General features: G+C 64.7%; 51 protein-coding genes, 1 tRNA gene and 1 pseudogene (2 of these 53 cut by a window edge). 31 read left to right on the top strand and 22 right to left on the bottom strand.

All coding sequences use genetic code 11. From position 1 onward, the window contains the following. A protein-coding gene (locus I6F33_RS28830) for an ActR/PrrA/RegA family redox response regulator transcription factor (protein WP_276573704.1) crosses the window boundary here: on the top strand, positions 1-324 show its 3' portion. It extends 231 nt beyond the left edge of the window; 324 of the gene's 555 nt are visible here — the last part of the coding sequence; its start codon lies beyond the left edge, outside the window; its stop codon occupies positions 322-324. 207 nt (positions 325-531) lie between these two features. On the opposite strand, the gene I6F33_RS28825 is transcribed toward I6F33_RS28830, so the two are convergent. Together I6F33_RS28825 and I6F33_RS28820 are read right to left on the bottom strand one after the other, a co-directional pair. Next, positions 532-1020: an MmcB family DNA repair protein gene (locus I6F33_RS28825; RefSeq protein ID WP_036024021.1), complete on the bottom strand. Its 489-nt coding sequence runs from the start codon at positions 1018-1020 to the stop codon at positions 532-534. A gap of 200 nt (positions 1021-1220) precedes the next feature. Then, positions 1221-2822: an alpha-amylase family glycosyl hydrolase gene (locus I6F33_RS28820; RefSeq protein WP_036024022.1), complete on the bottom strand. Its 1602-nt coding sequence runs from the start codon at positions 2820-2822 to the stop codon at positions 1221-1223. A gap of 161 nt (positions 2823-2983) precedes the next feature. On the opposite strand from I6F33_RS28820, the gene I6F33_RS28815 reads away from it, so the two are divergent. Then, positions 2984-3676, top strand: coding sequence for an MBL fold metallo-hydrolase (locus tag I6F33_RS28815; RefSeq protein ID WP_036023992.1), 693 nt, complete (start codon positions 2984-2986; stop codon positions 3674-3676). Between the two features lie 2 nt (positions 3677-3678). Here the strand turns inward: I6F33_RS28815 and I6F33_RS28810 are convergent, their stop codons facing one another. After that, entirely contained in the window at positions 3679-4038 is a 360-nt protein-coding gene (locus I6F33_RS28810) for a helix-turn-helix domain-containing protein (RefSeq protein WP_225144837.1), read from the bottom strand. A 195-nt stretch (positions 4039-4233) separates the two neighbouring features. Between I6F33_RS28810 and I6F33_RS28805 the strand changes: the two genes are divergently transcribed. Further along, positions 4234-4536 carry a hypothetical protein gene (locus I6F33_RS28805; RefSeq protein ID WP_225144836.1) on the top strand — a complete coding sequence of 101 codons (303 nt, stop codon included), beginning with the start codon at positions 4234-4236 and terminating at the stop codon, positions 4534-4536. Between the two features lie 204 nt (positions 4537-4740). Here the strand turns inward: I6F33_RS28805 and I6F33_RS28800 are convergent, their stop codons facing one another. Beyond that, positions 4741-5940: a PHB depolymerase family esterase gene (locus I6F33_RS28800; protein ID WP_225144835.1), complete on the bottom strand. Its 1200-nt coding sequence runs from the start codon at positions 5938-5940 to the stop codon at positions 4741-4743. A 474-nt stretch (positions 5941-6414) separates the two neighbouring features. On the opposite strand from I6F33_RS28800, the gene I6F33_RS28795 reads away from it, so the two are divergent. Both I6F33_RS28795 and I6F33_RS28790 read left to right on the top strand, forming a co-directional pair. Beyond that, positions 6415-7650, top strand: a complete 1236-nt coding sequence (locus I6F33_RS28795) for an LLM class flavin-dependent oxidoreductase (protein WP_225130145.1) — start codon at positions 6415-6417, stop codon at positions 7648-7650. A 241-nt stretch (positions 7651-7891) separates the two neighbouring features. Continuing rightward, on the top strand, positions 7892-9268 hold the full coding sequence (locus I6F33_RS28790) for a cytochrome P450 (RefSeq protein ID WP_225143050.1): 1377 nt from the start codon (positions 7892-7894) through the stop codon (positions 9266-9268). Positions 9269-9396: 128 nt separating this feature from the next. Here the strand turns inward: I6F33_RS28790 and I6F33_RS28785 are convergent, their stop codons facing one another. After that, positions 9397-10236, bottom strand: a complete 840-nt coding sequence (locus I6F33_RS28785) for an SDR family NAD(P)-dependent oxidoreductase (RefSeq protein WP_225113292.1) — start codon at positions 10234-10236, stop codon at positions 9397-9399. Between the two features lie 179 nt (positions 10237-10415). Between I6F33_RS28785 and I6F33_RS28780 the strand changes: the two genes are divergently transcribed. The 14 genes from I6F33_RS28780 (at position 10416) to I6F33_RS28715 (ending at position 29294) form a co-directional block, all read left to right on the top strand. Beyond that, positions 10416-11381, top strand: a complete 966-nt coding sequence (locus I6F33_RS28780) for a sensor histidine kinase (RefSeq protein WP_057025911.1) — start codon at positions 10416-10418, stop codon at positions 11379-11381. A 432-nt stretch (positions 11382-11813) separates the two neighbouring features. After that, positions 11814-13550 carry a bifunctional diguanylate cyclase/phosphodiesterase gene (locus I6F33_RS28775; protein ID WP_225144834.1) on the top strand — a complete coding sequence of 579 codons (1737 nt, stop codon included), beginning with the start codon at positions 11814-11816 and terminating at the stop codon, positions 13548-13550. Positions 13551-13810: 260 nt separating this feature from the next. Further along, positions 13811-15253: a sigma-54-dependent Fis family transcriptional regulator gene (locus I6F33_RS28770; protein WP_036038604.1), complete on the top strand. Its 1443-nt coding sequence runs from the start codon at positions 13811-13813 to the stop codon at positions 15251-15253. A 245-nt stretch (positions 15254-15498) separates the two neighbouring features. Further along, positions 15499-17532 carry an acyl CoA:acetate/3-ketoacid CoA transferase gene (locus I6F33_RS28765; RefSeq protein WP_225144833.1) on the top strand — a complete coding sequence of 678 codons (2034 nt, stop codon included), beginning with the start codon at positions 15499-15501 and terminating at the stop codon, positions 17530-17532. A 104-nt stretch (positions 17533-17636) separates the two neighbouring features. Continuing rightward, positions 17637-18821: a substrate-binding domain-containing protein gene (locus I6F33_RS28760; protein WP_036002387.1), complete on the top strand. Its 1185-nt coding sequence runs from the start codon at positions 17637-17639 to the stop codon at positions 18819-18821. Positions 18822-19021: 200 nt separating this feature from the next. Then, positions 19022-19798 carry an ABC transporter ATP-binding protein gene (locus I6F33_RS28755; RefSeq protein WP_225134715.1) on the top strand — a complete coding sequence of 259 codons (777 nt, stop codon included), beginning with the start codon at positions 19022-19024 and terminating at the stop codon, positions 19796-19798. Continuing rightward, the gene (locus I6F33_RS28750; RefSeq protein WP_057025905.1) at positions 19795-20517 is read left to right on the top strand and encodes an ABC transporter ATP-binding protein; all 723 of its coding nucleotides are present in this window, start codon (positions 19795-19797) and stop codon (positions 20515-20517) included. The genes I6F33_RS28755 and I6F33_RS28750 overlap by 4 nt, the downstream gene beginning before the upstream one ends. Continuing rightward, the gene (locus I6F33_RS28745) at positions 20514-21524 is read left to right on the top strand and encodes a branched-chain amino acid ABC transporter permease (protein WP_036002397.1); all 1011 of its coding nucleotides are present in this window, start codon (positions 20514-20516) and stop codon (positions 21522-21524) included. Before I6F33_RS28750 ends, I6F33_RS28745 begins: the two co-directional genes overlap by 4 nt. Further along, a complete protein-coding gene (locus I6F33_RS28740) occupies positions 21521-22606 on the top strand; it encodes a branched-chain amino acid ABC transporter permease (RefSeq protein WP_225144832.1) in 1086 nt (361 codons plus the stop codon). Before I6F33_RS28745 ends, I6F33_RS28740 begins: the two co-directional genes overlap by 4 nt. A gap of 176 nt (positions 22607-22782) precedes the next feature. Beyond that, the gene (locus tag I6F33_RS28735) at positions 22783-25893 is read left to right on the top strand and encodes an EAL domain-containing protein (protein ID WP_225144831.1); all 3111 of its coding nucleotides are present in this window, start codon (positions 22783-22785) and stop codon (positions 25891-25893) included. Beyond that, a complete protein-coding gene (locus I6F33_RS28730) occupies positions 25893-26930 on the top strand; it encodes a diguanylate cyclase (protein WP_225113287.1) in 1038 nt (345 codons plus the stop codon). The genes I6F33_RS28735 and I6F33_RS28730 overlap by 1 nt, the downstream gene beginning before the upstream one ends. A 63-nt stretch (positions 26931-26993) precedes the next feature. Then, positions 26994-27070 (top strand) — tRNA-Arg (locus I6F33_RS28725). A gap of 385 nt (positions 27071-27455) precedes the next feature. Further along, positions 27456-28289, top strand: a complete 834-nt coding sequence (locus I6F33_RS28720; RefSeq protein ID WP_225144830.1) for a helix-turn-helix domain-containing protein — start codon at positions 27456-27458, stop codon at positions 28287-28289. A gap of 129 nt (positions 28290-28418) precedes the next feature. Continuing rightward, positions 28419-29294 carry an SDR family oxidoreductase gene (locus tag I6F33_RS28715; RefSeq protein WP_225144829.1) on the top strand — a complete coding sequence of 292 codons (876 nt, stop codon included), beginning with the start codon at positions 28419-28421 and terminating at the stop codon, positions 29292-29294. Between the two features lie 226 nt (positions 29295-29520). Here the strand turns inward: I6F33_RS28715 and I6F33_RS28710 are convergent, their stop codons facing one another. Beyond that, a complete protein-coding gene (locus I6F33_RS28710) occupies positions 29521-29730 on the bottom strand; it encodes a hypothetical protein (RefSeq protein ID WP_225113284.1) in 210 nt (69 codons plus the stop codon). Positions 29731-29826: 96 nt separating this feature from the next. Beyond that, positions 29827-30270: a TspO/MBR family protein gene (locus I6F33_RS28705; protein ID WP_225144828.1), complete on the bottom strand. Its 444-nt coding sequence runs from the start codon at positions 30268-30270 to the stop codon at positions 29827-29829. Between the two features lie 306 nt (positions 30271-30576). Here I6F33_RS28705 and I6F33_RS28700 point away from each other — a divergent pair, with 306 nt between their 5' ends. After that, a complete protein-coding gene (locus I6F33_RS28700) occupies positions 30577-32511 on the top strand; it encodes an acyltransferase family protein (RefSeq protein WP_225144827.1) in 1935 nt (644 codons plus the stop codon). Positions 32512-32704: 193 nt separating this feature from the next. Further along, positions 32705-33805, top strand: coding sequence for a DNA polymerase IV (dinB, locus tag I6F33_RS28695; protein WP_225144826.1), 1101 nt, complete (start codon positions 32705-32707; stop codon positions 33803-33805). Between the two features lie 99 nt (positions 33806-33904). Here the strand turns inward: dinB and I6F33_RS28690 are convergent, their stop codons facing one another. Both I6F33_RS28690 and I6F33_RS28685 read right to left on the bottom strand, forming a co-directional pair. Then, complete coding sequence (locus I6F33_RS28690) at positions 33905-34198, bottom strand: hypothetical protein (protein WP_036002585.1); 294 nt, start codon at positions 34196-34198, stop codon at positions 33905-33907. A 203-nt stretch (positions 34199-34401) separates the two neighbouring features. Next, positions 34402-35088, bottom strand: a complete 687-nt coding sequence (locus tag I6F33_RS28685; protein WP_225144879.1) for a DNA-3-methyladenine glycosylase I — start codon at positions 35086-35088, stop codon at positions 34402-34404. Positions 35089-35298: 210 nt separating this feature from the next. On the opposite strand from I6F33_RS28685, the gene I6F33_RS28680 reads away from it, so the two are divergent. Further along, entirely contained in the window at positions 35299-36126 is an 828-nt protein-coding gene (locus tag I6F33_RS28680) for a metallophosphoesterase (protein WP_225144825.1), read from the top strand. On the opposite strand, the gene I6F33_RS28675 is transcribed toward I6F33_RS28680, so the two are convergent. The 4 genes from I6F33_RS28675 to I6F33_RS28660 form a co-directional block, all read right to left on the bottom strand. Beyond that, a complete protein-coding gene (locus tag I6F33_RS28675; protein WP_057025890.1) occupies positions 36065-36550 on the bottom strand; it encodes a Crp/Fnr family transcriptional regulator in 486 nt (161 codons plus the stop codon). The two genes, I6F33_RS28680 and I6F33_RS28675, sit on opposite strands and share 62 nt — an antisense overlap. A 102-nt stretch (positions 36551-36652) precedes the next feature. Next, the gene (locus I6F33_RS28670) at positions 36653-37393 is read right to left on the bottom strand and encodes a di-trans,poly-cis-decaprenylcistransferase (protein WP_225144824.1); all 741 of its coding nucleotides are present in this window, start codon (positions 37391-37393) and stop codon (positions 36653-36655) included. 29 nt (positions 37394-37422) lie between these two features. Further along, positions 37423-37797 carry a transcriptional regulator gene (locus tag I6F33_RS28665; protein ID WP_036024038.1) on the bottom strand — a complete coding sequence of 125 codons (375 nt, stop codon included), beginning with the start codon at positions 37795-37797 and terminating at the stop codon, positions 37423-37425. Next, on the bottom strand, positions 37784-38401 hold the full coding sequence (locus tag I6F33_RS28660; RefSeq protein WP_036002509.1) for a hypothetical protein: 618 nt from the start codon (positions 38399-38401) through the stop codon (positions 37784-37786). The genes I6F33_RS28665 and I6F33_RS28660 overlap by 14 nt, the downstream gene beginning before the upstream one ends. Before the next feature lie 206 nt (positions 38402-38607). On the opposite strand from I6F33_RS28660, the gene I6F33_RS28655 reads away from it, so the two are divergent. Next, a complete protein-coding gene (locus I6F33_RS28655) occupies positions 38608-39855 on the top strand; it encodes a S1C family serine protease (protein WP_225144823.1) in 1248 nt (415 codons plus the stop codon). A 166-nt stretch (positions 39856-40021) separates the two neighbouring features. Here I6F33_RS28655 and I6F33_RS28650 read toward each other — a convergent pair whose 3' ends face one another. The 4 genes and pseudogenes from I6F33_RS28650 to I6F33_RS28635 form a co-directional block, all read right to left on the bottom strand. Beyond that, on the bottom strand, positions 40022-40759 hold the full coding sequence (locus I6F33_RS28650; RefSeq protein WP_225144822.1) for a thioredoxin family protein: 738 nt from the start codon (positions 40757-40759) through the stop codon (positions 40022-40024). A 17-nt stretch (positions 40760-40776) separates the two neighbouring features. Continuing rightward, positions 40777-41112 (bottom strand): annotated as a pseudogene (locus tag I6F33_RS28645) (SRPBCC domain-containing protein); the annotation flags it as partial. An 8-nt stretch (positions 41113-41120) separates the two neighbouring features. Continuing rightward, positions 41121-41573 carry a helix-turn-helix transcriptional regulator gene (locus I6F33_RS28640; protein WP_036002521.1) on the bottom strand — a complete coding sequence of 151 codons (453 nt, stop codon included), beginning with the start codon at positions 41571-41573 and terminating at the stop codon, positions 41121-41123. A 149-nt stretch (positions 41574-41722) separates the two neighbouring features. Next, the gene (locus tag I6F33_RS28635) at positions 41723-42697 is read right to left on the bottom strand and encodes a tripartite tricarboxylate transporter substrate binding protein (protein WP_036002523.1); all 975 of its coding nucleotides are present in this window, start codon (positions 42695-42697) and stop codon (positions 41723-41725) included. A 123-nt stretch (positions 42698-42820) separates the two neighbouring features. On the opposite strand from I6F33_RS28635, the gene I6F33_RS28630 reads away from it, so the two are divergent. Both I6F33_RS28630 and I6F33_RS28625 read left to right on the top strand, forming a co-directional pair. Beyond that, the gene (locus I6F33_RS28630) at positions 42821-43231 is read left to right on the top strand and encodes a VOC family protein (protein ID WP_225144820.1); all 411 of its coding nucleotides are present in this window, start codon (positions 42821-42823) and stop codon (positions 43229-43231) included. A gap of 255 nt (positions 43232-43486) precedes the next feature. Continuing rightward, entirely contained in the window at positions 43487-45067 is a 1581-nt protein-coding gene (locus tag I6F33_RS28625; protein WP_225144819.1) for an AMP-binding protein, read from the top strand. A gap of 135 nt (positions 45068-45202) precedes the next feature. Here I6F33_RS28625 and I6F33_RS28620 read toward each other — a convergent pair whose 3' ends face one another. The 3 genes from I6F33_RS28620 to I6F33_RS28610 form a co-directional block, all read right to left on the bottom strand. Further along, entirely contained in the window at positions 45203-46297 is a 1095-nt protein-coding gene (locus I6F33_RS28620) for an HD-GYP domain-containing protein (RefSeq protein ID WP_225144818.1), read from the bottom strand. Between the two features lie 419 nt (positions 46298-46716). After that, entirely contained in the window at positions 46717-48999 is a 2283-nt protein-coding gene (locus tag I6F33_RS28615) for a molybdopterin cofactor-binding domain-containing protein (RefSeq protein ID WP_225143008.1), read from the bottom strand. Continuing rightward, complete coding sequence (locus I6F33_RS28610; RefSeq protein WP_025033225.1) at positions 48996-49487, bottom strand: (2Fe-2S)-binding protein; 492 nt, start codon at positions 49485-49487, stop codon at positions 48996-48998. Before I6F33_RS28610 ends, I6F33_RS28615 begins: the two co-directional genes overlap by 4 nt. 485 nt (positions 49488-49972) lie before the next feature. On the opposite strand from I6F33_RS28610, the gene I6F33_RS28605 reads away from it, so the two are divergent. From I6F33_RS28605 to I6F33_RS28595, 3 genes are all read left to right on the top strand, one after another. Then, positions 49973-50737, top strand: coding sequence for an alpha/beta fold hydrolase (locus I6F33_RS28605; RefSeq protein WP_225143006.1), 765 nt, complete (start codon positions 49973-49975; stop codon positions 50735-50737). A 24-nt stretch (positions 50738-50761) separates the two neighbouring features. Then, positions 50762-51097, top strand: coding sequence for a hypothetical protein (locus tag I6F33_RS28600; RefSeq protein WP_225144817.1), 336 nt, complete (start codon positions 50762-50764; stop codon positions 51095-51097). A gap of 167 nt (positions 51098-51264) precedes the next feature. After that, entirely contained in the window at positions 51265-51936 is a 672-nt protein-coding gene (locus I6F33_RS28595) for a dienelactone hydrolase family protein (RefSeq protein WP_225144816.1), read from the top strand. A 142-nt stretch (positions 51937-52078) separates the two neighbouring features. Here I6F33_RS28595 and I6F33_RS28590 read toward each other — a convergent pair whose 3' ends face one another. Together I6F33_RS28590 and I6F33_RS28585 are read right to left on the bottom strand one after the other, a co-directional pair. Further along, positions 52079-52825 (bottom strand): polysaccharide biosynthesis/export family protein, encoded by a 747-nt coding sequence (locus tag I6F33_RS28590; protein ID WP_225131885.1) that lies wholly within the window; start codon positions 52823-52825, stop codon positions 52079-52081. 135 nt (positions 52826-52960) lie between these two features. Continuing rightward, positions 52961-53278 carry a hypothetical protein gene (locus tag I6F33_RS28585; RefSeq protein WP_225144815.1) on the bottom strand — a complete coding sequence of 106 codons (318 nt, stop codon included), beginning with the start codon at positions 53276-53278 and terminating at the stop codon, positions 52961-52963. A 423-nt stretch (positions 53279-53701) separates the two neighbouring features. On the opposite strand from I6F33_RS28585, the gene rpsT reads away from it, so the two are divergent. The 3 genes from rpsT to dnaN all read left to right on the top strand — a co-directional run. Continuing rightward, positions 53702-53968, top strand: coding sequence for a 30S ribosomal protein S20 (gene rpsT, locus I6F33_RS28580; RefSeq protein ID WP_036002606.1), 267 nt, complete (start codon positions 53702-53704; stop codon positions 53966-53968). A 1272-nt stretch (positions 53969-55240) separates the two neighbouring features. Continuing rightward, positions 55241-56650 (top strand): chromosomal replication initiator protein DnaA, encoded by a 1410-nt coding sequence (gene dnaA, locus I6F33_RS28575; RefSeq protein WP_036024069.1) that lies wholly within the window; start codon positions 55241-55243, stop codon positions 56648-56650. 258 nt (positions 56651-56908) lie between these two features. Further along, positions 56909-57047 carry the beginning of a DNA polymerase III subunit beta gene (gene dnaN, locus I6F33_RS28570; protein ID WP_036002613.1) on the top strand. The gene runs 980 nt beyond the window's last position, so only the first 139 of its 1119 coding nucleotides appear in the window; the start codon lies at positions 56909-56911; its stop codon lies beyond the right edge, outside the window.

Raw genomic sequence — 57047 nt, 5'->3', positions numbered from 1 at the left:
CTCAAGAAGAAGCGGCCGGATGCGCGCGCGATCGTGCTGACCGGCTACGGCAACATCGCCACTGCGGTGACCGCGGTGAAGATGGGCGCGATCGATTATCTCTCCAAGCCCGCGGATGCCGACGACATCGTCGCCGCACTGCTGTCGACCAACACGGACAAATCCGAGCTGCCGGCCAACCCGATGTCGGCCGACCGCGTCCGCTGGGAGCACATCCAACGCATCTACGAGATGTGCAACCGCAACGTCTCGGAAACGGCGCGCCGGCTCAACATGCATCGGCGTACCTTGCAGCGGATCCTGGCGAAGCGCGCGCCGAGGTAAAGGTCTCGTAGGGTGGGCAAAGGCGCGAAGCGCCGTGCCCACGTTCTCTATTTCGATCCTGATTAATTTTAATTGGTGGGCACGCTTCGCTTTGCCCACCCTACGACACTGCGTAGCCCGGATGGAGCGCAGCGTAATCCGGGATTGGCGCGACGGGCTGCAATTGTCCCGGATTGCGCTGCGCTCCATCCGGGCTACGAAGTCAGCCTACTCCCAGAAATCCGCATGGCCCTGCGGATCGACCAGGCGATTGATCCGCAAGGCCGCCGCCATCGCGAACCGCACCGTCATCTGCTTGCGGGTGGCGGCGGCGAGCTTGTGCTCGGGTGCCTCGCAATGCAGGTGCGCGCCGTAGGCGTCGGCGACGATCAGGCCGGTGTCATCGGGGAAGATCTCGCACGGCAGATCCTGCGTGAAGGCGAAGAACAGCCGGTCGCAATGGGCGCGGTATTCGTGCCATTTCTGATCGGCGCGCAAATCCTCGACCGACGACTTGATCTCGACGATCCAGATCTCGCCGCGCTCGTTCAGCGCGACGAGATCGGCGCGCCGGCCCGACGGCAGCGGCAATTCGCTGATGCAGGAGAAGCCGAGCGAGCGCAACAGACGCGCGGTGCCGCGCGCGATCGCCAGCGCCGTCTCCGACTGGCGACGATCCGGCGGCGGCACGAGTGTGATGCGGGCGGTGTTGTCCATGGCGGGAGAATAGCCGATTCCATCCCGCCCGTCATTCCGGGGCGCGCGCAGCGCGAGCCCGGAATCCATAACCACAGGGAGACGTGTGGGGCAAAGCGGGCAACTCCGAGTCGTCGCAAAACTTCTTCCTGTGGTTATGGGTCCTCAGATGCGCAATTGCGCATCATAGCTCGCGACTTCGTCCCGCCCCGGGACGACAGTTAGGTGGGTGACGCCACCACCACGCCCTCGTTGCCGCGCAGGTCCAGCACGCCTTCGATCTCCTCACCTTCGCGATCCAGGAACGTCGACAGCAAGATGCTGCTGCCGAAACGGATCGCGCTGCTGGTCACCGCGACCGGATCGGGGCCGAGATTGAGCGCGACGATCACGGCCTTGCCGCCGGCCGCGCGGCGATAGATCAGCAGATCGCCTTGCGCGGCGATCGGATGATAATCGCCCGTGACCAGCGGGGGGCAGCTCTTCCGCAAGCCGATCAGGCGCTTGTAGAGATTGAGGATCGAACGCGGATCGGCTTCGAGATTGGCGACATTCTCGCGGATGTGATCCTCCGGCAGCGGCAGCCACGGCCTTGCTTGCGAAAAACCTGCGAAGTTCGAGGAATCCCATTGCATCGGCGTGCGGCAGCCGTCGCGGCCGACACCGATGCCGGGGACGTTCTTCTCGAAGGGATCGCGCACGTCCTCCGGCGCGATCGCGAGCTGGTGCATGCCGATCTCGTCACCGTAGTAAAGCGTCGGCGTGCCGCGCAGCGTCAGCAGCAGCATGGCCGCGACGCGGGCCTGCTCGGGCCCGACGCGGCTCGCGACGCGCGGACGATCGTGATTGCCGAGCACCCAGTTCGGCCAGGCGCCGCGCGGCAATGCCTTTTCGTAATCCTCGATGATCTTTTCGATCGAGCGGGCGCTCCAGAACGTCGAGAGCAGCGCGAAGTTGAACGGCATCTGCGCGCCGGTGAGATCGTTGCCGTAATAGGCCACGAGCCGGTGCAGCGGCAGATAGATTTCGCCGATCAAGACGCGCGCGCCATAGGAATCGGTGACGCGCCGCATCTCGGCGATAACGTCATGCACCTCCGGCTGGTCGGTAGAATATTGCGTGAGGATTTTTTCGTTCGGCGGACGGCCCTCGACGTAGTGCGGGTTGGCCGGATTGTCGCGGAATTCGGCGTCCTTGATCAGGTGCCAGATCACGTCGACGCGAAAGCCGTCGACGCCCTTGTCGAGCCAGAACCGCATCACGTCGTAGATCGCTTTGCGGACGTCCGGATTGCGCCAGTTGAGATCCGGCTGCTGGGCGAGGAAGGCGTGGTAGTAATATTGTCCCGTGGTCTCGTCGAAAGCCCACGCACTGCCGCCGAACTCGGACAACCAATTGTTCGGAACGCCGCCGCCTGGCGCAGGATCGCGCCAGATGTACCAGTCGCGCTTGGGATTGTCGCGCGAGGACCGGCTCAGGGCGAACCAGGGATGCTGGTCGGAGGTGTGGTTCGGCACGAGGTCGAGGATCAGCTTCAGGCCGTTGTCGTGGGCGGCCGCGAGCAACGCGTCGAAATCGGCCATCGTGCCGAACAGCGGCTCGATGCCGACATAGTCCGAGATGTCGTAGCCGAAATCGGCCATCGGCGAGGGAAAGATCGGCGACAGCCAGATCGCATCGACGCCGAGCGACTTGACGTAAGGCAGCCTCTTGAGGATGCCGGCGAGATCGCCGACGCCGTCACCGTCCGAGTCCTGAAACGAGCGCGGATAGATCTGATAGAAGATGCCATCGCGCCACCAATTCTCGTTGTCGTGAGCCATGCCGAAGACCACCCAAATCTGACGCCTTGCGCGGGAGAACGCGACAGCAACGCCCCGGTTCAAATTGGCAGGCCAATTGGGACGGCCGTGTGACGGTTGTTCCCTGGCACGGGCCCGAATCTTTTGCTTGGCGGCCCGGCAAAAATCGGCATTGTGAGGCCATGACCGAGCAAAACGACAGCCAAGAATCCCGGCAAGAATCCCGGCAAGCCAAGGCGGGCGCGATCATCGTTCCCGTGACGCTGTTCGAGCAGAACTGCACCATCATCTGGGACGAGCCTTCCAAGAAGGCCGTGGTGATCGATCCCGGCGGCGACGTGCCGAAGATCCTGGATGCGATCAAGCAGACCGGCGTCACGGTGGAGAAGATCTGGCTGACCCACGGCCATATCGACCATGTCGGCGGCGCGGCCGAGCTGCGCGATGCGCTGACGGTGCCGATCGAGGGACCGCATGTCGCGGACAAGTTCCTGCTCGACAACGTCGTGGCGAGCGGCGCGCGCTTCGGCATGACGGGAGGACGCGATTTCACGCCCGACCGCTGGCTCGACGAGGGCGACAGCGTGTCGATCGGCGGCTTGCAGTTCGACATCCTGCATTGTCCGGGTCATTCGCCCGGCAGCGTGGTGTTCTTCAACAAGGATCTGCGGTTTGCCCATGTCGGCGACGTCCTGTTCGCCGGCTCGGTCGGACGCACCGACCTGCCCGGCGGCAGTCACGCCACGCTGATCAGTTCGATCAAGACGAAATTGCTGCCGCTCGGCGACGATGTCGGCTTCATCTGCGGCCACGGCGCCGGCTCGAGCATCGGCCAGGAACGGATGACCAATCCGTTCATCACCGGCGAGATGTAGGCTTATTCAGCGGCGTCCGCGAGTGCCGTCGCCTCACCGAGATTGCGCTCGCCCCACTCGCGGATTGCGGCAACGACGGGGACGAAGCTCTTGCCCTTGCGCGTCAGGCGGTACTCGACCTTCGGCGGCACCTCGCCGAAATCCTTGCGGTCGATCAGGCCGCTCATCGTCAACGCCTTCAATTCGCGGCTGAGCACGCGCGGGGTGATCTCGGCGCTGCCTGACGCGCCGCGCAGCAAGCCGCTTCTGATCTCGCCGTAGCGGCGCGGGCCGTCCCAGACGATGCGCAGCTTGTATTTGCCGCTGATCATCTTCTGAAACGCCGCGACCGGACAGGTGCGCGCGGGAGACATCTTCGCCATGTCGTTTCCTCCACGTGGAAGATTCTTGTTTTGACGCGTTTTCTTTACGCGAACCGGTATCCACTTCGCTCGAAAACGCTATGCGATGAGGATAGGAGCAACGGCGAAAAAGTCCATACTATCAATTTTGTCCATACTTGCGGGATCGTATCAAGCGCGCAGATGATGACGCACAAGACGAACAGGGAGCGTCACATGAAGCACTTCATGATCAGATACGCGTTCAAGAACGGCACGACGGAGGAGTGGCACCGCGAGATCGGCCGCTTCATCGCGGCGATCGACGCCGATGCGGAGCTGAAGGGGAGGATCGGTTATCGTTGCCTGAAGCATCGCGACGACGGCAGCTATCTCCACTTCGCCAGCGTCGCCGACGATGCTGCGCAGAAAACGCTGCAATCGCGCGACTTCTTCAAGCACTACCAGGAGGTGACGCGGAAGGTCGCGGGCGGCGAGATCAGCGTGACGCCGGTCGAGGTGATCGATCAGACGGGGTAGCTTTTCGCGGAGCTGAATTGAAGCCGCCGCTACAAACTCCGCTGTCATCCCGGACAAGCGCAAGCGCAGATCTGGGATCCATAACCACAGGGAGATGTGGTTACGGGGACTCGGAGTCACCTCTTCGTGCCCAACTTTGTCCTGTGGCTATGGGTCCCGGATCGGCACGCGCTTCAGGCGCGCTTGTCCGGGACGACAGCGAGGCTACTTCATCAATCCCGCGGCCGTGAGCGCGCGCGTGATGATCTGGCCGAGGTCGAAGCCGCGCACCTTCTCGCCCTGCGGCTCGGCCGGCTCCGCGGCGACCGCGGTGCGGATCGAGCGGGCGAGATGCGGTGCGGGCGAGAGCGCCGGCTTCGCGGCAGGCTTCGTCGCGGGCTTCGTGGCGGATTTGGCTTCCGCCTTCGTCGTCGCGGCGTCCGCAATCCAGCCGGTGAGGCCGAAGAACTTTGCGATGTGGTAGGACGAGGAGATGCCGGCCTCGATCAGGAAGGCGCCTTCGATGCCGTAGCGCTGATCGTTGTCGGCGAGCCCCAGCGGCGTGCCGTGCGCCATGTCGGTGATGGCATAAGACTCGACCAGCGTCTCGCCGTCCTTGTCCCACCAGGCCTGGCGCGGATAGCCGTCGACATTGGTCTCCGCCATCGGCAGTTCGGGCAAGCCATGCAGGTCGAGCCATTGCTTGACGATCTCGTTGGCATTGCCGGGATTGACGGTGCGGTCGGCGCTGCCGTGCCACACCGAGACCCTCGGCCAAGGGCCGCGATGGTCGGAGGCGCTGCGCACGAGATCGCCGAGCTCGCGCGAAGGGCGCGCCGGGGAATGAAACATGCCGTCGAGCGCCTCGCGCAAGTTCGAGGCGATGCCGTAAGGCAGCCCGGCAATGATCGCGCCGGCCGCGAAGACTTCCGGATAGGTCGCGAGCATCACCGAGGTCATGCCGCCCCCGGCCGACAGGCCGGTGATGAAGACGCGCCTCGGATCGATGCGATGCGTCTTCACCATGTGCGCGATCATCGCGCGGATCGAACGCGGCTCGCCGCTGTCCCGCGCGGTGTCCTCCGGATTGAACCAGTTGAAGCAGGTGTTGGCATTGTTGATGCGCTGCTGCTCGGGCATCAACAGCGCAAAGCCGTAATGTTGCGCGAGCGTCGACCAGCCCGCGCCGAGATCGTAAGCGGCCGCCGTTTGCCCGCAGCCATGCAGCACGACGACGAGCGCGCGCGGCCGCTGCAATTGCGCCGGCACGAACGCGAACATGCGCAAGGCGCCGGGATTATCGCCGAAGCCAGAGACCTCCTGCAGCGGGCTCGATCCATCTGCACCGCGGCCGGGCTCGGCGAAGCGCAGTCCGTCCAGCCGGGGCAGACGTCTCAACAGATCGATGTTTCTGGCTAACGACACGGCAAGTTCCTGGTGGGCGACGTTCAACGTCCAGCCCAACCAGATAGTTGCTGCGGCGCAAAATAAAAAGACCGTGCGCTGTCAATCTCGGGAAATTGGCTGAAAATCTGCAAGAATCCGCACGTATTAACCGCAACGTCGCAATCTCGTGCCGATGCGCGGCGTATCCGCGCCGGAAATGCGGCGCCCATCATGACGAATGTCACAAATGACAAGAGCGAGGCGAGGAATTCTGCGCGCGCTGATTGTGAGGCTTCGACGCGGAGGTGCGAACGCGAATGAACGAACCGGCCCAATCGCGCTGCGTGTCGTTATCGTGATGAAGCGCGCAGGAGGCGAGGACTACGCAACGTCTCGCTTGCCACCGCGCATGCCTGCATTCCACCGCGCGGAACATCGCGTGATTGCGTTCGTGCCGTCAGGCACGTAGCCTGACACGACCAACAAACAGAAAATTCAGCCGGAGAGACCGCCATGGCGCGCCTGAAGTTCGGAGCCTTTCTTGCCCCGCATCACCCGATCGGGGAGCATCCGATGCTGCAGTTCCGGCGCGATCTCGACCTGGTCGAGCAGCTGGATGCGCTCGGCTATGACGAGTTCTGGTGCGGCGAGCATCATTCCTCGGGCTGGGAGATGATCGCCTCGCCCGAGATGTTCCTGGCCGCCGCCGGCGAGCGCACCAAGCGGATCAAGCTCGGCACCGGCGTGGTGTCGCTGCCCTATCACCATCCCTTCAACGTCGCCCAGCGCATGGTGCAGCTCGACCACATGACCGGCGGCCGCGCCATCTTCGGCTCCGGACCGGGCGCGCTCGCCTCCGACGCGCACACGCTCGGCATCGATCCGATGACGCAGCGCGACCGCCAGGACGAGGCGATCGGCATCATCCGCCGCCTTTTCAACGGCGAGCGCGTCACCGCCAAAAGCGACTGGTTCACGATGAACGACGCCGCGCTGCAGATCCTGCCCCTGCAGGAGGAGATGCCGTTCGTGGTAGCTTCGCAGATCTCGCCCTCCGGCATGACGCTGGCCGGCAAATACGGCATCGGCATCATCTCGCTGGGCTCGATGACGACCCAGGGCCTGATGTCGCTGCAGCAGCAATGGCAGTTCGCCGAGGATGCCGCCAAGAAGCACGGAACCACGGTGCGTCGCGCCGACTGGCGCGTGCTCCTGACCTGGCACATCGCCGAGACGCGCGAACAAGCCCGCCGCGAGGCCGGCGCCGGGCTGATGCGCTGGCACAACGAATATAATGTCGGAACGCTGCAGCGGCCGGGCCTCACCGCGTTCTCCTCGCCCGACGAGGCCGTCGACAAGACCGCCTTCGTCGAGGGGGCCGCGTCCACCATCGGCACGCCCGACGATCTCGTCAAGACCATCAAGAACGTGATGCAGGTCTCCGGTGGCGTCGGCGCCGTCATCGGCTTCGTGCACGACTGGGCCAATCCGGAAAACACCCGCCGGAGCTGGGACATGGTGGCGCGCTACGTTGTGCCGGAGATCAACGGCTATATCGACGGACTGCGCAGGTCGCAAAAGTTCGTGATCGAGAACCGCGCGATCTTCGAGCGCGCGGGTCAGGCCGTGATGGCCAAGATCATGGAGAATGAGAAGGCCGCTGAGGCGCTGAAAGTGACCGGCCCCGGCCGCGTCGCCATTCCCGCCGTTAACGCGCCGGATCTGCAGAAGGAAGCGGCGAAGCGGTAGGCACTCCACTCGTCGTCCCGGGGCGCGCGCAGCGCGAGCCTGGGACCCATAACCACAGGATGCGGATTTACGAAGACTCGGAGCTACCAGCCTCGCACCAAAACTCCTCCCTGTGGTTATGGGTCCCCGCCTCCGCGGGGACGACGGCGGTGGGAGTGACGATTTTGTGCGCAAGACGACCGCAGCTCATCGCGGCCGGATCGTGCTATGTTTGCGGGGCCAGCCAACCGGAGCAATCGTCATGTCGATGCAGAATGTGGCCGCCCCTGCGCTTCCGTTCACTCCGCCCAGGCGCAACGAGCTGACGCACATTCCCGGTGACGAAGGCTGGCCGATCATCGGCAAGACCTTTCAGGTGCTCGCCGATCCCAAGGGCCATATCGAGGCGAACGGCGCCAAATACGGTCTGGTCTACCGCACGCATTTTTTCGGCGAGACCAATGTCGTGCTGCTGGGGCCCGAGGCCAACGAGCTCGTGCTTTTCGACCAGCAGAAACTGTTCTCCTCGACCCATGGCTGGGACAAGGTGCTGGGGCTGTTGTTTCCGCGTGGATTGATGCTGCTGGACTTCGAGGAGCATCGCCTGCATCGCAAGGCGCTCTCGGTCGCGTTCAAGTCGGGACCGATGAAGTCCTATCTCGGCGATCTCGACCGCGGCATTTCCGCGCGCGTCGCGCAGTGGAAGGCGAAGCCGGGCGAGATGCAGCTTTATCCGGCGATGAAACAGCTTACGCTGGATCTCGCCGCGGCCTCCTTCCTCGGCGCCGATATCGGGCCCGAGGTCGATGAGATCAACCGCGCCTTCGTCGACATGGTGGCCGCCGCCGTCACCCCGATCCGCCGCCCCCTGCCCGGCACCCAGATGGCGCGAGGGGTCAAGGGGCGCAAGCGCATCATCGCCTATTTCCGCGAGCAGATTCCGCTGCGGCGCGGCAATCACGGTGGCGACGATCTGTTCTCGCAGCTCTGCCGCGCCACCCATGAGAACGGCGCGCTGCTGTCCGACCAGGACATCATCGACCATATGAGCTTCCTGATGATGGCCGCGCACGACACGCTGACCTCGTCGCTGACCTCCTTCATCGGCGAGCTCGCCGCCAATCCGGACTGGCAGGACCGGCTGCGCGCGGAGGTGCTCGCGCTCGGCCTCGCCTCCGGCGCGCCGACCAGCTTCGACGATCTCGAGAAGATGCCGCTGACCGAGATGGCGTTCAAGGAAGCGCTGCGGCTCAAGCCGCCGGTGCCGTCGATGCCGCGCCGCGCGATGCGCGATTTCAGCTTCAAGGGTTTTGCGATTCCCGCCGGCACGGCGATCGGCATCAACCCGCTCTATACCCACCACATGAAGGAGATCTGGCCGGAGCCGGACCGCTTCGACCCCATGCGCTTCACCGAGGACGCACAGCGTGGCCGTCACCGTTTCGCCTTCGTGCCGTTCGGCGGCGGCGCGCATATGTGCCTCGGCCTGCACTTCGCCTACATGCAGGCGAAATGTTTCGCGCGGCATTTCCTGGAGAATATCGAGGTGTCGCTCGCGCCAGGCTACAAGCCCGACTGGCAGATGTGGCCGATCCCGAAGCCGCGGGACGGGCTGCGGGTGAAGGTGAAGGCGGTTTAGGCGCCGATCTCGTAGGGTGGGCAAAGCGAAGCGTGCCCACCACGTTTCTCCGGGTGCAAACATCGATGGTGGGCACGGCGCGCGAAGGGCGCGGCTTTGCCCACCCTACGGCACCATCGCCGGAGCTGCTACGCCCCCTGATCGAACGCCTTGCGCAAGGCCACATAGCCCTGCTGCTGTTGACTCCAGTTGCGGCCGCCGGTCATGGCGCCGTCGACGACGAGGTCGTGGCCGTTGATGAAGCTGGATTCGTCGCTGGCCAGGAACACTGCGGCCTGGGCGATATCTTCAGGAAGACCCGCGCGGGGGATCGGCTGCGCGGTCTTGTAGACTTCGCGCATCACCGCCGGCGTCTTCTCGGCGGCATCGGTCGAGAGCCCCAGCGCCTTGCCGAAGATGCCGGTCGCGATCGCGCCGGGCGAGATCGAGTTGACGCGAACGTTGGATTCGCCGAGCTCCATCGCCACGCATTTGGTGAGATGGATCACCGCCGCCTTGGCCGCGCCATAGACCATCGACGACGAGAAGCCGGCGAGGCGGCCGGCAATGCTGCCATTGTTGATGATGCTGCCGCCGCCCTGATTCTTCATGTAGGGTGCGGCGTGCTTCATGCCGAGCATGACGCTGCGCACCAGCGTCGCCATCGCCGCATCGAACCGCTCGACCTCGAGGCCTTCGATGCCGCCGGTCTGTGCCGGCCCGCCGGCATTGTTGAACAGGCAATCGATCCTGCCGAACTTGTCGACCGCGAGCGCGATCAGCACCTGCATCTGCGCTTCGACGGTGACGTCGGTCTGACGGAAGACGCAGCTTTCCCCGAGCTGCTTCGCCAGCGCCTCGCCTTCCGGTACGCGCCGGCCTGCGATCACAATTTTGGCACCTTCGGCAACGAAGACTTCCGCAGTGCGCAATCCGATGCCGCTCGTCGCCCCCGTGATCACCGCAACCTTGCCGTCCAGCCTGCCCATGGAATGTTCCTGTTTTCGAGTGATTTGATGCCAAATGGCGAATGCCGGCCGCCGCCGTCGCCGCAGCGGTCACTATTCCTGCCCGCTTCCGACAAGGCAAGCTATGCTTGTATGGGCGGCATGCGTAACATCCTCACGGGCCGCTCGATCGTCGAACGCCTATCGCAACCAGGCAGTGCATGAGGAAGCTGATCGAGGAGTTCCGCAAGGGCTGGCAGGGTGCGGCGCCGCCCTCGCTCGCTCTGAGCATCGGCTTTGCGGTGGTCTGCCTGTTGGCTGCAACCCTGGTCCGCTGGGGCCTCGCTCAGGTTCGTCCCGACATCTATTTCACGCCGTACTTCCCGGCCGTCTTCTTTGCTGCGGCCCTGGGCGGATTCCGGATCGGCATCGTGACGGCGCTCGTCGGCGGCGTGCTCGGCGTCGCGCTGAATTTCGGCGATGCGTTTGCCGATCGCGCGCGGTTTGTCCTGCTGGCGCTTTACTGGACCGTGTGCGCGATCACCATCTGGGGTGTCGAGCACTATCGCACCATGTTGGCCGAGCAGCGCCGAATTTCCAGACGCCTGATCGAGGAAGAAGATTATCGCAAGCTGCTGGTCGAGGAGCTCCAGCATCGGCTGAAGAACAAGCTGTCGACGGTGCATGCCGTGGTGCACCAGGTGTTGCACGACCAGCCGCAGGTCTGGGCCCGGGTCGATCCGCGGCTGCGCTCGCTGGCCGCAACCGATGATTTGATCTCGCGGATCGACAAAGCCGGCTGCGACATCCGCGACCTTCTGATCTCCGAGCTCGGGCCTTACGGCCATGTCCGCTTCACGCTCAACGGCGAGCGGCTGTTCCTGCCGCCCAAGCTCGCGGTCACGCTGTCATTGATGTTTCACGAGCTTGCCACCAATGCAGGCAAGTACGGCGCATTCTCCTCACCGCGCGGTCTGTTGCAGGTGTCATGGACCATCACCGACGACCGCCTGACGATCACCTGGGACGAAACCGAAGGACCGAGCGTGGACAAGGTTTCGGAGCCCGGCTTCGGCACCAAGCTCTTGAAGTCGGCACTGTCGGCTTTCGACGGCAAAACTGAGATCTCGTATCTGAAAACCGGGCTGCATTGCATCATGCAGTGCCGAATTCCACGAAGCGAGTAGACGTCGCAACATGTAAGGTGTGCTCCTTGCTGCCCGCGCGGCGGCGCAATCGCGTGTGGCACTTGCGCGACCTGAGCAAGCGCCTCGTCCTTCGAGACGACCGCTTCGCGGTCTCCTCAGGATGAGGCTAAGCGGCATCGGTGCTCGGGTGATATCGCGCAGCGCACTCCGGCCCTCATCCTGAGGGCCCGCCCACGGCGGGCGTCTCGAAGGATGGCCGCAGGCGAAATCGCTCCCACGCGGATACTTCGCTGTTTCGCCGAGCGCGTTGACGCTCCGTTAATGACGATCGCCAGCGCGCGTCGGATCGTCGCAAGTTTTCTCCAAAACACCCCCGTATTTCTCCTGACCCCTTAACCAAACTTAAGAGGGAACCGCGGAAGATCGCGCCCATTGCAAAGGCGCGCTGAAACAACAAGATTCATGACTTCTATGAACGACAATCAATATTCCGGCGCGACTGAAGCCGAGCTCGGTTTTCTCAAGGAAATCGTTAGAATGCTGCCGGCCGGCCTCACCGTGCAGGACGCGCATGGCGAGTTGCTGCTGGTCAACGATGCCGCCGCCGCGCAGCTCGGCCTGGACGGCAGCCGTCCTTCACCCGATCTGACGCCGCGGCGCGAGGCCTGCCGCCAGGCCCTGAGCGACGGGCAGCCCGTCGTGACCGAGGAAGCGCTTCACGTCGGCGCCGCGCGAAAGGTGCTGCTCACGACCCATCGCCCCGTTCGTCTCGACGGACGCGAGCTCCTGATCTCCGCATCCTCCGACATCACCGAGCAGAAGAATTTCGAGGACCAGCTGTTCCGCTCGGCCTATTTCGACGAGCTGACCGGGCTGCCCTCGCGCCGCGTGATCGAGCACCGCGCCAATGCCCTGCTGGCGCACGACCACAGCGGCGAACGTTTTGCGCTGGCCTTTCTCGACGTCGACAATTTCAAGCACATCAACGACTATTACGGCCACGCCGTGGGCGACGCGCTGCTGGTCGAGCTGTCGAAGCGGCTCGGACGGGACTTGCGCGATTCCGACATGCTCTCGCGCATCTCGGGGGACGAATTCCTGCTGCTGCTGTCACCGATCCAGAGCCAGGAGGAAGTCGCCGAATTCATGCAATCGACGCTGGAGCGGCTGACCGCGCCGTTCTTCATCGACCATTCGGAAGTGTTCGCCTCGACCTCGGTCGGCATCAGCCTCTATCCCGACCATGGACGCAGCTTCGAAACGCTGCGGCAGAACGCGGACATCGCGATGTACCGCATCAAGAACAATGGCAAGGGACTGGCCGCCTTCTTCGATGCCAGCATGGAGCGCGAGGCGCAGGCGCGGATGAAGGTCGAGCAGTCGCTGCGGCTCGCCATCCTGGAAAAGCGCTTCTGCTGCGCCTTCCAGTCCAAGGTCGACATCCGCACCCAGGCCGTGAAGGGCATCGAGGCCCTGGTGCGCCTGCGCGACGACGAAGGCGTGATCCAGGCGCCCGGCTCGTTCATCAATCTTGCCGGCGAGCTCGGCCTGATCGACGAGCTGACCCATCTCGTGCTCGCCGAGATCGTCAAGTCGATCGACCTGATCAACGACACGTTCGGCCCGGAAGCGACCATCAGCATCAACGTTGCCGCCAAGCAGGCCGGCAATCCCGAATTCATGCGCAGCTTTGCGCAGGCGCTGGAGGAGACCGGCTTTCCGCAGCGCTTCATGATCGAGGTGACGGAAGATGCTTTCGTCGCCAAGAATCATTTTCAGGACGAGATCCTGCCGATGTTCCGCAAGCTCGGCGTCGGCGTCTCGATCGACGATTTCGGCACCGGCTATTCCTCGCTCTCGGCGCTGGCCGACATCACCGCCGACGAGATCAAGATCGACCGCTCCTTCATCACCGACATTCATAATCGTCCGCGCAGCCAGGGTATCCTGCGCGCGATCGAATCCTTGAGCGAGGCGCTCGGCATGACGGTGATCGCCGAAGGCCTCGAAACCTACGAGGAGCTGGCCTATCTGCAGGCGGCGACCAAGATCCGCTACGCGCAGGGGTATTATTTCTCCCGGCCGATCTTCCTGGAGGAGCTGAAGCTCGCAACGCCCTCCTCGAGCGAGGCGCGGGTCAGCGTGGCAAGCCGCCCGGCGCAACAGCACCGCCAAGGCTATTCGCGGGCGAGCGGGTACCGGCGGTAGGGGCGGCGCGACACATACCGCTGTCGTCCCGGGGCGCGAAGCGAACCCGGGACCCATACCCAAAAGGAAAGACTCGGAGTGGGAGCGTCGCGCAGCACTGCGCCCTGTGATTATGGGTCCCGGGCTCGCGCTTTGCGCGCCCCGGGACGACAGCGATTGCTGAGCTGGGTTCAGCGCCCATTCCTCCTTTGGCGCCATTTCCCCCTTTGAAATCGCTGCACTTTTGCTAATACACGGGGCGGACCTCCCCGAGGTATCTCATGCCTGCCGCCGCCTCCTCGATCAGCGATCCCGCCTATCTCCGTGCGCGCGCGATGGAAACGCTGTTCGAGCGGCTGGAGAAGCTCTGCGAGGGCGCGATTGCGATCGATCGCGGCGGGCGCGTCGTCTACGTCAACGAGAAATATCTTGCCGCGCTCGGTCTCGACCATGCCAGCGAGGCGATCGGCCGGTCGATCGAGGAGGTCATCCCGAACAGCCTGATGCGGAAGGTGGCCGAGACCGGCGAGCCGATCCTGCTCGACATCATGGAGCTCGGCGGCGAGCAACTCGTCGTCACCCGCATGCCGATCGAGGACGAGAACGGGACGGTGATCGGCGCGATCGGCTTCGTGCTCTATGATCATCTCGAAAGCCTGAAGCCCCTGCTCGCCCGCGTCGCCCAGCTCGAGAGCGATCTGCGGCTGGCGCGGCGGCAATTGTCCAACGCCCGCGCGGCGCGCTTCACCTTCGCCGATTTCGTCGGCACGACGCCTGCCATTGCTCACGCCAAGGAGCTCGCCAGCCGAGCCGCGCGGCAGAGCGTCACCGTCCTGCTCACCGGCGAGACCGGGACGGGCAAGGAGATGTTGGCACAGGCGATCCACAACGCCTCCTCGCGCGCCGACAAGCCGTTCGTCAGCGTCAACGTCGCCGCCATCCCCGAGACCCTGATCGAATCGGAGTTCTTCGGCACTGCGCCGGGCGCCTATACCGGCGCCGACCGACGGGGACGCGAGGGCAAGTTCCGCATTGCCGACGGCGGCACGCTGTTCCTCGACGAGATCGGCGAGATGCCGCTGCAATTGCAGGCCAAGCTGCTGCGCGTGCTGCAGGAGCGCGAGATCGAGCCGCTCGGCTCGGACAAGATCACCAGGGTCGACGTCCGCGTCATCGCCGCGACCAATGTGGACCTGCGCAAGCGTGTCAGCGACGGCGCATTTCGCGCCGATCTCTACTACCGCCTCAACGTGCTTTCGGTCGACCTGCCGCCGCTGCGCCACTGCCTCGACGATCTCCCCGACATCTGCGCCCGGCTGCTCGACGACATCAGCGCGTCGGGCGACTACGTCAAGGCGAAGATCACGCCGAGCGCGCTCGCTGCGCTCGCCCGTTACGATTGGCCGGGCAATGTCCGCGAGCTCCGCAACATCCTCGAGCGCGCGCTGATCCTCAGCGATTCCGGGCGGCTGACCGGCGAGGATGTCGCCCGCATTCTCCCCATCGGCACCGAGGTCAGGCTTGCACCGGCCGAGCGCCCGGCCGGATTGGTGGTACCCTATGCCGAAGCCGAGGCCGAGTTCGAGAAGCAGACGCTCGAACAGGCGCTCGCCGCCAGCAACGGCCAGATCACCGAGGCCGCCCGGATGCTGCGGATCTCGCGCGCGACCTTCTACAAGAAGCTCGCCAAGTTCGGCCTCGCCTCGGGATCGGCGCCCGTCTGAGTTTCGAGACACCGGACTGTCCGGAGTCTCGGATTCCGGACACCGCACCCGGCTGCTCTTCCGGGACAGATTGCAGGCAATTGCCGCAGATTTCAGCGGTTTTGCGCGACGTTGCGGGATCTGGCGCGGACCTTGCTCTCCGCTTTGCCGTCTTTCCTTCGCGAGGAGCAACCTGTTCCGGGGCAGCGCTTCGCGATAAGATCAAGCACAACAAGGCCTACGGTCCAGGGAGCGGGAGGAACGCCGTGAGCCATCATCCAGCTCTGCCTTACTTGCGCAATTCCGAGAAGGGCAAGGTCGTCTCGGCGAATGAAGCCGTCATGCTGATCCGCGACGGCGACACGGTGGCGACCGGCGGCTTCGTCGGCATCGGCTTTGCCGAGGAGATCGCCATCGCACTGGAGGAGCTCTATCTGTCCCATGAGGGCGATGCGCCCTATACGCAAGGCAAGCCGCGCAATCTGACGCTGGTCTATGCGGCCGGTCAGGGCGACGGCAAGCAGCGCGGCCTCAATCATTTCGGACATGAAGGCCTGGTGCGGCGCGTGATCGGCGGGCATTGGGGCCTTGCGCCGAAACTGCAGCAGCTCGCGATCGCGAACCAGATCGAGGCCTATAACCTGCCGCAGGGGGTCATCACCCATCTGTTCCGCGACATCGCCGCGCACCGGCCCGGCCACATCACCCGCGTCGGCATGGGCACCTTCGTCGATCCCCGGCACGGCGGCGGCAAGCTGAACGCACGCACCAGTGAGGACCTGGTGGAGCTGATCACGCTGCGCGGCGAGGAGTGCCTGCTCTACAAGACCTTCCCGATCGATGTCGGGATCATCCGCGCCACCACCGGCGATCCCGACGGCAATCTCACCATGGAGAAGGAGGCCCTGACGCTGGAGGCGCTTGCCATCGCCATGGCGGCGCATAATTCCGGCGGCATCGTCATCGCCCAGGTCGAGCGCGTCGCCGAGGCCGGCAGCCTCAATCCGCGTCAAGTGAGGATTCCCGGCATCCTCGTCGACTGTGTCGTGGTGTCAAGGCCCGAGAACCACTGGCAGACTTTCGGCACGCAATACAATCCGGCCTTCTCGAGCGAGATCCGGGTCCGCGCCGCCTCGCTGCCGGTGATGCCGATCAGCGAGCGCAAGATCATCGCCCGGCGCGCGGCGCTGGAGCTGAAGGCCAACAGCGTCGTCAATCTCGGCATCGGCATGCCCGAGGGGATCGCCTCGGTCGCCAATGAAGAGCGGATCATCGACCTCATCACGCTGACGGCGGAGCCGGGCGTGATCGGCGGCATCCCGGCGAGCGGCATCGATTTCGGCGCGGCGATCAACACGCAGGCGGTGATCGACCAGCCGTACCAGTTCGACTTCTACGACGGCGGCGGTTTGGACGCCGCCTTCCTTGGGCTTGCCCAGGTCGACCGCGCCGGCAACCTCAATGTCAGCAAGTTCGGGCCGAAGCTCGCAGGTGCTGGCGGCTTCATCAACATCAGCCAGAACGCCAAGGAAGTGATCTTCGTCGGCACGTTCGGTGCGGGCAAGCAACGCATCGCGGTGAAGGACGGCAAGCTCGTCATCCTGGACGAGGCCACGTCGCGCAAATTCGTCGAGAATGTCGAGCACGTCACCTTCAGCGGCCCGTTTGCCGCCGCGCGCAAGCAACGCACCCTTTACGTCACCGAGCGCTGCGTGTTCGAGCTCCGGGAGGACGGGCTCGAGCTCGTGGAGGTCGCGCCCGGCATCGACATCGAGCGCGACATCCTGCGCCTGATGGACTTCAAGCCGCTGATCCCGCGCGACCCCGCCCTGATGGACGCGCGCATCTTCGGCGACGGCCTGATGGATCTGCGCGAGCGCCTGCTCACCATCCCGCTCGACCAGCGCTTCACGCTGGACGAGCAGCAGGACCTGTTCTTCGTCAATCTCGAGCGCTATCCGCTGCGCAGCAAGGCGGAGATCGACACCATCGCCGCCATCGTCGAGGCCCGCCTGGCGCCGCTCGGACGCCGCGTCTACGCCATCGTCAATTATGACAATTTTTCTATCCTGCCGGAACTGATGGACGATTATTCGGCCATGGTGCGCAGCCTCGTCGACCGCTTCTATTCCGGCGTGTCGCGCTACACCACGTCGGGTTTCCTGCGCATCAAGCTAGGCGAAGCCCTGGAGAAGCGCGGCGTCGCGCCGCACATCTTCGAGAGCGCGGAGGAAGCGCAGTCGGACTGGCGCCAGGTCGAGGCCGGCGCGGCGCGCAATGCGAGCCAGGCTCAAAAATGATGCATGCTCTCGCGCCGGCGCACGCCGCCGGAAGGATCAATTGCAATGTTCGTGACGTTGTGCAAATCGCTGTTGGCAGAAACTTTACATCAGGAGGGACCATCGTGCGTCGATCACTCATCATAACAACAACCATCCTCGCGCTCGGCGCGGGCACCTCCGCGCTCGCCGACGATCTCAAGATCGCGCTGATCTACGGCAAGACCGGTCCGCTCGAGGCCTACGCCAAGCAGACCGAGACCGGCCTGAAGATGGGATTCGAATACGCCACCAAGGGCAGCATGACGCTCGACGGCCGCAAGATCGTCATCATCACCAAGGACGACCAGGGCAAGCCGGACCTCGCCAAGGCCGCGCTCTCGGAGGCCTATCAGGATGACAAGGTCGATATTGCGATCGGCACGACCTCGTCGGCCGCGGCGCTCGCCATTCTTCCCGTCGCCGAGGAGAACAAGAAGATCCTGATCGTCGAGCCCGCGGTCGCGGACCAGATTACCGGCGAGAAATGGAATCGCTACATCTTCCGCACGGCGCGCAACTCCTCGCAGGACGCGATCTCCAACGCGGTCGCGATCGGCAAGCAGGGCGTCACCGTGGCGACGCTGGCGCAGGACTACGCCTTCGGTCGCGACGGCGTCGCCGCGTTCAAGGAGGCGCTCGCCAAGACCGGCGCGACGCTCGCGGCCGAAGAATATGCCCCGACTTCGACCACCGACTTCACCGCGGTCGGCCAGCGCCTGTTCGACGCGCTGAAGGACAAGCCGGGCCGCAAGGTGATCTGGGTGATTTGGGCCGGCGCCGGCAATCCGCTGGCCAAGCTCCAGGACATGGACCCGAAGCGCTACGGCATCGAGCTCTCCACCGGCGGCAACATCCTGCCGGCGCTCGCCGCCTATAAGGGTCTGCCCGGCATGGAAGGCGCGACCTACTACTTCTATGAGATCCCGAAGAACCCGGTGAACGACTGGCTCGTCGCCGAGCATCAGAAGCGCTTCAACGCGCCGCCGGACTTCTTCACCGCGGGCGGCTTTGCGGCTGCGATGTCCGTCGTCGCCGCCGTCACCAAGGCGAAGTCGACCGACACCGAGAAGCTGATCAGCGCGATGGAGGGCCTGGAGTTCGACACGCCCAAGGGCAAGATGGTGTTCCGGAAAGAGGACCATCAGGCGCTGCAGAGCATGTATCACTTCAAGGTCAAGGTCGATCCGAACGTCGCCTGGGCCGTGCTCGAGCCGGTGCGCGAGCTGAAGATCGAGGACATGAACGTTCCGATCAAGAACAAGCGGTAAGCTTTCTTGCTTCACCTCTCCCGCTCTCGTCCGCCGAAGCCTTAGCGAAGGCGGATGCGGAGAGGCCGGGAGAGGACTCCTTCCTCTTGGGGGTTCTCGCCTGCGGAGACAGCCCTCTCCCCGACCCTCCCCCGCAAGCGGGGGAGGGAGCGCAGCGTGACCTGCGGATCTATCTCGTTTCATCATTTGCCAGACTCTCCATGCCGCTCACCCTCGAAACCCGCGACCTCACCATCCGCTTCGGCGGCCATGTCGCGGTCAACAATGTCTCCTGCACGTTTCGCCCGGGCGAGCTGACCGCCATCGTCGGGCCGAACGGCGCCGGCAAGACCACCTATTTCAATCTGATCTCGGGCCAGCTGCGGGCATCCGGCGGCAGCATCCTGTTCGACGGCGCCGACATCACCGAGCATTCCGCACCAATGCGCACCCGTGCGGGTCTCGGACGTGCTTTCCAGCTCACCAATCTCTTCCCGAACCTCTCAGTGGAAGAGAATGTCCGCCTCGCAGTGCAGGCGGCAGCGGGCACGCATTACGACATGCTGCGGCCCTGGATGGTGCGCCGCGACCTGATCGCGCGCGCCGACGCCATCCTCGACCAGGTCGCGCTCGGCAATCGCCGCGGCGTCACTGCGACCGCGTTGTCGCATGGCGACCAGCGCAAGCTCGAGGTGGCGCTGATGATCGCGCTCGAGCCAAAAGTCTTCATGTTCGACGAACCGACCGCCGGCATGAGCATCGACGAGGTGCCGATCGTCCTGAACCTGATCGCGCAGCTCAAGCAGGACAGGAGCAAGATCATCCTCCTGGTCGAGCACAAGATGGATGTGGTGCGCTCGCTCGCCGACCGCATCATCGTGCTGCATAACGGGCAGCTGGTGGCGGACGGCGCACCCGCCGAGGTGATCGCCTCGCCGATCGTGCAGGAAGCCTATCTCGGCGTCGCGCCCAAAAGCGCTGCAGGGAGTGCAGCATGAGCGATCTCCTCAAGCTTTCCGGCGTGCACACCCATATCGGGCGCTATCACATCCTGCAGGGCATCGATCTCGCCGTTGCGGAAGGACAGGTCACGATGCTGCTCGGCCGCAACGGCGCCGGCAAGACCACGACGCTGCGGACCATCATAGGCCTGTGGCAGGCCTCGAAAGGCGAGATCACCCTGGCAGGCCAGCGCATCGAGAGCCTTGCGACGCCCGACATCGCGCGGCTCGGCGTCGGCTACGTGCCGGAGAGCATGGCCGTGTTCTCCGATCTCACGGTGAAGGAGAACCTGGTGCTGGCGGCGCGCGACGCGCCGCTCGACGACAAGCAGCTGGATTGGATCTTCGGCTTCTTCCCGGCGCTGCGCCGCTTCTGGCTGTCGCGCGCGGGAAGCCTGTCGGGCGGGCAGAAGCAGATGCTGTCGATTGCGCGCGCGATCGTCGAGCCGCGCAAGCTGCTCCTGATCGACGAGCCGACCAAGGGCCTCGCGCCCGCCATCGTGATGGCGCTGATCGAGTGCCTGAAGGAGATCAAGCGCAAGGGCGCCACGATCCTGATGGTCGAGCAGAATTTCTTTGCCGCCCGCGAGCTCGGCGACAACGTGCTGGTGATGGACAACGGCACCATCGTTCATCGCGGCGAGATGGCGGCACTCGCCGCCGACGTGCCGCTGCAGGAGCGGCTGCTCGGCCTGAGCCTGGAGGCGCATCAGTGACAGACCTTGCCGCAACCGATCCGCTGCCGAAGCCGAAACGCGATCTCGCGCCGATCCTGCTGCCGCTCGCGCTCGCGCTGCTGATGATCCCGCTGATCGGATCGACCTCGTCCTGGCTGACGCTGACCGTCGCGAGCCTCGCCATGGGCATGATGATCTTCATCATGGCCTCAGGGCTAACGCTGGTGTTCGGCCTGATGGACGTGCTCAATTTCGGCCACGGCGCCTTCATCGCCGTCGGCGCCTATGTCGCGACCCTGGTGCTGGCGCCGTTCGCGGCGTCCATCCAGGCCGATTCGCTCTGGATGAACCTCGCGGTGCTGGGGCCAGCCGCGCTGCTCTCAATGGCGGTGTCGGGTGCGCTCGGCCTCGTCGTCGAGCGCGTGCTGATCCTCCCCGTCTACGGCCAGCACCTGAAGCAGATCCTGATGACCACCGGCGGCCTGATCGTCGCCGAGCAGACGCTCTATGCGCTGTGGGGGCCGCAGATCATCCCGATGCCTCTGCCGGCCTCGCTCCGCGGCTCCTTCATCATCGGCGACGTCGCGATCGCCAAGTACCGCGTGCTGGCGATGCTGATCGGGCTTTCCGTCTTCATCGCGATCCAGCTCGTGCTCAACCGCACCAAGCTCGGCCTCCTGATCCGCGCCGGCGTCGAGAATCGCGAGATGGTGGAGGCGCTCGGCTACCGCATCCGCCGCCTGTTCCTCGGCGTGTTCATGACCGGATCGGCGCTGGCCGGTCTCGGCGGCGTGATGTGGGCGCTTTACCGCGAGCAGGTGCACGCCTCCATGAGTGACGACCTCACCGTCCTGATCTTCATCGTCGTCATCATCGGCGGGTTGGGATCGATCGGCGGCTGCTTCATCGGCGCCATCCTCGTCGCCATGGTCGCCAATTACGGCGGCTTCCTGGTGCCGAAGCTCGCCCTCGTCTCCAACATCCTGCTGATGGTCGCCATTCTGATGTGGCGGCCGCGCGGCCTCTATGCAGTGACCAGCCGATGATGATCCTCTCAGGCGATCCGCCGCGCAGCCGCGTCCTGACGCTCGTTCTCGTCGTCATCATCCTGGCGCTGGCGGCAACGCCATTCCTGTTCCCGGGCGCCAAGGCACTGAACGTCGCGGCCAAGATCTGCATCTTCGCAGCCCTCGTCGCCTCCTACGATCTCCTGCTCGGCTATACCGGCTCGGTGTCGTTCGCCCACACCATGTTCTACGGCATCGGCAGCTACGCGATCGCGATCGCGCTGTACGGCATGGGTCCGAACTGGGCCGCGGTCGCCACCGGCATCGTCGCCGGCCTGCCGCTCGCTGCCCTGCTTGCGCTCGCGATCGGGCTGTTCTCGCTGCGGGTCGCTGCGATCTTCTTCGCCATGATCACGCTTGCGGTCGCCTCGGCCTTCCAGGTGCTGGCCTCGCAGCTGTCCTGGCTGACCGGTGGTGAGGACGGGCGCAGCTTCCAGCTGCCGGAGCTGCTGCGCCCCGGCACGGTGCTGATCTCCAAGAACCTGTTCGGCTTCGAGATCAACGGCCGCATCCTGACCTTCTACCTGGTGTTCGCGATCTCGGCCCTGATGATCCTCGCGCTGCTGCGCGTCGTGAACTCGCCGTTCGGGCGCGTGCTGCAGGCGATCCGCGAGAACCGCTTTCGCGCCGAGGCGCTCGGCTTCCGCACCGTGTTCCACCTGACCTACGCCAACTGCCTCGCCGCCCTCGTCGCGGCCAGCGCCGGCATCCTGAATGCGCTGTGGCTGCGCTATGCCGGTCCCGACACCTCGCTGAGCTTCTCCATCATGCTGGACATCCTGCTGATGGTGGTGATCGGCGGCATGGGCACGATCTACGGCGCGATCATCGGCGCAACCATCTTCATCCTCGCCCAGAACTATCTGCAGTCGCTGATGGGCGTCGCCTCCAAGGCGGCGGGCGAAGCCGGGCTGCCGTTGCTGCCGGGGTTGTTGCATCCCGACCGCTGGCTGCTGTGGCTCGGGCTGCTATTCATCGCCAGCGTCTATTTCTTCCCGACCGGCGTGGTCGGACGGCTGCGCCATGGCGGCGGCAAGAAGACCGCCGGACCCGGGCATTAACCGATGATTCACGATGCGGCGCCGCGATTGCAGCGCGCGCGACAGAAGCGCCGCGTGCGATGGGCGCAGCGCTAGGATGGATGCGATCACACGAGCCGGATTAATGCTTAGGTAACTGGCTTTCCTAAGGTTTGCGCCATTTGTGCGGTGTATTCGTGGTCCTCCAGCGAGGGGGAATGCGCCAGGTCTTTGCCAGCGTAGCAGCCGGAATGTCTCGAGCCGCGAGGAACGGCTGGGAGGCCTTGGCGCGGCGTGGTCCCGTCCTGTGGCTGACCCTGTGCGGCGTGCTTCTGGTCGCGGGAATCTTCATCGCCACGGCCATCGCCGTCGGCGAGTTTCGCGAGCGGACCCTCGCCAACCGCGAACGCGAGCTCGAGAACACGGTGAAGCTGATCGCGCGGCATTTCGATCAGCAATTCGAGGATTCCGACGTCGTCGCCGCCGACCTGATCGGACAGATGAACCTGCCGGAGATCACCTCGCCTGCGATGTTCCGCGAGCGCCTGTCCGGGCCTGCCGCCAACCAGATGCTGCGCAGCAAGATGAGCTCCGTGTCGTATCTCGGCGACATCGCGATCTACGATGCCGAGGGCGAGCTGATCAACTGGTCGCGGGCCCAGCCGCTGCCCAAGATCAACGTCTCCTCACGCGCCTATTTCAAGACATTCAAACTGAATCCGCAGTCCGAGCCGGTGCTTCTGGAATCGGTCCGCAGCTTCATCATCAACAAATGGACCACGATCGTCGCACGCCGCTTGAACGGCGCGGACGGCGCCTTCCTCGGCGCGATGGTCCGGCGGATCAATCCGGACAGCTACCAGCACTACTTCGCCTCCGTCGCCCTCGGCGAGGGTACGGCCATCTCCCTGTTCGACCGCGAAGGCAAGATGCTGGCGCGTCATCCGCATCGCGAAGAGCTGATCGGGCGGAACTTCAGGGATGCGCCACTGATGAAGAAGGTGCTGGCGCAAGGTGGTCATCAGAGCCACCGCGGCAACAGCCCGATCGACGGCGAGGAGCGGCTCGGTTCGGCCGCCTCGCTGAAGCACTTTCCGCTGGTCATCATCGCCACCAACACCACAGCGGCCGCGCTCGCGGACTGGCGCCAGCAGACCGGCTTCCTGGTGGCGACCGCTGCCCTCTCGGCCGCCACCATCGCGCTGATCCTCTATCTGATCATCCGCCAGATCAACCGGCAGAACCGCGAGGCCCAGCAGCGGATCGAGGCGGAGCGGCTGCGGCTCGACACCGCCCTCAACAACATGTCGCAAGGGCTGATCCTGTACGACGCGGGCGGCACCATCGTCACCTGCAACCGCCGCTACGCCGACATGTTCGGCCTGTCCCACGACGTCATCAAGCCCGGCTGCCACATCCGCGAGGCGATGTATCATCGCAAGGAGCGCGGCGCATTCGATGGCGATGTCGAAGCGTTTTGCGCCGACGTCATGAGGGTCGTCGCCGAAGGCACGGTCTCGACGAGAACGCATCAGCTGGCCAACGGCCGCGCCTTCCAGGTCATCAACACGCCGCTCGCGCAGGGCGGCTGGGTCGCCACGATCGAGGACATCACCGAGCAGCGCAATCTGGAGCAGGAGCGCGACCGCAACTACACCTTCCTGCGCGAGATCATCGACCATATCCCGTCACGGATCACCGTGAAGGATGCCCGCACGCGGCGCTACCTGCTGGCCAACCAGGTGGCCGAGCAACAACTCGGCGAAACCAGCAAGACGATCGTCGGCAAGACCGCGTTCGATCTCTATCCGGCAGAAACCGCCGGGATCATCACCCGGGACGACGACAAGCTGCTGCAATCGCCGGACGGGCTGTTCCTGGACGAGCACGTGTGGACCACGCCAAGCATCGGACGGCGCTACATCACGTCCACCCGGATCGGAATCCGCGACAGGTCGGGCGAGCCGCGCTACATCATCAATGTCGTCGAGGACGTCACGGAGCGGCGGCGCGATCACGAGAAGATCGCGCATATGGCGCATTACGACGCTCTGACCGACCTGCCGAACCGGGCCCTGTTCCGCGAGCAGATCGAATGCGAGCTGGAGAAGGTCGCCGAGGGCGGCCAGTTTGCGCTGCTCTACATCGACGTCGACGAGTTCAAGGGCATCAACGATTCGCTCGGTCATCACGTCGGCGACGAGCTGTTGAAGGCGATAGGCGGCCGTCTGCGCGGCTGTCTCAAGCAGGGCGATTTGATCGCGCGGCTCGGGGGCGACGAATTCGCCGTGATCCAGACCGACATCGGGTCTTCCGCCGACGTGCTGTCCTTCGTGAAGCGGATCTACCAGGCGATCCGGCAGCCCTATCATTGCCTCGGCCATCAGCTCTCCACCGATGCCAGCATCGGCATCGCGCTGGCGCCCCAGGACGGCGCCGATCTCGATCAGCTGGTCAAGAACGCCGACCTCGCCATGTACGGGGCCAAGGCCGAGGGGCGGCGCACCCACCGCTTCTTCGAGCCCGCAATGGATGCCTGCGCCAAGGCACGCCTCAGCATGGAGCAGGATTTACGCCAGGCCCTCGTCAACGGCGGCTTCGAGATTCACTATCAGCCGCTGGTCGACCTGCGCTCGGGTGAAGTCTCCGGCTGCGAGGCGCTGCTGCGCTGGCGCCATCCCCAGCGCGGCATGGTGTCGCCGGCGGAGTTCATTCCGGTCGCCGAGGACACCGGCCTCATCACCGAGCTCGGCGACTGGGTGCTGCGCACCGCCTGCAGTGAGGCCGCGACCTGGCCGGCGCATGTGCGCCTCGCGGTCAACGTCTCGCCCGTGCAGCTCAAATGCGACACGCTGGCGCTGCGAATCGCGGGCGCGCTCGCCGCCTCCGGCCTCGACCCGCGCCGGCTCGAGCTCGAGATCACCGAGGCCGTGCTGATCCGCGACGACGAGGCGGCGCTCTCGATCCTGCACCAGTTGCGGTCGATCGGCGTGCGCATCGCGCTCGACGATTTCGGCACCGGCTATTCCTCGCTGAGCTATCTGAAGCGCTTCCCGTTCGACAAGATCAAGATCGACCGCTGCTTCGTCGTCGACATCGCCGAGGCGAGCGGCTCGCCCATCATCGTGCAGGCGGTGGTGAACATCGCGGCCGCCAGCAGCATGACCACGGTCGCCGAGGGCGTCGAGACCGAGGCGCAGCGCGACATGCTGCGCGCGCTCGGCTGCACGCAGATGCAGGGCTATCTGTTCAGTGCACCGAAGCCGGCCAGCGAGGTACGCAAGCTGTTCGGTACCTCCGATGGCTTGCCCGTGGCTGCGGTGGCCTGATGCCGAAGTCGCGCAAGGCGCTCGACGTCGCCGATTCCTACGCCGTCCGGCTGATGCAGCACCTCGTGGTGCCGACCTTCGTGATTGACCCGAAGCGCCGCGTCGTGATCTGGAACAGAGCCTGCGAGCGGCTGACCGGCGTCGGGGCCGCCGAAGTGATCGGCACCAGCAAGCACTGGCAGGCATTCTACGAGACGAAGCGCCCCTGCCTTGCCGACCTCGTCGCGCTCGACCGGCCCGAGCAGTTGCCGGAGTATTATTCGGAATATGCCGCGCGCGGCCACAACGGGCTCGGCTTCTCGGCGGAGAACTGGTGCGTGATGCCCAAACTCGGCAGCCAGCTCTATCTCGCCATCGACGCCGGCCCGATCCACGACGAGGCCGGCAACCTGATCGCGGTGGTGGAGACGCTGCGCGACCTCACCGACCAGAAGCGCGCCGAGATGGCGCTGAAGGAGCTCGCGACCAAGGACGGGCTCACTGGCCTCGCGAACCGCCGCGCCTTCGACCAGATGCTGCTCGGCGAATGGGCCCGTGCCCAGCGCACGCAGAAGCCGCTGGCGCTGCTGTTCGTCGACGTCGACCATTTCAAGCTGTTCAACGACCAGCACGGCCACCAGAGCGGCGACGAGTGCCTGCGCGCGGTCGCTGACGTCGTCAGCCGGCATGCGGTGCGCCCGCTCGACCTCGCCAGCCGCTATGGCGGCGAGGAGTTTGCGCTGATCCTCCCCGACATGGATTGCGACAGCGCCTGCATGGTGGCCGAGGCGATCCGCTGCGCCGTGATGGCCTTGGCGATCGCCCATGGCGCGATCGGCGCCGGCGACCACGTTACCCTCAGCGTCGGCGTCGCAAGCCATATTCCCGGCGGTGCCGACGGCGGCCCCGACCGGCTGCTCGGCGCGGCCGACGAGGCGCTCTATGTCGCCAAACGCCTCGGCCGCAACCGCGTCATCTGCGCCGACAGGAGTTTGGCCGAATTCGCCGCCCTCGGCGGCAAGCCGGTTCCGGACCCGGTCAGGCGCAAATCGGCCTGAAGCGCGCTTCCATCGAGAAGCGGTTGCCCGCCCCGCGCCAATCGGCTAAATGAACCTCGACTAGCACCCGTAGCTCAGCTGGATAGAGCGTTGCCCTCCGAAGGCAAAGGTCACACGTTCGAATCGTGTCGGGTGCGCCATTTTGTGATTTGCGCGATATTGTCACCGATTGACGCGCAGCTCCCTCGATGCGGCGCGCTACCTCAACTAGCCCTACCTCAACTAGCCCTCGGCAGGCAGCTTCATCTGGCCGGTCGCTTCATCAATCTCCCTGATGGCCTGTATCGCGAAGCACACCCCAGATCAGGATAGAGTGACCAAGCGCGAAGCAGCGGAATGTCGCTCGCGCTACCGAACCGCCCCACATTCACCAGAGCCTTTTCGATCACGTCTTCGATGCAACGGCCTCGGCTCGCAGCCAGTTCTGCCCGCCGGAGCCTCTCTCCCGGAGCAACGAATGTTACCGATTGGCGGCGAGATACCGGGCTTGATGCGACGTACACCGTCCCCCAAATCTCACGTCGGATGTTCAATCGCATCGACATAGCCCGGTTCACATGGGGGAGCGTGCGCGTAGCGCACCTCCGTCTGCCGCCCGCGGCGGACGCAGGTGATGCATCGCTCGCGCTGCCTGGAGCGATCGCGGTGGGGTTTAACGGCCAGAAGAACGCCGCTGTAATGCTGGCGAATGGACGCACGGTCGCTCGCGATGCGCCTGCCGGAACAATCGGTCTGACCGGCGGAGAACCGGTCAAATGGGTGCGAACAACTTCGCCCGCTGAAGTGGTAGAAATTTCAGCGGATGGCTCGCTGCGGAGGCAAATTGCCGAGGAACTTGGTGCTGAGGGCCATGCCGATCTTGCCGATATTCATGGCTGGGAGAACTTTCACGCATGGGCGATCGTTGACCGTTTCCGCGCAGCCGCGCGCGGGAGGCATCATTTGAACGACGCCGAACGCGATTCATTGGTGCGGACCCTCTACGCGATTGTCTTGTGCGGAAAATTCGGAGGGCGGGCGATCGAGCGCTCAAAAGGCTCGCTGGATACTCGGCGCCTGCGCAGAGTGCTGGATTTTGTAGAAGCACACACCGCCACGGATCTGACGCTCGCGCGGCTGGCCGAAGTTGCGGCACTAAGTCCGTTTCACTTTGCCAGGGCGTTCAAGGCCGCCACCGGATCTCCGCCGCATCAATATGTGTCGAGCCGCCGCCTAGAGCACGCGCGCCAACGCCTTCGGAACACGCCCGATAGCGTTGAAGCGATCGCCGCCGACCTCGGCTATTCGAACATCAATCATTTTCGTCGTCAGTTCCGTGCCCGGACAGGTCTGTTGCCGTCTGATATCCGCGCGCGCTGAAGCAAAAGACAGCAAGAATCGACCTGCCGCGCAGCGGCCTCATGCCTCTAGGTTCGCGTGACCGGAGAGCCAAGCCGTTTTTGTGAACGACGGCCTGCTGACATGCTGAAGCGGAGGCGCAGGATAACCATGACTCAAAACGAAAACATTTGGCTATCGCGTCGTTCGATGACACTTGGCATCACCGCGGCGGCGGCTACGGCGGCTGCAGTCGGTCGAACAGACGCCCAAACGAATCAGTCGGGAGACCCAACCCGTGTTCTCGCGGGAAAAGTCGCGCTAATCACCGGAGGGCCGCGCAATCTCGGCCGCGCATATGCAGCAGGACTCGCAGCGGACGGTGCGAGCATCATGATCCACTATCATGACGCGGGCGATCGAGCTGATGCCGAGACTGCAGCGCACCTTGTCCGCGCACAGGGTGCTCGTGCCGCCACTATCGAAGGCGAACTCCACGAAATGCCGACTCATTCGCGCCTCGTGGAGGCGACGCTGCGCGAATTCGGTCGCATCGACATACTGATCAACAACGCCGGTCGCATGGTCAAGAAGCCGGTGGCCGAAATCAGCGAGGCCGAATACGACGACGTGTTCGGAGTGAACGCCAAGGCGAGCTTTTTCATAATGAAGGAGGTGAGCCGTCATCTTCCGGACGGTGGGCGAATCATTAATGCATGCTCGTCGCTGATCGACGGCTACCTTCCCAACTATGCGTTATATCAGGGATCGAAAGCAGCTCTCGAACAGTTCACGCGCTCCATGGCGCGCGAACTCGGGCCTCGCGGTGTCACGGTCAATGCCGTTGCGCCCGGACCGATAGATACACCCTTCTATCGGGCGCCCGAGGACGCGGCCGCCATCGCCTACGCGACGCGTCTTTCTGTAGCGGGGCGCCTCGGCACGGTCTCCGACGTCGTTCCGCTGATTCGGTTCCTTGCGTCGCCAGCATCGCATTGGGTCACGGGCCAGACTGTCTACATTAACGGCGGCTACACCGGGCGATAAACTACTCGAAAGCGACGCACGAAAGATCTTTCGATCTCATCATTGGCGGCATTGCGTAAGATTTGTCCGGGCGTTCGATATCCCCCGGGCACAATCCGGAGCTGCTCGCGATGCTGACCCCGGCGCTGGGCAGCGCACTGGACGAGAGCTCCGCGCGCAGGAAGCAGCGCCTCTCACCCACTGACCCGCAGCACCCGAACCGTGAAGACGAGCACGAGGCCGGCCCTCACGTCAGCATCGCGATGATCGCCTGGAGCTGGTCGGACGCTGCCGTCACCAATCCATCGTATGACGTGTGGCCGTGTGCGGCGGCGTTCAGGATGCATTCGGCGACGGCCGCTTTCAGGCCGAACACGGATTGATGCGCCGGTACGCTTGCCATCACGGTCTCCAATGCCTGACGCATCGTGTGAATGAGCTCGGAGCTGTATTGCATGGGCCTTGTCCTCCGCGGGCTCATATGGAAGCACAGGCTACGGCTTGCCACTCACAAGCGTGAGATCGTTTTTTGAATCCATCCGGACTGAGCGCCTCAATTCAAGCGCCAGATCGCCGCATTGAGCACACCGGCGAACGCGACCCAGGCTGCGTAGGGCACGAACAATGCGGCGGCGAGCCTGTCGCGTGACAGCTCGAGACCGATGTAGGTCACGATCGCGATGAACAGGCCGACGAGAATGACGAGCGCGGCGCCGATCTGGTGCATCGTGAACATGACCGGAGACCAAATGAAGTTGAGCGCCATTTGCGCCGCCCAGGCCAGCATCGCCTTGCCCCTGGGCTCACGGCGAAAGGTCCGCCATCCCGCAACACCGATCAGAACGTAAAGGATGGTCCAGGCGATCGGGAACGCCCAGTTCGGCGGGACGAAGCTCGGCTTGGCAAGGCCGGCATACCATTCACCGGGGGGATTGGTCGCGCCGATCAACCAGCCGGTGCCGACGACGCCCGCCACGAAGACCAACAACTGAAGCATCCGTCACCTCGCCCTTCTCATCATCCGATTGTAACATCCTTCCATGAGCCAATCCGACTCGATGCCTGGCGCAGCCGCGGCCGTGCGACGAGAAGCGATGCGCTGAGCGCCATGGCAAAGTCCTGCGTCTTCTCGCAGCAGCGTCGGATGGGTTGCCGACGTTGACGGAGACGGCCTGACCGGGGCGAGCCCGATTGGGGGGAATTCGGCCCGTCCTGCGGTTGAGGAACGCATGCGGGCGCGCTAAAGGCAAGCGGGCGCACGCGGATCCGCAGTCGGACGAACCGCCGCCAGTGGATTCAGCACTTGGTTACAAAGCTATCCCATCGACGCGACATTGACGGGCTCCGGGCGATCGCCGTCTTGAGCGTATTCCTCTATCATTTGGACGTTCCGCCGTTCGGCGGCGGCTTCGTTGGCGTCGACCTGTTTTTCGTCGTGTCCGGCTATCTGATCTCTCGGATCATTCTCAGCGAGGCAGATCGCGGCGAATTTTCGCTCCAGCGATTTTACGAGCGCCGCATCCGGCGCCTCTTTCCCGCAGCGATCGTCACCATCATCGGCATCTTGGCCGTCGGTGGCCTCTGGTTTTCTCCGGAGCTTTTCAAGGGCCTGACTCAAGACGCCGTGGCTACGCTGGTATCGGTCTCGAATTTCTACTTCTGGCGCGGCAGCCACGCCTATTTCGCCAACTCGACCGATCCCAGCCCCGTGCTTCACTTCTGGTCGCTGGCCGTCGAGGAGCAATTCTATCTGTTTTGGCCCGTGTTCATTCTGCTGGGGCGCCGATTGCTCGGTCGCGCACTGCCTTTGCTCATTCTTGGCATCGCAATTCTTTCGCTCGGCGTCGCGCAAGCGACACTCGCAACCGACAGCTCGGGTGCTTTCTACCTGCCGACCTGTCGCGCCTTCGAATTTGCGATCGGAGCGCTGGTCATCTTTGCTGAGCAGAGGCTGACCTTCCCGGCCGGAGCGCGCTCGCTGTTGGCTGCCGCCGGATCCGCCTTGATCGCTTACGCGGTCGTCAGCTTCGACAGTGCGACCTCCTTCCCTGGCGCGACGGCCCTCATCCCATGCCTGGGTGCAGCCTGCGTGATCTTGGCGGGTGAGCGTCACGTCCTTTCGCCTGTCCTGACCAATCCGCTGAGTGCGGGGATCGGGCTGGTGTCCTACTCGCTCTACCTCGTGCACTGGCCCCTGATCGTCTACGCAAACTACATCCTGGGCGATGACGCCAAGTCGGTTGCGGTGAAAGTGCTGATCGTCGCCCTCGCGATGGCGCTGGCTGCGCTGATGTATCGGCTGATCGAACAGCCTTATCGCGCGGGTCGCTCGTCACTGCTGCGAGTCGCCGGCCCCGCCGCCGCGACGATCGTCGCGCTCGCGATTGTTGCATTTGTGGCCAACCGCCAAGATGGCTGGCCATGGCGGCTCCCGGCACAGGCCCGCGAGGTCGCCGATCTGCAGCGATTCGGCTTCTGGCCGTGCGCCAAGAGCGCACAATCGAAATGTGCCTTCGGTTCATTGAGCGACCCCGTTGGCGTGCAAGTGCTCGGCGACTCCTTCGCCGAGCATTATGTCGCAGCGCTGGACCCGGCGGCAAAGCGCGCCGCCGTCCGGGGAGAGGCCTATACGGCCGAAGGTTGTCCGTTGCTCGTCGGGCTGGTGCGAACAGCGTTCGACGGCTCGCAGGACTGCAAACGCCAGCGCGATACCTACCTCGCCGCGATCAGGCAGAACCAGGCTCCAATCGTGCTCAGCCAATCCTGGATGACTTACGGCAATGCGCTCCGCAACGAGCTCGCGCCGGAGGTCAATGCACCGGCCCTGCAGGTCTGGCGGGCCGGCATCGAGAACACGATCCATGAGCTCGGCGGCAGCGGACGGCGCATCCTGATCATAGCGCCCGGAGTCGAGCCGGGCTGCCGCAGCCCGATGTCCCGCTTCGCACCGGGACCCCTCTGGCACGCACCAAGCAAGCCCTGTCCTGCCGTGCCCCTTGATCGCGTGCAGGCCGACAATCGCGAATTCCACGCCATGCTCGAGGAGATCCGGAGCCGCTACCCGAACCAGGTCTTTCTGCTCTATCCAGAACGCTATTTGTGCGGAGAAGCCGAGTGTCCGACCGCCATGGACGGCCTCTGGCTCTATTGGGACGTCAATCACCTCACGGTCGCAGGTGCGCAGCGCGTTGGCGACGGAGCCTCAAGCCAGCTCCTTGAGTTCATCCGTGGCAAGTAGGAGCCTCTGCCTCTCCCAAGCGATCGCGGCCGAGCCGAAGCCATCTCGACTGAACGGAACTGACGAGCGCCTCTCGTCACGAGCCTAAGATGGCTTTTGACCCTGCCCCGATTGTGCAGCTCAATTCAGCCGCCGGATCGACGGAAGCATCCCTCAGCTCGCGCATCTCCCCAGGCGATTGTATCATCTTTCCATGAGCGAATCCGACCCGACGACCGGCGAGCCCTCGCCTGTCCGCAAGATCATCCATATCGACATGGATGCGTTCTATGCCTCTGTGGAGCAGCGCGACAATCCGGAGCTGCGCGGCAAGCCGGTCGCGGTCGGCGGCTCCGCGGAACGCGGCGTCGTTGCGGCTGCGAGCTACGAGGCTCGAAAGTTCGGCGTTCGCTCGGCCATGCCGTCGGTGACGGCGAAGCGGCAATGTCCCGACCTGATCTTCGTCAGGCCGCGCTTCGAGGTCTACAAGGCGATCTCCAGGCAAATCCGCGACATCTTTGCCGAGCACACGCCCGTCATCGAGCCGCTGTCGCTCGACGAAGCCTATCTCGACGTGACGGAGAACCTGCAAGGCATCCCGCTGGCGCGGGACATCGCGCTCGAGATCCGCGCGAAGATCAAGGCGGAGACCGGCCTCACCGCGTCGGCGGGCATCTCCTACAACAAGTTTCTGGCCAAGCTCGCGTCCGATCATCGCAAGCCGAACGGCCAGTTCGTGATCTCGCCGGAGATGGGGCCGGCCTTCGTCGAGCCGCTGCCGGTCGGCAAATTCCACGGCATCGGTCCGGCGACGGCTGCGAAGATGAACGCGCTCGGCCTGTTCACCGGCCGGGACATCCGCAACCAATCGCTGGAGTTCATGAACGCGAATTTCGGCAAGTCAGGCGCGTATTATTATTGGATATCGCGCGGCGTCGACGAGCGGCCGGTCCGCGCCAACCGGATCCGCAAATCCGTCGGCGCGGAGAACACGTTCTCGACCGACCTCGATGCGTTCGACGCGCTTGCCGCCGAGCTAAGGCCGCTCGTCGACAAGGTCTGGCGGCATTGCGAGGCGACGGGCAATCGCGGCCGCACCGTCACCCTGAAGATCAAATTCGCCGATTTCGAGATCATCACGCGCAGCCGATCCGTCGCGGCGCCCGTTGCCGGACGCGACGATCTGGAGCGGCTGGCCTGCGGCCTGCTCGAAGCCGAGATGCCGCTGCCCAAGCGCGTCAGGCTGCTTGGGGTCTCGCTGTCGTCGCTCCACGCCGCCGGCGAGTCGGAGCCGCAGCTGACGCTAGGCATCTGAACGCGGCCCAAGCTTCGGCGACGGAGCGCACCAGGCGCGACGAACGGCGGCGGATCTTCCGACCCGCCACCGATTGAGGTCGATCGCGCGCGAAGGTACTCAATGCTTCATATGCTCGAACACCACGATCACGCCGGTCGGTTCGGGCTCATGCGCCATCAGGCGCGTCAGGTCGGAATCGCCCCAATCAGCGAGGCTGACGACCTCGCCGCTCTCGCGGTCGCTGCCGAGCGATCCCGTCGGCTCGAGCACCTTGAGGCCCATCTCGTCGACGAAGAAGGTGTGCTCGCCGAACATGCTGTTGAGCTGCGGCATCGCCGGATGTTCGTCGGGCAGCACCTGAGCGCCGAGCTGGTTGACGGTCTGCTTCACCTGTTCAGATGTGAGCTTCATGAGCTGCTCCGTTGTTGTATCCGGTTTCATCGAGCCAGGCGGGAGCGAGCATTCCCTGCGCCCTTATGCGCCTGGCTCAGAGTCCCGAACAGGTGCTGCGGACAAATGTTCCTGCGAAATGTATTTCGTGATCGCGGGGTTTCATCGGCCGCGTTCGCGGCACAGGATCGCCACAGGATGCACACGATCTATCGATCTACGCGCTACTCGCTGCTGTTCTCGCCGACCGACAGCGCGCAGATGCGTGACAGATATGTGTACGGCAGGCCGGACTCCTCGGCCCAGGCGTTGAACTGCGCCTGCACCTTGGCGAGATCGCCCTTCGACTTGACCTCCTCGGCGATGTCGAGACCGGCAGCGCGCAGGCAGGCCACGACGTCCTTCGACGTCACGAAGCCGTCCCAGCCCACGAAGCGGAGCAGCATCTGGCCGGTGTTGCCGCCCAGCCGGCTGCCGCGCTTGTTGAGGAGATCGAGCAGGCCGATCTCGTCGGAGGACGGCCATTTCGCCAGGAACTTGCCGAAGCTGCCGTGCTCCTTCGCGATCTCCTGCACGAAGGCGGCGTTGTCGCGCACTGACATGATCTTGGCACCGTTGCGCACGATGCGCGCGTCGCGCAGCAGGCCCTCCCAATAGTCTTCGGGCTGGAAGGTGAGCTTGGCGGGCTGGAAATGCAGGAAGGCCTGCTCAAAGCCGTCCCATTTGGAATCGATCACGCTCCAGGCAAAGCCGGCGCAGAACACCCGCTTGGTCATTTCGGCGAGGATACGATCGTCGCCGAGCTTGGCCAGCTGCTTGAGGTCCGGCTTGGCCGGCATCAACTTGTCCAGCGCCTTGGGCCCGCCCTTGCGCTTCTCGGCGCGGGCGCGAATGGTCTTGAAGGGGGTCATGTGAACACGGGTGTTGAGGGCAGGCCACGACACCAGAATTCGGGGATCCGGTCCAGCCCCCCGCATTGCCGCCCCTTGCGCTCTGCGACGGGACGCAGCATGCTGTCGCTCATTGGATTGATGCAAAGGGGCGGCCGGGCTGGTCTGCTTCTTGCTTTATGCCGTTTTTGGAATTCCCTGACATTTTGATCTCTCGCCGTCGGATTTCCCATGCGCTGCCTGGTCGTGGCCGACCTGCACTATTCGCTGCCGCAACTCGACTGGCTGGTCAGCGCGGCGCCGCAATTCGACCTCGTGATCTTCGCCGGCGACGCGCTCGACATCGGCTCGATGGTGGATTTCCGCGCCCAGATCGTGGTGGTGAAGAAGTATCTCGCGCTGCTGGCCGCGACGACCCGCGTGATCCTCTGCTCCGGCAATCACGATCTCGACGAGCGCAACGCCCAAGGTGAGAAGATTTCGCGCTGGATCTCGGAGGTGCGCGAGCTCGGCATCGCCTGCGACGGCGACGGCCTGACGGTCGGCGATACCCTGTTCACCGTGTGCCCGTGGTGGGATGGACCTCAGGTCAAGCAACGCCTCATTGAGCAATTGCGCGATGCCGCAGCCGTCAGGCCGCAGCGTTGGATCTGGGCGCATCATGCGCCGCCGGCGGATTCACCGACGAGCTGGGGCGGCAAGCGCTTCTTCGGCGACGTCGAGCTGGTGCAGTGGATCATGCAATACCAGCCGTCGATGGTGATCTCGGGCCATGTGCATCAATCGCCCTTCATCAGCAATGGATCGTGGTTCGACCGGCTGGGCCAGACCTGGGTCTTCAACACGGGCCTGCAACCCGGCCGTCCCCCGACCTACATCGTGCTCGATCTCGATGCCGGCAAGGCGTTCTGGCTGGCGGCCGGCGAGGCGCAATGGATCGACCTGAATGCGCCGTTGCGGCGGCCCGCCGCCCCCATCGAGGCGCCGCCCGACTGGCTCACATTCTTGGATCGGATTGCCGATCCGAGCCTGGCGAAACCTCAGCCGGCGGCAGGTTGATCATGCTCTGGAGCACTTCGCCGACCATGGCCAGATGCGTGCCGTGGCCGGCATATTGCCGCTTCAGATCGGCGAGGTAGGTGTTGGCGACGTTGAGCCTCTGCGCCAGCATTTTTGCGATCAGCAGCGCCACGCCCGGCTCCCTCTCGAGGAACGCGGCGGCATCCTCGAATTCGTAGACGATGGCGTCGGAGCAGGCCCGTACCGTTGCGGTGTGCGGCTGGCCCAGCAGCACGGACATCTCACCCAGCACCGCGCCGGGCTCGGTGACGGTGGCGACCACCATCTCGGCCTTGAGCACCTCGAGCCTGCCTTGCATCAGCACGTAGAGATGGCCGGAGGTGCCCCCCTCGGCGACGATGATGGTGCCGGCGGCAAGCTGCCGCTCCGTTCCGCCGGTGCAGTAATCGAGGACTGCGCGCATGGTGCGAACGCTCCCGTCGCAGGGGTACACAACGCCGGAAGACTAGAGCACGATCCGTGCCGGGCGGCAATCGGTGGGGGAGCCGGCGGGCGCCGAGGCGCCTCACACCTGCGAGAGCGAGGGCGCCTCTCCGGGCATAATGGCTTGCAGCCCGCCGAAGCGGCGCTCGCGGCCATGGAAGGCGGCGAGCGCCTCGGCAAGATCGCCAGCGTCGAATTCGGGCCACATCCGCTCGGTGAAGTGCAGCTCGGCATAAGCGCCTTCCCAAAGCAGGAAGTCCGACAGTCGCTTCTCGCCGGAGGTACGGATGATGAGGTCGACGTCGCGAAGGCCAGCCTCGCCTGTGACGAGCTGCGAGAAGGCTTCACGCGTCAGGCTGGTCAGCGCGGCCGCCTTGGCCGCGGCATTGAGGATGGCGTCGCGCGCGGAATAATCGACGGCGATGCGCACATGCAGCGTGTGGCCATCGGCGGTGGCCGCCTCGGCGCGCGCGATCGCGGCGGCGATGCCGTCGGGCAGGCGATCGCGGCGGCCGATGACGGAGAGGCGCACGCCGTTCTTGACGAGGCTCTGCACTTCGTTCGCGAGGTAGAAGCGCAGGAGGGTCATCAGCGCCGCGACCTCGGCCTTCGGCCGCCGCCAATTGTCGGTGGAGAAGGCGTAAAGCGTCAGCGTGCCGATGCCCTGCTTGGGCGCGGCCTCGACGATGCGGCGGATGGTCTCGACGCCGGCCTCGTGGCCGCGCACGCGCGACAGGCCGCGCCGCGTCGCCCATCGGCCGTTGCCGTCCATGATGATGCCGACATGAAGCTTCTCGTTGCGGGACGTGATGTCACTTTGCATTGCAAAGTCTCCGGTCAAAAAAGGGGAGATCAGGTCGAGGCGATGCCGAGACGGCCGAGCGGCGGCGCTTCGCGGCCGGCGGCCTTCGCCGCGTCGCGCACCAGCCGCTCGAGCACGGCGAGATAGTCGAGGAAGCGGCGGCGGCCGGCCTTGGTGAGGCGGCAGCTGGTGTGCGGGCGATTGCCCTCGTAGCCCTTGGTCACCTCGACCAGTCCGGCTTCCTGCAGCACGGCAAGGTGCCGGCTGAGATTGCCGTCGGTGAGGCCGCAGAGCTGCTTGAGATCGCCGAACGCCAGCCCCTTGGGATGCGCCATCAGCGAGGTCAGAAGCCCGAGCCTCGCCTTCTCGTGGATCACGCGGTCGAGGCCTTCATAGGAGAAGGGCGCGCTGTCAGTCTTCGACATCGTTGTCTCCCGACGCAAAATGCAGAATGGCCGCCATCAGCGATTGGCCGATCAGGAAAGGTAGGCCCATGGTCCATGGCGACAGCGTGTGGGTTCGGCTCGCGAGCACCACGACCGCGAAGCCGGACACGAAATACCAGGCGCCAGCGAGCGCCACCGTGCGCGGCAGCGAGCGGACCGAGGCAAAGATGCCGAGCGACACCAGGATCTGCCACAGGCCCGGCAGCAGCCACAGCGTCTCGCTCGCGAACTTCCACATCACCACCGCGAGCAGAACGCCGGCAACGCCCGCCGGCAGGAACTGCTCGACCGCCTGGTGGATCATCGCGTCGGCGAGACCGGAATGATGGCGTCGCGACCGGGCGCGCATCTCGATGCCGATGATCAGTCCAGACAGCGCGGCGGCGATGAACCAGCCGATGAAGAAAACGAGCGGCTCGCCGGTGGGATCATCCAACAGCCAGAATTGCAGGACGGCGGTGATGAGCGCAACGGCGCCGGTCGCCGCCATCGTCGCCGGGCCGTAGCCGCGGAAAGCGGTGCCTGCCGCGATCTGGCTACGGATCGTCACGATGTCGGCCAGCGCCTTGTCGAGATCGCGCATGGGCAACGCCAAAACCTCGTTCCACCCCGGCTTTCGCGGGACACCGGTCCCGTTACTTTGTACTGCAAAGTATATGGCACTGCAAAGTAAATGCAAGCCCGAATTGTTGCGGTCAGCCGAACCGACTGGTGCGGACAACTGACGGTTGCGCCTCACCTGCCCTCGCGGATAAGATGGATGCGAGTGCGTTTGCCGGGGGCTGGGGTATGTGGTTGAGGTCGTTGGTCGTTGCGTTCGTGTTGCAGGTGAGTGTGTTCGGGGCGAACGCGGCGGGGCCGTTCGGCACGGTCAATGTCGGCAACTGGGCCGGCGGCGCATTCAGCAATGACGAGACGGGTGCGTTCTCCCATTGCGCGGCGACCGCACCTTACGCCAACGGCGTGAGTCTCTTCGTCGCGCAGAATGCGGCCGGCTCCTGGCTGCTGAGCTTTGCCAGCCCCAGCTTTCGCTTCAACAAGGGCGATACCGCGCCCATCGACTTCATCTTCGACGGCCAGGAGCAGGCGAGGTTGTTTGCGACCGCCGGCACCACCAATATGGTGACGACCATCCTGCCCCCCAACGTCGCTCGCACCTTCCAGAAGGCAAGCCTGATGGTGATCACGACCAACGGGAGCAAGCCACTCCAATTTGTGCTGACGTCGACGGCCCCCCTGATCGCGGCGCTGGCGAACTGCGTCACGCGGGTGAAGGCAGACGGGCTCAGCAAGGCCGGCGATTTCACCAAGGGTGCGGCCAAGCCGGCGGCGACGGCGGAGAAGCAGACGGCAGCGCCGGCCGGCGGCAAACCCGCCCGAGCCAGGAGCGGCAGCGGCTTCGTCGTCAGCGCGAGCGGGCACGTCGTCACCAACCATCATGTGATCGACGGCTGCGTCGGCGACGTCAGGGGCAATCTCACCGGCGAAGCCGCAATGGTGCTGCGCGTCGTCTCGAGCGATGCCAACAACGACCTCGCCCTGTTGCAGGCGCCGTCGACGACGACCTTCAAGGATTTTGCCCGAATCCGCGACCGCTCGATCCGCTCCGGCGATTCCGTGATCGCGATCGGCTTTCCCTATCACGGCATCCTGACCTCGGACTTCAGCGTGACCACCGGCATCGTGAGCTCGCTCAGCGGCATGCGCAACGACTCGCGCTTCCTGCAAATCAGCGCACCCGTGCAGCCTGGCAACAGCGGCGGGCCGCTGTTCGACAACACGGGTCAGGTCGTGGGCGTGGTCACGGGCAAGATTCCAGCCTTGCGGATCGCGGTGGCGACCGGCAACATCCCTGAAAACATCAACTTCGCCATCAAGACCGGAGTGCTGCGCGATTTCCTCGACAATTCGATCGTGCCCTATCAGACCGCCGAGCCAAAGAGCGAGCTCAAGACCACCGACATCGCCACCAACGCCCGGCCGTACACGATGCTGATCTCGTGCAACGCGGCGGAGCAGGCGGAGGCGAAGCGGTAGCTATCGGGGCAAGGCACACCCTGCACCTCACCCGTAGCTGTCATTCCCCGCGAAGGCGGGGAATCCAGTATGCCGCGGCCTTTCGATTCATCACTGCCGTCTCGGAATACTGGATCGCCCGGTCAAGCCGGGCGATGACACCTTTGATGTGCGTCGAGCGCTCCCCTCACCCGTGGCAGCACGCACCCTTCGCCGGCTGCGGCTCGTACTGGTCGCGCAGGCGGACCCAGTCCATCGGATAGGGCAGGCCTTCCTCGTGACGGCCGAGCGGGGTGAGATCGAGATATTGATAAGCGGCGTTCATCATGTCGAGGCCGCGGGCGAAGCAGGAATAGGTGTGGAAGATCGCGCCGGCCTCGTCGCGGAAGAACACGCTGATGCCGGGCAGCTCGGGGCCGTAGAACGGCGTGGTTCCGAAATTGTACATCGGCTTGCCGGTCGCGACCTCTTCCTGTGAGAACGTCACGCCGTAATCGCGGTTGAAGTCGTTGCGGCCTGAGGAAACCCAGTCGAAGGTCCAGCCCATCCGCTTCTTGAAGGCTTCGAGCTTTGCGCTTGGCGCCAGCGAGACCGCAACCATGGCGGTGTCGCGCGCGGCCAAATGCGGCACCATGCGCTCGAACCCATCGGCCCAGAACGAGCAACTCTTGCAGGCCGCGTCCCAATCGGGTGCGAACATCACGTGCTGCACGATGAGCTGCGGCCGGCCCTTGAACAGATCGCCCAAGGACACGATACCGTTCGCCCCTTCGAATGCGTACGCCTTGCCGACCTTGACCCAGGGGAGCCGGCGGCGCTCGTCGGCAAGCCGTTCGCGAGCCTGGGTCAATTCCTTCTCGTGGACCAGAAGGGCCTTGCGCGCGACGATCCATTGCTCGCGCGAAACGATCTGATGTTGCTGCATGGCGTTCTCCTTGGGGATCAGGCGACGAAAGCATCGAGCTTGTCGAAAATCGAGCTCCAGCCGCGCTGGTGGTTGTCGCGCGCGGTCTCGTCGAAGAACTGGGCGTGATGGAAGATCATCAAGGTGCCGGCAGCGTCCGGCTTCAGCGAGATCGTCACCAGCGACTCACGCTCTGGCGTCGAGTGCCAGGCCCAGGTGAAGACCAGAAGCTCGTTCAGCACCACCTCGCGATAGCGGCCGCCGGCCTCGAAGTATTCGCCGTCGTCCCCCGTGAAGCTGATGCGAAACCGGCCGCCGACGCGGACGTCGAGCTCGGCTTGAAGCGTCGCCGGCTTCATGTTCGGCGGCCCGAACCATTGCGCTAGCTGCGCGGCTTGCGTCCAGGCGGCGTAGACCTTTTGCGGCGGCGCGCGGAGCCGGCGCGTGAGCGTGAGGCTTGGTCGTTCTGCCGGGCGTTCGGCGGTGTTGGCGGCTGCGTTGGCCATGTCTCTTCCTCCACGAAGGCGGCAAGGCGATCAAGATTGTGGGACCAGAACTGCGCATAGCGATTGAGCCAGTTCATCGCCTGCTCCATCGGCTGCGCGGTCAGCCGGCAGGCGACCGTGCGCCCGGTCTTCTCGCGCACGATCAGCCCGGCATCGGTGAGCACGTCGAGATGCTTCATGATCGCCGGCAGCGATACCGCAAACGGGGCCGCCAGCTCGCTCACCGACAGGCCGTCCTGCTCGCCGAGGCGCGCCAGCAAGGCACGACGCGTCGGGTCTGACAGCGCCGCAAAGGTCCGGTCCAGCGTCTCGTCCTGATACTTAACCATATGGTTTAGTATAGACGCGAGCACGGCAACGTCAAGCCGGAAGGCGCAGGCGCGGATCCGCACGAGAGCGTGATCGGGTTGCTGGCAATGCAGCCAAGAAAAAAGCCCTGCCGAACGGCAGGGCTCTCTTCCTCGTCATCACGAGATTTCTACTCGACCTTCAGGCCGGCGAAGTCGACGACCTTCTTCCACTTCTCGGTCTCGGCCTTGATCTCCTCGCCGAACGCCTCGGGCGTCTGCACCCGCGGCTCGCCACCGAGCTCGACCAGGCGCTTGGCCATGTCAGGCTCCTTGAGCACCGCGTTGACCTCGGCGTTGAGCTTGGCGATGATTTCCTTCGGCGTGTTCTTCGGCGCGCCCATGCCGAACAACGCGCTCGCCTCATAGCCCTTGACGGTGTCGGCGATCGGCTGCACGTCGGGCAGCTGCGGCGAGCGTTCCGTGGTGGTGACGCCGATCGCGCGCAGGCTGCCGGAGCGGATGTGCTGAATGATCGAGGGCATGTTGTCGAAGATCACCTGCACCTGGCCGGCGAGCATGTCGGTGATCGCGGGCGCGGCGCCGCGATAGGGCACGTGCTGCATCTTGCAGCCGGTCATGGCCATGAACATCTCGCCGGACAGATGCACCGAGGTGCCGTTGCCGGACGAGGCCATGTTCACCTTGCCGGGATTGGCCTTCACGTACTCGATGAACTCGGCGACGTTCTTGGCCGGCACGTCCTTGTTGACGGTCATCACGTTCGGAACGCGCTGGAACGAGGCGACCGGCGCGATATCGTTCACGAAGTTGAACTTGAGATTCTTGTAGAGCGAGGCGTTGATGTAGTTGGCCGGGTTGACCAGCTGCAGCGTGTAGCCGTCGGGCTCGGCATTGATGACCGATTCGGTCGCGATGTTGTTCCCGGCGCCGGGCTTGTTCTCGACCACGAATTGCTGGCCGAGCTTTTCCGACAGGCGCTGGCCGATCAGCCGTGCCAGGATGTCCGTGGCGCCGCCCGGCGGATAGCCCACCACCCATTTCACCGGACGGGCCGGATAATCGGCGGCTAGGGCCTTCGACAGCGGGGTGGCTGCAAGCGGACTGGCGGCGAGCAGGCCCAGCGCGGTACGGCGAGTGATCATCTCAAGGGTTCTCCCAGTGTTGTTCTTGAAGTCGGATGGCTTGAAAGCCGCGTCGCTGCGGTTGTAACAAAGCTTGCCGCGTGCGGAAAGTGCGCGGGGCACATCACGACGAAAGGATGAGACATGCCGGTCAACGTTCATGCCCTGGATCATCTCGTGATCAATGTCAGCAACGTCGCGGCAAGTGCTGCGTGGTACGGCAAGATTCTCGGCATGGAAGTCAAGGTGTTCGATCCCGGCGGCGGCAAAGCGCCGCGGACTTTCCTTGAATTCGGTAACCAGAGGATCAACGTCCGGCAACGCGATGCCGACAAGGTGGAGTGGTTCACCGCGAACCATCCCACGGTGGGCAGCGAAGATTTGTGCTTTCTCACCTCGGCCACGCCGGACGAGGTGGTGGCGCATTTGCGGGCACATGGCGTCGCGATCGAGGAAGGTCCGGGCCCGAGGCAAGGCGCCCGCGGCACGTTGCGCTCGGTCTATTGCCGGGACCCGGATGGCAGTTTGATCGAGATCTCGTCGTACGAGGATTGAGGCGCGCCCCCAGCCAAACCCGTCATTGCGAGCCACCGGGTCCGCGCAAAGCGCGGCCCGATGACAGGCTCCGCGAAGCAATCCAGAACCCCTCCGCGGAACCAGTCTGGATTGCTTCGTCGCGGGAGCTCCTCGCAATGACGCAGGAGAGAGCTCGGCCCTTCCCCGGATTTGCGTCCCGCGTCGTCCAATGGCAGGAAGACGCAATCATCAAAAGACAGCCGCCGGCAAGATGCGGCTGCACCGGGAGGAGCCATGCCAGTTCAACAGACCACAGCTGGAATCGTGGGCCCGTTCGACGGGCTCGACGTGCCCTGGCTGCTCAAGCTGCGCGCCGAGGTCCGGCGTGATCATCCGTTCCTGATCTGGGCCCCGTTCGACGCGCCGGCGCGGCGCTGGAGCTATGGCGAGTTTCACGAGCGCGTCGGCGCGCTCGCGGCCGGCCTCGCCAGGCGCGGCGTCAAGCCGGGCGAGTATGTGCTCATTCATCTCGACAATTGCATCGAGGCGATGCTGGCCTGGTTCGCCTGCGTCGAGCTCGGGGCCGTCGCCGTCACCACCAATACGCGCTCGGCGCCGGCCGAGATCGCGTATTTCGCCGATCATTGCGGCGCGGTCGCCGCGATCACGCAGCCGGCCTATGCGGAAGCCGTCGCGCAGAACTGCCGCAGCATACGCTGGCTGGCGGTGACCTCGCACGATGCGGGGGCGGCGCCCGCGCGGGGCGTCTCGCGGGGCGACAGCTTCGAATCGCTGTTCGCCGACAGTGCCGATCGCCCCCGGCGCGCGACCGATCCGCTCGCGCCATGCAGCGTGCAATACACCTCGGGCACGACGTCGCGGCCGAAGGCGGTGCTGTGGACCCACGCCAACGCACTGTGGGGCGCCAAGATCAACGCCGCGCACGAGGACCTTCATGCCCGCGACGTGCACCAGGCGTACCTGCCCCTGTTCCACACCAATGCGCTGGCCTATTCCATGCTGGCGACGCTGTGGGTCGGCGCCACTTGCGTGATCCAGCCGCGCTTCTCCGCCAGCCGGTTCTGGGGCGTCGCGCGCGAGCACGGCGCGACCTGGACCTCGACCATCCCGTTCTGCATGAAAGCGCTGCTCGAGCAGGAGGTCCCGCAAGACCACAAGTTCCGCCTGTGGGGCACCGCCATCAACGAGCCGCCGGCCTTCGCCGCCTTCGGCGTCAAGATGATCGGCTGGTGGGGCATGACCGAGACCATCACCCACGGCATCGTCGGCGAGGTGGATCAGCCCAACATCCCGATGTCGATCGGTCGCGCCGCGCCCGAATATCAGATCCGCATCACCGACGACGACGGACGGCCGACGGAGGTCGGCGACACCGGCAATCTCGCGATCAGAGGCATCCCCGGCCTGTCGCTGTTCGCCGAGTACCTGCACAACGAGAAGGCGACGCGCGAGAGTTTTGACGAGCACGGCTTCTTCCTCACCGGCGACCGCGTCGAGCGATTGGAGAACGGCTTCATCAAGTTCGGCGACCGCGCCAAGGACATGCTGAAGGTCGGCGGCGAGAACGTTGCGGCCTCCGAGATCGAGCAGGTGATCGCGCTCGTGCCGGGCGTGCGCGAGGCCGCGGTGGTGGCGAAGACGCATCCGATGCTGGACGAGGTGCCGGTGGTCTTCATCATCCCGCAGGGCGGCGTCGCAGGCGCTGCGCCCGACTTGCATGATCGCGTGATGGAAGCCTGCCGCAGGGGCCTCGCCGACTTCAAGCTGCCGCGCGAGATCAGGCTCGTCGACGACATGCCGCGCTCGACGCTGGAGAAGGTGGCGAAGGCGGAGCTGCGGAAGCTGGTGGGGTGATCTCGTAGGGTGGGTTAGCCGAAGGCGTAACCCACCAACTTCGTTCGGCAATTGCGGAGGCATGGTGGGTTACGCCTGGCGCCTGCGCTTCGCGCAGCCGCGAGGCTAACCCACCCTACGACTACGGCATCCCGACTAGAACGAACCCAGCGCGACCGGACGGAACGCCTGCAGCAGCTGCTGGTCGAGCTTGCCGCCCATGCCTTCCATCATCGTGAAGGCGCGGGAGTGGGTGAAGGGCATGCGGTAGGCGCGCTTCTCCACCAAGGCGGCGTAGATGTCGACGATCGTCGTCAGGCGCACGATGTCGCTGATCTGGTTCGACGACAGGCCGTTCGGATAGCCGGAGCCGTCGAGGAATTCGTGGTGATGCAGCACCACGTCCAGCATCTCCGGCGGGAAGCCGCCTTGGGCAGCGAGCGCATCATAGCCGCGGCGCGGATGCTGGCGGACCTCGGCCATCTCCTCGTCGGTGAGCTTGCCGGGCTTGTCGAGCAGCCAGGCCGGAACGAAGGCCTTGCCGACGTCGTGCAGCAGCGCGGCGCGGGTCAGGCGGCGCTGGTCGTCCTCGCGCATGCCGAGATGCTGGGCGAAGGCGACGGCGAAGCCGGTGACGAACAGGCAATGGCGGTAGCTGCCGACATGGTGACAGCCGACCGTGGTGAGCCATTCCCGCAGCGAGGAATGCTTGATCGCCTTCAGGATCTTGCTCTCGGCGGCGATGACGTCGTCGAAGGTCAGGGCCACGCCGAGCGGCAGCTTCTCGAACATCTTGGTCAGCACCGCATGCGCCGCCTCGACGCCGCGGTTGAGCGTCTTGCCGCGATCGGTCGCGTCATAGGCCGCGGTGTCCGGGAAGGCGGCGCGAATGCGCTGCAGGATGGCCTCGGCCTGGAGCGGCCTTGAGATGGTGTCAGTGGCTCCTAACGCCCAGGCCTGCATGGTGCCGTGATGCAGGGCGTCCGCGAGCACGAACAGCCGCGGCATCGAACGATAGGCATCGCCGCGCAGCTTGTTGCGGACCCGCTGCACGCTGTCGGGCGAGCGCAGATTGATGTCGACCACGAGCCCGGAGAGATCGCGCGCCGGCTGGGCGGGGATTTCGTCCGTCTTCACCGTGGAGACGTCGCCGACCGCTTTCAGGATGCTGGCGAGCTCGCTGCTCCCGTCGCTCCGATCGGAGGCGAGCAGGAGCCGGCGTTTGGCGGCGGATTTGGCTGTGGCGTTCATGGCTTCCCCCACAAGGACCGGAAACTCGGGCGTATTGGCCGATGAGCCTAAGCCGGATCAGGTTCTCTGGCCCTTAAGAGGCGTGCTCAATGGAACCTTGGGGAATTGCACGCAATTTTACGGATTGGGGTTCAGGGGGGAATTTCACAACCGGCGAAAACAACCCCATGCACAGTAGAACGGGCATTGATGGATAAGGGGAATTTTGGACGCTATCGCCCCGCCCTCCGCTGTCGTCGCCCGGCTTGACCGGGCGACCCAGTACGCTGAGACGGTCCGGCTGAAACCGAGAAGCCGCGGCGTACTGGATGCCCCGGTCAAGCCGGGGCATGACGGTGAGGGTGTGGAGGCGGCTCCAAAACAAATCCGCCGGAGGTTGCCCTCCGGCGGATCAGCTCATTCGGCAATCGCAGCGCGACTTACGCCTTCATGCTCGCCTTCACGGCTTCCGCGGTGATCGGCAGGGCGCGGACGCGGGCGCCGCTGGCATTGAAGATGGCGTTGCCGATGGCCGGCGCGACCACGGTGACCGCGGGCTCGCCGACGCCGGTGGCCTTCTCGCCATTGGCGATCACGGCGATCGCGACCTCGGGCGTCTGGCTCATGCGCAAGGGCGTGTAGCCATCGAAATTGGTCTGCTCGATGCCACCGTCCTTCAGCGTCGCCTTCTCGTACATCGCCAGCGACAGGCCCCACAGCGCCGCACCCTCGACCTGGGCGCGGACATTGTCGGGATGCACCTGCGTGCCGACGTCGGTTGCGACCGTGAGCTTCTTCACGGTCACCTCCCCCGACGGCGCGACGGCGACGTGAGCCACGCACGCCGTCCAGCTCGCGGTCGCCCGCTCCTGCGACGAGACGCAGGCGACGCCCATGCCCTCGCCTTTCGGCAATTGCTTGGTGCCGTAGCCGGACAGTCCCATCGCGGCGAGCAGCGTGTTGCGCAAGCGCTGCGCGCCGCCGTCGTTCTTGCCGGCGCCGTCGAGCAACGAGATGCGGAACTGGGCGGGATCCTTGCCCGTCGCCGCCGCGATCTCGTCGATCATGCTTTCGACCGCCCAGAAGGTCCAGCCCGGCGCCACCGAGCGAAGCTGGCCGGAGGGCGTAGCGTTGTGCGCGAGCTCGTTCTTGATCGCGCGCACATAATGGTTGGGCACGGTGTAGAAGAAGTCCGCCCCGTTCACCGTAAAGGAATCGAGCGGGCCCTTCTTGTCGACCGAGGGCGTCAGGAAGTCGGGTATTCCCCAGCGCGCGGTCGGCCAGGCCGACACCACGTCGTGGCTGATCGCAATGAGCTTGCCATCGCCGTCCACGCCGGCCTTCACTTTTTGATAGGTGAGCGGACGCGAGAAGTCCATCGTCATGTCGTTCTCGCGCGAATAGATCACCTTCACCGGCTTGCCGACGGCCTTGGCCGCCTGCACCGCCGGAATCATCATGTCGGCATCGAGACGCCGGCCGAAGCCGCCGCCCAGCCACATCTGGTGCATGACCACGAACTTCGGGTCGATGCCGGCAGCTCCCGCCGCGATCGCGCCGGAGCGCGTTGCGAACTGATTGCCGGAATAGATGTGCAGGATGTCGCCCTTGAACTCCGCAGTGGCGTTCATCGGCTCCAGCGGCGCATGGATGTTGATGCTGGTGGTGTATTCCGCCTCCACCACCTTGGCCGCCGAACCGAAGGCTGCATTGGGATCGCCGTCCTTGACGAAGAACTGGCCGGAATCGTCCAGCTTCTGCAGCCGCTTGGCCTCGTCGAGCAGCGACTGGCTCGACACTTTCGCATTCGGACCCGCGTCATAGGCGATCTTCAGCGCCTGCGCCGCCTTCTTGGCGTTGGCATAGGTGCTGGCGACGGCGACGACCCAGCCCGACGTCGTGCCGGTCTTGTCGTCGAGCGTGACGGCCTTGATGAAGCCCGGCACCTTCTTTGCCGCGCTGTCGTCGACCGAGTTCACGGTAGCGCCAAAGCGCACCGGCGGCGTGACCAGCGCGCCATAGGCCATGCCCGGCAGCATCACGTCGATGCCGTACTTGGCCGTGCCGTTGGTCTTGGAGGGGATGTCGAGCTGCGGCACCGAGACGCCGATCATGGTGTACTGGTCCGGCGATTTCAGCTTGATCGCCTTCAACTCGTCGGGCGAGAAGGTTTTCGTCGCCTTGCCGCTTTTCACGACATCGGCAAACGACATCTGCTTCTTCGATTTCGGATGCACGATCATGGAATCGCGCACCACGAGCTCCGATGCCGGCACGCCCATGGCGGCGGCGGCACCTTCGGTCAATGCGATGCGACCGGCGGCGCCGGCCCGGCTCATCGCTTCGAAGTTCATCATGGTCGACCAGCTGCCGCCGGTGATCTGCGCGCCCAGCACGGGATCGTTGAACTTGGGATCGTTGGAGGCGAGCTGCACGCGCATGTCGCTCCATTTCGCGCCCAATTCCTCGCAGACGATCTGCGCCATGGTGGAGGCGATGTGCTGGCCCATATCCGCCTTGCCGCAGGTCACGGTGACAAGCCCGTCCGGCGCGATCGCGTACCACACGCTCGGCTCGAAATTGGCGGGCGCGGCGGCTGCCGATTCGATGCCGGGCACGCCGGCATAGCCGAGCACGAGGCCGGTCGCGGCGGTGCCGACGAGGAAGGAGCGGCGGCTGAGATCGGTCGTCTCAGGTGTCACGTTCTTGACATGCTTGTTCATGTGGGCCTCCGCTCGCTCGAGGTGGCGGACGCCGTGCGCATCTCGGATGCGGCGCGCATGATCGCCTTCTGGATCCGCGAATAGGTCATGCAGCGGCAGAGATTGCCGTCCATATGGGCGACCACTTCCTCCTTGGTCGGATTGGGATTCTTGGCGAGCAGCGAAGCCGCCTGCATGATCTGGCCGGACTGGCAATAGCCGCATTGCGGCACCTGCTCGGCGATCCAGGCCTTCTGTAAGGGATGATCGCCCTTGGCGGAGAGACCTTCGATGGTGGTGATCTTCTTGCCGGCGACGTCACTGAGCATGGTCTGGCACGAGCGCACGGCTTCACCGTTGACATGCACGGTGCAGGCACCGCACAGCCCGGCACCGCAGCCGAACTTGGTGCCTGTCATCTGCAATTGTTCGCGGATCGCCCAGAGGAGCGGCGTGTCGTTCGCCGCATCCACGGACAGACTCCGCCCGTTGATGGTGAGAGTTGGCATAGGCGTCTTCCCCTGCCGGTGCATGAAGCCGCTTACGGCGGCAATTTGAATGGCGGACGCCCACCGGGCTGGCGTCAGCCTTGCCGGCGAGAATGATCGCGTTCCGGCGCGGAGGCAAATGCAATTTGGAACGAGTCGAAAAAGCGCTCGCCACACTCGCCCGTTGTGCGCCGCGCCAAGGGCGTCGACGCAGCCACTGGACACAACAGCGCATGCCTCCGGCATGCGTGCTACGCATTCAGGCAGTTTCTTCGAGGTAACTTGGCGAGCTAAGGTGCAGCTGCCGCCGCTTTCTTCCTTCTCCCCTTGTGGGAGAAGGTGGCGCGAAGCGCCGGATGAGGGGTTGTATCCGCGCACTCGCATTGAGAGAGTCATGCGCGGATAGAGACCCCTCACCCGGCTTCGCTTTCAGCGAAGCCACCCTCTCCCACAAGGGGAGAGGGTGCAGCGGTGTCGTGGCGAGGAAAAAGAAAGGGCGGGAAGCAATGCCGGAGATCAATCGCGACGGCGTCAACATCTACTACGAGGTTCATGGCAACGGGCCGCCGCTGCTGCTCACCCACGGCTATTCCTCGACCTCGGCGATGTGGCATGGGCAAATCGACGCGCTGGCGAAGGACCACACGCTGATCCTGTGGGACATGCGCGGCCACGGCCAGTCCGATTACCCTGACGATGCGAGTGCTTATAGCGAAGACCTCACGGTCGGTGACATGGCGGCGATCCTCGATGCGGTCGGCGCGAAGCGCGCCATCATCGGCGGGCTTTCGCTCGGCGGCTACATGTCGCTGGCGTTCTATCGCGCACATCCGGAGCGGGCCCGCGCGCTGCTGATCATCGACACCGGCCCCGGCTTCAGGAAGGACGATGCGCGCGAAGCCTGGAACGCGCGAGCGCTCGCCACGGCCGACCAGCTCGACCGCGAAGGCCTCGATGTGCTGAAAGCGGCGACGCGCGAGCGCGCCACCGCGAACCATCGCAACGCCAGCGGGCTTGCGCTCTCCGCGCGCGGCATGCTGACCCAGCGCGATGCGCGCGTGATGGAGCTGTTGCCTGAGATCAAGGTGCCCAGCCTGATCGTGGTCGGCGCCGACGACACCCCGTTCCTCGCCGCGTCCGACTACATGGCCGCAAAAATCCCCGGCGCACAAAAGGTCGTGATCCCCGCCGCCGGCCACGCCGTCAACATCGATCAGCCCCAGGCTTTTGTTGACGCGGTCGTGCCTTTCCTGAAGAACTTGCCGGCATAGGCCGATCGAGCAGGGACACAGGCGATGAAGCTGATGATGCTGGCTGCGGGGACGATATTGCTGTCGCTATCCGCACAGGCCGAGCCGATCGGCGCCGTGCCGCCGCGCCAGCCCTTCGTTGCGACCTTGTCGAACAACACGCCGCTCGCCTTCGGCATGGATGCCGAACAGACCGCGCGCGCCCTCGGGCAGAGGCTGCAATATGTGCGGGGACGTCCCGGCCACGAGATCTATCTCGCCTTGCGCAATATCGGCGGCAGCGGCCTGATCCCCCATCGCCACCGCCTGTTCCTGCAATTCCGCCACGGCCGGCTGGCCGGATGGAAGGAGGATTACGGCGAGAACTGGATGTGGGAGTGAGGTGTTACCCCTCATCCTGAGGAGCTTGCACAGCAAGCGTCTCGAAGGATGCAGGCCCGGCTGCTGCATCTCGGCCTTTCATCCTTCGAGACGCGCGCAGGTGCGCGCTCCTCAGGATGAGGGGAGAGAGCTGAATTTCGGATCGACAACCAAGAAGGACAACCCGCGTGGGACAGGACATCAAGCTGACGGCCTCGGACAATTTCCAGCTCGGCGCCTATCGCGCTGATCCCGCCGGCACGCCGAAGGGCGCGGTGGTGGTGATCCAGGAGATCTTTGGGGTCAATCACCACATCCGCTCGGTCTGCGACCGCCTCGCCGGGGAAGGCTATGTCGCGATCGCGCCGTCGATCTTCGACCGGACGGCGCCGAACTTCCAGTCGGACTATTCGCCCGACGAGATCGCGGAGGCGCGCAAGTTCGTGGCCAACCCGGACTGGGCCGCGATGCTGCGCGACACGCAAGCTGCGATCGATGCGGTGAAGAGCGTCGGGCCCGTCGGCATCATCGGCTTCTGCTTAGGCGGCAGCATCGCCTTCGTCGCGGCGACGCGACTGACCGGCCTGAAGGCCGCGATCGGCTATTACGGCGGCGCCGTCGTTCGCTTCGCCGACGAGACGCCGAAGGTGCCGACCCAGCTGCATTTCGGCGAGAAGGATGCCGGCATTCCGCTCGCCGATGTCGAGACCATCAAGTCGAAGCGGCCGGATGTGGAGGTCTTCATCTATCCAGGCGCCCAGCATGGTTTCCATTGCGACGAGCGCGCCAGCTACGACAAGGCCAGCGCAGACATCGCCTGGCCGCGCAGCATGGATTTTTTCGCGAAGCATTTGACGTAGGTAGCGGCCGGCTCTCTCACCGTCATTCCGGGATGCGCCGCGCAACGGTGCAGGCCCGGAATCCATCGGGCATCAGAGCCAGTCGAGGAATGGATTCCGGGCTCGCGCTACGCGCGCCCCGGAATGACGAGGGGAGAGAGCCCTAAAACCAGCGCTCGCCGACGAACACGGTGTCGCCGGGCGCGAGTGGCGTGCCGAGCGGCACCACGGCGCGCATGGCGCCGCCGTTCTCGGTGTGCGTGACGGTGACCATGTCGCGCTTGGCGCGCGGCGAGAAGCCGCCGGCGATGGCGACCGCGCTCTCAACCGTCATGTTCGGCACGTATGGATATTGGCCGGGCGCGAGGACCTCGCCGAGGATGAAGAACGGACGATAGGTCTCGATCTCGACCGCCACCGAAGGCTCGCGGATGTAGCCGTTGCGCAGGCGTGCGGCGATCTCGCCGGCGAGCCCCGCCGTGGTGCGGCCGCGGGCGGGCACCGCGCCGATCAGCGGCATGGTGATGGAGCCGCCGGCGTCGATCGCATAGCTGTTGGTGAGACCTTCCTGGCCGTAGACCACGACGCGGAGCTTGTCGCCGGCGTCGAGATGGTAGGAGGCGCCATTGCGCACCGGCACCGCCATCGGCGCGGCGTAGCCGACAGGCATCGGTGCGGGCGAAGCGGCAAAGGAATTGCTGAGCGCTGCGATCGCGCCACCGCCGTTATTGGCGACGACGACCGGCCGCGGCGCATTATAGGGCTGGCCATAGGCCATGGCATCGAGATCGGGACGAGGCTGCACCATCGCGACGGGAGTTGCGGTCTGCATGCAGCCGCCCAAAGCGAGCGCGGCGGACGCTGCCAAGGACGCCAAGTTCGACCATCGAAACGCGCGTGCAACCGGCACCGGACCCATCCTCGAAACGAGACGGCTCCAGTGATGCACCGGTTATGGTTAATAAAGCGTTGAGTGGGGCTCCAACCCTCCCCTGGAGGGGGAGGGTAAGAGGCAGCCGCTGTTACGCGGGTGCCAGCTGCAGGCTCAATCCCGGGAATAGCCGATCAGCGGTTTCCGCGGGCGGAACAAGATCATCAGGAGGATGCCGACAATGCCGAGGACGGCGAAGACCGGCTGCTCCAGCACCAGGCGGATCACCGAGGTCCAGAGCCAGGGCGCCTTGGCCTCGACCCAGGTGCGGAAGGCCGATTGGCTGGCCTGATTGATGTCGTTCCAGAACTGGCCGAAGCGGGTGAATTTGAGGGTCTGGTCGGCCACCCAGCGGGCGCCGTCATAGACCATGAAGATGAACCCGCCGGCGAGCAGCAACAGCCCTATCAGTCGGAAAAAGCCGCGGATCATGCCTCACCTACGATGGCCGTCGAAGCGGACGACCTTTTCGGAACGATGCCAGCCAATAGCCGGGCGACGGCAGAAATTCAACCTCTTCAGGGCGTTACGGCACTCATCCAGGCCGCCAAAGGGGCGTTTCCGGCGCCCGAAAGCGTTGACGGTGCGAAAGACCCTCTCTATAAGGGCGCCAACTGGCGGTGGGCGCAATCCCGCCGCCGCTGTTCTTTGAGCAGTTGCAGGCACCCTGGGCTTCAGGACTCATCCGAGCTTGAAGACACCTTGGAGCCTCAGAGACAGCCGCAAGGCGGTCGCTCATGTTCCGGGAACGGCCCAGCAACCGAACACCCTAAATCCGAGCGTCGATTCCGCGGTCAAGCAAGCCGGCGCTACCCGACCAAGACGCGACCGGTACCCGCAAAGGACATTGAGACCATGGCCAATACCACTTCCGCCAAGAAAGCGACGCGCAAGATCGCCCGCCGCACTGCCGTCAACAAGTCGCGCCGCACCCAGATGCGTGGCGCCGTGCGCAACGTCGAGGAAGCCATCGAGAGCGGCGACCGCGCCGCTGCCGTGAAGGCGCTCGCGACGGCCGAGCCCGCCTTGATGCGCGCCGCCCAGCGCAACATCATTCACAAGAACAACGCCAGCCGCAAAGTCTCGCGCCTCACCGCGCAGATCGCCAAGCTCGCGAAGTAAATCTGCTAAGTCATCTTGGCGACATCGTCTGATCGGTCGATCCGGTCAGCGCGTCAAACAGCCCGGCCTCGCGCCGGGCTTTTTTGTTGACTGTCACATTCACGCAAGCAGTCACGCGAGGCTCACGCCTCGCTTGGATGATTTACATCGTCTGCGTCAGTCTTCATTCCGTAATTCTACCTGCCGATGTTCTGCAACAGAGGAAACTTCACTGCGTTGCAAAAAACCCCTGTGAGGCGGGCGCGAATTGAATCGATGGCCGATGAGAGTTCTGCACACCGTAGATTCACCGGAACGTGTGTCACGGTGGAGTTACCCTGCAAAACGAGTCTCGAAAAGCGATGGCTCGATAATCACTTATCAACATAGCAGGGACAAGCATTTGGAAAATTCGCCCGCACGTCGGGCGCATGACGAATTTATAAAAATAATTTGGCGCTGAACGAGAATTGTCACATGACGCGCGGCCTTCTCGATTCTGTGCACGGATTCAAAAACTTGCTTCGCAGCCTGTGAACAACTCCTGTGCGACGTTAACCGAGGTCAAGTTTTTTGACGGCTCAACTGTGAATCAATTTCGTTGCGAGTCTTTCCGCTTAGTGTATTCCTTAACCCAGTCAGCGGCGCCCACGATCTTCAGACCAGCGCGGTTTAGGAAACGGGGCGAGCGTGCAAATCGGCGGCGGTGTGCACGTAGGCGACGCTTCAAAAAGTGATGTCGGTGCAAAACCCACAGCATGTGGGAATGGTAGCTCTTTGTCTGAATGTTTCCAAGCGGGACCTTTCCCGCTCGCGCCAGGCGCATCTACTCGCGCCAGGCTCATATGAGAGACATCGCGAAGCTACCCCGGCACGCAAGGTGGCGAAGTCGAGCGGACGACTAGTACATTTGGGCAGGCATCCGCGACAGGAGTACGGCGCGGTTGTCTTTAGGACACGCAGGACCTTGTCGTGAGCGATCACGGCAGGACGGGGAGGTATCATGTCTTACGGACTCAACGCGGTATTGCAGCACGTTTCCTTTTCCAACGATGCCGTTTCAGCCCCGTCGGATTTCCAGCCTCCCGCGCGTGACGGAGCGCCGAGTACGCGCTGACCTCGCGACCCCACCATCTCTGACATCGCTGATCTGACCCGCGGCGTTCGCGCCGAACGGTCGAGCCATGCCCGACGATGGACTCGCTCGAGGTCGCGCCACTTCAGGGACCGTGGCAGGAACCCTGCATGGCGCTCACAAACGCAACTATATCTCTCAAGAGAAGTTTTCTGACGATGACAATGGAACAGGATCGCTGGTCACGCGTGAAGGGTCGGCTGCGTTCGAGCGTGGGCGAGGACGTCTACACAAGCTGGTTTGCGCGCATGGATCTGGAAGGCGTGCAGGACGAGAGCGTGCGGCTCTCGGTGCCGACGCGGTTCCTGAAGAGCTGGATTCAGGCCCATTATGCCGAGCGCGTGCTGTCGTGCTGGCAGGCCGAGATGCCGGAAGTGCATCGCATCGACCTCACGGTGCGGTCCGCCGTGCGCCCCTCGGCGCAGCCGAAGGAAGCGCCCGCGCCGGTCGAGGCGCGCCGCGCGCCGATGCCGGAATTGCGCTCGACCGCGACCGCGCCGGTCTCGGCCAATCACGACGCGCTCGGCGGCTCGCCGCTCGATCCGCGCCTGACCTTCGCGAGCTTCGTCGTCGGCCGCTCCAACACGCTGGCCCATGCGGCCGCGCGCCAGGTCGCCGAAGGGCGTCGTGGCGACCCCGTGATGTTCAACCCGCTCTACATCCATGCCGGCGTCGGCCTCGGCAAAACGCATCTCTTGCAGGCCGTGACCTGGGCCGGCAATTCCGGCAACGAGCGCAAGGTGCTGTATCTCACGGCCGAAAAATTCATGTATGGCTTCGTCGCCGCGCTGAAGACGCAGACGGCGCTGGCCTTCAAGGAAGCGCTGCGCGGCATCGACGTGCTTGTCATCGACGACCTCCAGTTCCTGCAGGGCAAGTCGACGCAGGCCGAGTTCTGCCACACGCTGAACGCGCTGATCGACGCCGGCCGCCAGGTCGTGATCGCGGCCGACCGTCCGCCGTCGGATCTGGAAAGCCTCGACGATCGCGTCCGCTCGCGGCTCGCCGGCGGGCTCGTGGTCGAGATGGGATCGCTCGGCGAGGAGCTGCGCCACGGCATCCTGAAGTCGCGCGTCGCGGCGGCCCGCGCCCATCATGCCACGTTCGAGGTGCCCGAGGAGGTGCTGCATTATCTGGCGCGCACCATCACCCATAACGGCCGCGACCTCGAAGGCGCGATCAACCGGCTGCTGGCGCATTCCAAGCTCAACAACCGGCCGGTGACGCTGGAGATGGCCGAGCACGAGGTGCGCGACCTGGTGCGGCCGCAGGAGCCGAAGCGGATCAAGATCGAGGACATCCAGCGCGTGGTGGCGCGGCAGTATAATGTCAGCCGCTCCGACCTCTTGTCCTCGCGCCGCACCGCCAACGTGGTGCGCCCGCGCCAGGTGGCGATGTATCTCGCCAAGACGCTGACGCTGCGCTCGCTGCCCGAGATCGGCCGCCGCTTCGGCGGACGCGACCACACCACGGTGCTGCACGCGGTGCGCAAGATCGAGGCGCTGGTCTCCAAGGACACCGCGCTGTCGGAGGAAGTGGAATCGCTGAAGCGCCAGCTTCAGGAATAAAGGCCTAGGGCTCCCGCCCTGCTCCCGCCGCCCCGGCTTGCCTGGGCGGCGTCTTCGTTTTGAGGCGGTAAATCGTGGGGAACTGGCCCCAATGCCTTGAATCTGCGGGCTATCCGCGCCACCTTGCGCGACCCAGACGGCTTTGGTCATATCGGCAGGAATGATCCGGCCGGCCGGGGTCTTCGATGCCGTGGCGCGCGTCCCGCCGCCCGGCCTTCTCAACGCTGTGTTTTCCTAAGGGATCGGGCGAGTAGTGCAATGAAGGTTACGGTCGAACGCGCACAACTGCTGAAGTCGCTGGGCCATGTCCACCGCGTGGTCGAGCGCCGCAACACGATCCCGATCCTCGGCAACGTGCTGGTGCGCGCCGAGAACGCGAAATTGTCGCTGAAGGCGA

Source organism: Bradyrhizobium sp. BRP20 (genome assembly GCF_020194215.1).
In the GTDB taxonomy this organism is placed as follows: Bacteria; Pseudomonadota; Alphaproteobacteria; order Rhizobiales; family Xanthobacteraceae; genus Bradyrhizobium; species Bradyrhizobium yuanmingense.
This window is presented reverse-complemented; position numbering and strand designations above follow the sequence as displayed.

Coding starts and splice junctions, on each gene's coding strand:
- I6F33_RS28825 (WP_036024021.1), bottom strand. CDS start 1,020: ATGGACAACACCGCCCGCATCACACTCGTGCCGCCGCCGGATCGTCGC.
- I6F33_RS28820 (WP_036024022.1), bottom strand. CDS start 2,822: ATGGCTCACGACAACGAGAATTGGTGGCGCGATGGCATCTTCTATCAG.
- I6F33_RS28815 (WP_036023992.1), top strand. CDS start 2,984: ATGACCGAGCAAAACGACAGCCAAGAATCCCGGCAAGAATCCCGGCAA.
- I6F33_RS28810 (WP_225144837.1), bottom strand. CDS start 4,038: ATGGCGAAGATGTCTCCCGCGCGCACCTGTCCGGTCGCGGCGTTTCAG.
- I6F33_RS28805 (WP_225144836.1), top strand. CDS start 4,234: ATGAAGCACTTCATGATCAGATACGCGTTCAAGAACGGCACGACGGAG.
- I6F33_RS28795 (WP_225130145.1), top strand. CDS start 6,415: ATGGCGCGCCTGAAGTTCGGAGCCTTTCTTGCCCCGCATCACCCGATC.
- I6F33_RS28790 (WP_225143050.1), top strand. CDS start 7,892: ATGTCGATGCAGAATGTGGCCGCCCCTGCGCTTCCGTTCACTCCGCCC.
- I6F33_RS28785 (WP_225113292.1), bottom strand. CDS start 10,236: ATGGGCAGGCTGGACGGCAAGGTTGCGGTGATCACGGGGGCGACGAGC.
- I6F33_RS28780 (WP_057025911.1), top strand. CDS start 10,416: ATGAGGAAGCTGATCGAGGAGTTCCGCAAGGGCTGGCAGGGTGCGGCG.
- I6F33_RS28775 (WP_225144834.1), top strand. CDS start 11,814: ATGAACGACAATCAATATTCCGGCGCGACTGAAGCCGAGCTCGGTTTT.
- I6F33_RS28770 (WP_036038604.1), top strand. CDS start 13,811: ATGCCTGCCGCCGCCTCCTCGATCAGCGATCCCGCCTATCTCCGTGCG.
- I6F33_RS28755 (WP_225134715.1), top strand. CDS start 19,022: ATGCCGCTCACCCTCGAAACCCGCGACCTCACCATCCGCTTCGGCGGC.
- I6F33_RS28750 (WP_057025905.1), top strand. CDS start 19,795: ATGAGCGATCTCCTCAAGCTTTCCGGCGTGCACACCCATATCGGGCGC.
- I6F33_RS28740 (WP_225144832.1), top strand. CDS start 21,521: ATGATGATCCTCTCAGGCGATCCGCCGCGCAGCCGCGTCCTGACGCTC.
- I6F33_RS28735 (WP_225144831.1), top strand. CDS start 22,783: ATGCGCCAGGTCTTTGCCAGCGTAGCAGCCGGAATGTCTCGAGCCGCG.
- I6F33_RS28730 (WP_225113287.1), top strand. CDS start 25,893: ATGCCGAAGTCGCGCAAGGCGCTCGACGTCGCCGATTCCTACGCCGTC.
- I6F33_RS28720 (WP_225144830.1), top strand. CDS start 27,456: ATGTTCAATCGCATCGACATAGCCCGGTTCACATGGGGGAGCGTGCGC.
- I6F33_RS28715 (WP_225144829.1), top strand. CDS start 28,419: ATGACTCAAAACGAAAACATTTGGCTATCGCGTCGTTCGATGACACTT.
- I6F33_RS28710 (WP_225113284.1), bottom strand. CDS start 29,730: ATGCAATACAGCTCCGAGCTCATTCACACGATGCGTCAGGCATTGGAG.
- I6F33_RS28705 (WP_225144828.1), bottom strand. CDS start 30,270: ATGCTTCAGTTGTTGGTCTTCGTGGCGGGCGTCGTCGGCACCGGCTGG.
- dinB (WP_225144826.1), top strand. CDS start 32,705: ATGAGCGAATCCGACCCGACGACCGGCGAGCCCTCGCCTGTCCGCAAG.
- I6F33_RS28690 (WP_036002585.1), bottom strand. CDS start 34,198: ATGAAGCTCACATCTGAACAGGTGAAGCAGACCGTCAACCAGCTCGGC.
- I6F33_RS28685 (WP_225144879.1), bottom strand. CDS start 35,088: ATGACCCCCTTCAAGACCATTCGCGCCCGCGCCGAGAAGCGCAAGGGC.
- I6F33_RS28680 (WP_225144825.1), top strand. CDS start 35,299: ATGCGCTGCCTGGTCGTGGCCGACCTGCACTATTCGCTGCCGCAACTC.
- I6F33_RS28675 (WP_057025890.1), bottom strand. CDS start 36,550: ATGCGCGCAGTCCTCGATTACTGCACCGGCGGAACGGAGCGGCAGCTT.
- I6F33_RS28670 (WP_225144824.1), bottom strand. CDS start 37,393: ATGCAAAGTGACATCACGTCCCGCAACGAGAAGCTTCATGTCGGCATC.
- I6F33_RS28665 (WP_036024038.1), bottom strand. CDS start 37,797: ATGTCGAAGACTGACAGCGCGCCCTTCTCCTATGAAGGCCTCGACCGC.
- I6F33_RS28660 (WP_036002509.1), bottom strand. CDS start 38,401: ATGCGCGATCTCGACAAGGCGCTGGCCGACATCGTGACGATCCGTAGC.
- I6F33_RS28655 (WP_225144823.1), top strand. CDS start 38,608: ATGTGGTTGAGGTCGTTGGTCGTTGCGTTCGTGTTGCAGGTGAGTGTG.
- I6F33_RS28650 (WP_225144822.1), bottom strand. CDS start 40,759: ATGCAGCAACATCAGATCGTTTCGCGCGAGCAATGGATCGTCGCGCGC.
- I6F33_RS28640 (WP_036002521.1), bottom strand. CDS start 41,573: ATGGTTAAGTATCAGGACGAGACGCTGGACCGGACCTTTGCGGCGCTG.
- I6F33_RS28635 (WP_036002523.1), bottom strand. CDS start 42,697: ATGATCACTCGCCGTACCGCGCTGGGCCTGCTCGCCGCCAGTCCGCTT.
- I6F33_RS28630 (WP_225144820.1), top strand. CDS start 42,821: ATGCCGGTCAACGTTCATGCCCTGGATCATCTCGTGATCAATGTCAGC.
- I6F33_RS28625 (WP_225144819.1), top strand. CDS start 43,487: ATGCCAGTTCAACAGACCACAGCTGGAATCGTGGGCCCGTTCGACGGG.
- I6F33_RS28620 (WP_225144818.1), bottom strand. CDS start 46,297: ATGAACGCCACAGCCAAATCCGCCGCCAAACGCCGGCTCCTGCTCGCC.
- I6F33_RS28615 (WP_225143008.1), bottom strand. CDS start 48,999: ATGAACAAGCATGTCAAGAACGTGACACCTGAGACGACCGATCTCAGC.
- I6F33_RS28610 (WP_025033225.1), bottom strand. CDS start 49,487: ATGCCAACTCTCACCATCAACGGGCGGAGTCTGTCCGTGGATGCGGCG.
- I6F33_RS28605 (WP_225143006.1), top strand. CDS start 49,973: ATGCCGGAGATCAATCGCGACGGCGTCAACATCTACTACGAGGTTCAT.
- I6F33_RS28600 (WP_225144817.1), top strand. CDS start 50,762: ATGAAGCTGATGATGCTGGCTGCGGGGACGATATTGCTGTCGCTATCC.
- I6F33_RS28585 (WP_225144815.1), bottom strand. CDS start 53,278: ATGATCCGCGGCTTTTTCCGACTGATAGGGCTGTTGCTGCTCGCCGGC.
- rpsT (WP_036002606.1), top strand. CDS start 53,702: ATGGCCAATACCACTTCCGCCAAGAAAGCGACGCGCAAGATCGCCCGC.
- dnaA (WP_036024069.1), top strand. CDS start 55,241: ATGACAATGGAACAGGATCGCTGGTCACGCGTGAAGGGTCGGCTGCGT.